Source organism: Microbacterium sp. RURRCA19A (assembly GCF_900156455.1).
Taxonomy (GTDB): Bacteria; Actinomycetota; Actinomycetes; order Actinomycetales; family Microbacteriaceae; genus Microbacterium.
This window is the reverse complement of the sequence record NZ_FTNQ01000002.1, coordinates 342575-400245: the sequence shown is the minus strand read 5'-3', so window position 1 is coordinate 400245 and position 57671 is coordinate 342575. Positions and strand designations below refer to the sequence as shown.

The following is a 57671-nucleotide window of genomic DNA, read 5'->3' as shown; positions in this document are numbered from 1 at the left end:
CTGGTTCTTCGGAGCGGGGCTGTCGCTGATCTGGACGTACCCGACACTCCTGGCTCTGTGGGAGACGCCCACGATCGCGGCTCACCTGGTGGGCACGGTCGTCGTGATGGCTTTCGCCGCGGTGTTCCTCGCGTCCGTGCCGTTCGCACGGCGGACCCGCTCCGTCGGGCTGCGGATCCTGCCGGCGGCGCTGCTGTTCGCGCTGAGTCTGACCCTGAGCCCGTGGATCGGTGCCGACATCCGCTGGATGTGGACCTTCGTCGGCGTCGCGGCAGCCGTCTCGATCGTCGGCCGGCGGCTGACCTGGCTCATCGTGCTGCTGTTGAGCGCCCTGTCGTTCGCGGTGGGGGAGTGGGCCGGTGCCGACACCTTCACGAGCTTCCTGAACTCGGCGATCATCCTGTCCGTCTCAGTCATGATGCTGAGCTTCATGCAGAACATCCGCACCCTCGAGCGACTCCGGGCGGCGCAGGAGCAGGTCGCCGAGCTCGCCGCCGAGCGCGAGCGCAGCCGGGTCGCGCGCGACGTGCACGACATCCTCGGCCACTCGCTGACCGTGATCACGGTGAAGGCCGAGCTGGCCGGAAGACTGATGGATGCCGGCTCCCCGGCCGCCCGCGACGAGGTGGCGCAGATCGAGCAGTTGTCGCGCGGTGCGCTGGCAGACGTGCGCGCAACGGTGCACGGATATAGGGGAGTGAGCATCAGCGGCGAGCTCGCCGCGGCACGCGCAGCACTGGAGAGCGCCGGGGTCGCGGCCGAGCTGCCCGGGTCGACGGATCAGGTGCCCTCGGATCGGCGCGAGCTCGCGGGGTGGGTGGTGCGCGAAGCGGTGACGAACGTGGTGCGGCACGCCGAGGCATCCGTCTGTCGGGTGTCGCTGGATGCCCGGTCGGTGGAGGTCGCGGACGACGGGCGCGGGCCTTCCGGCGCGTCGTCATCCGGCTCGGGACTCGCCGGTCTGCGCGAGCGCGTCGAGACTGCCGGTGGGCGCATGACCGTGGGTCGCAGCGACCTCGGCGGATTCCGTGTGAAGGTGTCGTGGTGATCCGCCTCCTCATCGCCGACGATCAGGCCCTCGTCCGCGGCGCCCTCGCGGCCCTGCTCGGCCTCGAGCCCGACATCGAAGTCGTCGCGCAGGTCGGCCGCGGCGACGAGGTGGTCGAGGCCGCCCGCGCGTCCGAGGCGACCGTGGCGCTGCTCGACATCGAAATGCCCGGCATCGACGGCATCGCCGCCGCGTCTCTTCTGCGCACGCAGGTTCCTGGATGCCGCGCCCTCATCGTCACGACCTTCGGCCGGCCCGGATACCTCGCGCGGGCCATGCAGGCCGGGGCGTCGGGGTTCGTGGTGAAGGACACGCCCGCGGCGGAGCTGGCGGATGCCGTGCGGCGCGTCTCGCAGGGGCTTCGGGTCGTCGATCCGGTTCTGGCCGCCGAGTCGCTGGCGCAGGGGGATTCACCGCTGACCGAGCGCGAGACCGACGTGTTGGCTGCAGCTCGCGCCGGAGGGTCGATCGCGGACATCGCACGGATGGTGCACCTGTCGGAGGGGACGGTGAAGAATCACCTGTCCAGCGCCATCGGGAAGACCGGCGGGCGGAATCGCGCGGATGCCGTGCGGGTGGCGGTGGAGCGGGGGTGGCTGTGAGTCACGGGCGGTCGAGGTGACGTGTCATCGCGACGAACGGCAGGGGCGCGGCGAGAAGAACAATCAGGACCAGCACCGCCATCCATGACCCGTCCACCGTCACCTCGTTCGATCCCGTCGAGTCGACGAACCCTCTGAACGTGGCCACAAAAGGAACGTCGATCGTGATGCCGTTCACGAACGCGGCAACCGCGAGTAACGACGCTCCGATGAAGATGACGCCGATCGCGATGACCAACGAGCACAGGGCTACGAAGACGCGACCGGTGTCCCGGGAAGGGGCTATCGCACGCATCGGGCCGTGAACCCGTTCCGGGTGGAGAGCTCGGGGTACATGTTGCGTGCACGGCGAGTCGCGATGCGCATGTCTAGACGCCGTTTGGGTTGGATCTTCACCTGGATGCCCTCCATCTTCATCACGTGAGGCACCATAACATGCATACATGTTATTGCTCTACGCTCACCCTAACTCCCTGACCTGTCGCTGCCAGACCTGTACGAATCCGACTTCCGGGGCAAGAAACCCCCACGAGCGGTGAACGGCGGAAACGCATGAGCGAGATCAGATGTTCAAGTTTCAGATCGGGGCTCATGGAAAGTCCACGGGCTGCGTCTTGGCCACCCCAAAGGCCGTCTGGGATAGCCGGCAGAGATTTCTCGGGAAACTCGAGCTGATTCCTCTCGACGACGGCACATGGCGACTACTGGGTGCGCCATTCGATGAACGACCGCCCGCGTGGATCTATGTCTGTGATTTGGCGACACACACCGGCCTCAGTCCAACCCGGTGCAGCTGACCAAAGTGATCGGAACTTCTGCCGCCGTGCTTTCGAACTTTGCACTCGATGTAGCCCCGGAGGTCGGGCTCGAGGGCCGGCGGGAGCGTTGAGAACCTTCTAGATACGATCAAGGCACGACTCATGCGATTCGACCCCGACATCGTTTGAGATGACGTCGAGGAGGACCATTGGTTGGCGAGACCCCACCCCGCTCAGCCCTGCTGGACCTTGCGCACCCGAGCGCTGAACTTCTCGGCGCGGGCGCAGGATCTCCGGTTCCGCCCGCACAGAGGGTCTACTTCTATTCGCCAAGCGATTGGGAAGAGTTCATTCTCGAGTGGACCACGGCACTCTCGGACGCCTACGTTCAGGTAAAACGCATCGGTGGCGGGGGGGGGATCAGGGGATCGACGTCGCAGGCCTGCTGACGGACCGCGGGTTCGAGGGAGAGTGGGACTGCTACCAAGCTAAGCACTACGCCGACCCGCTCACACCGTCGACGGCCATCCCGGAGATCATCAAGGTGTTCGGGCACGTTGTCCGCGGCGACTACACGATGCCACGGCGATATTCGTTCGTGGCGCCCAAGGGGTGCGGCCCGACCCTCAATCGGTTACTGAGCCACCCGTCCGAACTGAAAGAGAAGGTGCTCGCCACCCTCGATGATGGGTCGCCAGCGACTCGAGAGTTGACCGCCGAGGACGTGGCCGCGATCCGGGCGGCGGCTGAGCAAACGGACTTCAAGATGTTCCTCGGAGTTCAGTTGATCGAACTGATCGACGGACACGCGCGCACCAATTACCACGCTTTCCGTTTCGGCACCTCGCTGCCCGCCCGTGGCGCTCCCGACCAACCACCGGTCGACCTTGAGCCCCACGAAACGCGCTACATCGCCCAGTTGCTCGAGGTCTATTCCGAGTCCGAAGCTGAAAGCACGTTGTCCGCCCAGAGCATCGCGAGCGACGCAGTTCATGGACCACACTTCCGACGCCAACGCCAAGCCTTCTACAGCGCAGAGGCCCTACGCGTGTATGCACGAGACTCGGTCCCGCCCGGTACCTTCGAGTCGCTTCTAGACGATGTCCATGCCGGAGTCGTAGAGATAGCGGAGGTTTCACATGCCTCTGGGCGTGATCGACTGACGGCCGTCCTGACACACTCGACTCAACTGCAGCTCGACTCCCACCGCTTGGTGTCGGTAACCGGACTGGAAGATCGCAAGGGACTTTGCCATCAATTGGCGAACGACGACCGACTCACGTGGGTGAGTAAGAAATGACCTCTCACCTGAACGGTCAACTCGAGGTCGGGCTGCGAGTCAGTGTGCTTCTCGCATCCGTGTTCCCGCGCGGGCTGGACATCGGAAGGCTTGTGCTCCTGGATCACGCACTCCTGCATAGCGGAGACCTCGGCGGCCCTCCCAGTATCCACCCAGCGCTCCCACTGAGAAGCGGGGAGCTCGGGATGAAACGCACTGTAATTTCTGCTGGAGCTGAACTCGCTTGCCGCGTGGGACTCGCCGAAGTAGTCGCCGACAGCGCGGGCATCGCACTCGTTGCGTCTGAGCGTGCACCCGGTTTCATCGATCTGCTCACCTCCCCGTACATCCTCAAGCTGACGGATCGAGCTTCCTGGGTATCCAAGTCGCTCGGTCAATTGAGCGATCAGAACATACGCCAGCAGATGAGCGAGGTCTTCGGCCACCGGGCCGAAGAGTTCCAGTTAAATGACGACCACGGACCCGGAATCTAGTAGATGATCACGATCACGCACATCACGATGACTGGGCAGAACGTCCCGGATGCGACCGTCCATTTCGGGCCGAATCTCACGCTCGTCCGCGGACCCTCAGATACCGGGAAGTCCTTCATCGTTGACGCGATCGACTTCGCGCTTGGCGGGTCATCCTTGAAGGACGTTCCGGAACGCGAGGGCTACGACAGAGTTCAGCTAGGCGTCCGTGCCGGGTCCGGCGAGGTGTTCACACTCGTTCGAGCGACCAGCGGCGGTCGGATCGGCGTGTACGAAGAACTTCTCTCGGAGAGGACAGTTGCACCCCCCGACTTCACGCTGGCATCGAAACATAGTGCGACGTCGGAAGACAACCTCTCGCGTTTTCTGCTTGGTGAGATAGGCCTCGACGATAGGCGCATCCGCAAGAATGCCCGAAACGAAACCGACTCGCTTAGCTTCCGGAACCTCGCGCACCTGACGGTCGTAGATGAGACCCAGATGCAGTCCGAGATATCTCCTGTGCTGACGGGCAGCTACACAACAGGAACAAAGGAAGTTTCTGCTTTCAAGTTGATGCTGTCAGGAGAGGACGACTCCGCGTTGCAGCCGATCTTGTCTACGACTGAAAGGACGCGGACGCGCGCAGCAAAGGCAGAGGTCATCGAGTCGCTCATTGCCTCCCTGGAGTTGAGGCTTGACACGACAGCTGATCGGCCCGAACTCCTCGACCAACTCGCGCGACTGAACACCTCAATAGATACGCACTCCGGCGCGCTAAGCGCTGTAGTCCACAAGCAGTCCGAAGCCGCGCAGAAAGTGTCGGAGGCCCAGGGTTCGCAGATCTCGCTGCGAAGGCGTTTCGTGGAAGTGAATGCTCTGCGATCACGTCTAGCGCTCCTTGAAACTCAGTACGCATCGGATCTCGCGCGACTCGAGATGATCTCTGAAGCAGGCGACCTACTTGGCTTCTTCGGAACAGGTGTGTGCACGTACTGCGGTTCGCCGCTCAGCGGGGAACATGCCCGAGAGCAACACTCGGAAGGAGCCGACGCTGCAGAATCCATCTCGGCTGAGATCGAGAAAACGAGGTCGCTCAGGGTCGATTTGTCAGCCACTCTCAATGATCTCGATACCGAGATCGAGACCATTCGGGAAGAGCATGCGGCGGGCAAGGCCGCGCTTGGCAAACTCGAATCGGAACTCGCAGGCGTCGACGAGGAGCTTCAACCCAGCAAGACCACGCTCCAGGAGTTGACGAAGGCCAAGGCGACTGTCGAGAAGGGACTAGCGCTTTACGAACAACTCGAGGAACTGCGTCAGGCGCTGACAGCTGTGATGGCTGACAACGCCAAGGAGGTAGCAATCGCAGCTGGCTCGATCAGCTATACGCTCCTCGACGCGTTCTCGCGCGAGATGTCCGACTTGCTTGAAAAGTGGGGATTCCCCGACAGCGCGAGCGTGCGATACGACCGCGCTGATCAAGATGTGATCGCCGGTGGACAGGCCCGGGCTGCGCACGGCAAGGGCGTACGCGCAATTCTTCACGCCGCTTTCACGGTGGCGCTAGGGCAGTACTGCGTCAACAATGGGCTCCCTCATCCAGGCTTCGTGGTTATCGACTCCCCGCTGGTTACATACCGACCACCGGACGAGCTCGACCCCACTTCAGAGCAGGCTGACTCGATGCCGTCCGACCTGGCATCGCGCTTCTATGATTCTCTCCAGAGCTCCGTCGGTGTGCAGGTCATCGTCATGGAGAACACGGACCCTCCGGAAGGGGTCCCTGTTGGGGCGACCGATGTGGTGTTCACCAAGTCTGTGTTCGGGCGTTACGGATACTTCCCCCTAAGCAGCCCTCCGAAAGCTCTCACCTCCGGGCCGAGCTAGGTGGGGCGATCCCGACCGGGGGCTCGTCTCATGCGGCGCAGACTCGGCAACCACCGATGACTACCACGTCCGAAAGTACCGCGCATCTTTTAGACTGGTGTGTAAGCTCAGCGCATGAGTAACGCCGCGCTTCCCAAATTCGAGTTGCTCAACTTCGGTGAGCTAGACGCCGCACTTGAAGCCCTGGAAATGCCGGATCTGCTTCTGCAGGGATATTACGACTACAACCAAGCCGTGCAGCACGTCTTGGACGGGCGGACCTGGCTCATTCTCGGACCGAAAGGTTCCGGAAAGTCTGCTGTACTTGAACATTTGCGGCTTCGCTGGGCCGGGCATTGGAACCGTTTCTACACTGGTTGGAACCTTGCCGGGTTCCCAGTGAACGACATGACCAACATCCCTATGGGGCAGTCTCCCGGAGGTTCTCGCAACCAAGCTGCGTGGGAGTTCGTGCTCCTTCTCAGGCTCGTCGAATCCCTCGCAGCGGACGAAGGAATAAAGGTAGATGCCAAGTTTTACGCGATCGTGAAGAATCTGCGAGCGCGCGGCTTGCTTGCATCCGATTGGTCGGCTTCAGTCGCAGTTTGGTCGAGTTCCACGTTCAAATTGGACCTAAAGATCTTCGCTACCGAAACACGAGTTGACACGTCCACCATCACTCCACTTGAAGCAAACACCTATCTCAAGAGAATGATTGGGTGGTGCTCAACGGACAGCAAGCATGTGGTCGCGCTGGACGGGTTGGACTCGTTTTTCTTCGAGCAGAAGGACGAATGGACATCCCTCGCCGGCCTCATGCAGGCGGGCTTGAGCCTGAACCGCTTCTTGAAGGAGCTCGGGCTCCCAGCCTCGATCGTCATCGCCGCAAGATCAGACGTTTTCGACGTGCTTCCTGGCCCCGAGATAAATCGGCTCAAGTCCCATGCGGTTTACCTTGACTGGCACGCCAACGGAATCGGATCCAAGAACCACCTTTGGAAGCTGTTGACCCACAAAGCGCAGGTTGGAGCACCAGCGGTCACGAGCATCGTCGGACAGTACCTGTCGAAGAGCGTTGCGGTCGGTCCACACATGGAGCTTCCCGAGTATCTGCTTGATCATACGCGGCTCCTCCCCCGCGACGCGGTCGCTCTGATGAGGCATCTGTAGAAAGCCTACAGGGGAAACGGAAAGATCCCCGAAGAGAATGCAAAGGCGGCAGTGCGGTCGTACTCCGAGGAGTACTTTGTCGGAGAGATTTTCGACAATCTCGCTGGCGTCTTGGACGAGAACAGGGCGAGACATTTGGGGGCATTCAAAGACGCGCTGCGCACCTCTCCCAGTCGATTCTTTACTTTCGAGTACGTCTGCGCCGAGGTGAAGGGCGAACTCGATGAGACCGAGGTCAAGCAACTCCTCAAGCAGATGTTCGAGATCGGCGGCATTGGCATCCGCAACGGGTCATACACAGATTTCGTTTACCGGCGCGTCGGCGGGGCCGGCTTCACCACACGCCACGGATTCATGCTCCACGACGCCCTCACCCGCGCGTGGAACCGGCCCTGGAAGTAGATCTGCGTTCGCGAATTACACTGCGGATAGCTGGGGGCCGGTCCCGGGCCGGGACTCGTTTCAGACCATCGAGAATCAGCCATCACGAATGAGCAGGACGTCCGCGGAATCACGCGGCAAGCTAAGGCCAACTGGCACCCACGAACCCAGCGCGTACAACTGAGAATCGTGAGGTCATCGACCCCCTCCCGCCTACACTCCCACCCCAAACGCCGCCGCCTCCTCCGCCGTCAGCATCCGCGACCGGATCAGGAACCGCATCCCCGTCGGCCCTTCGACCGAGAACCCCGCGCCGCGGCCCGGCACGACGTCGATCGTGAGGTGCGTGAACTTCCAGTACTCGAACTGCGACTCCGACATGTAGACCTCGATCGGGTCGTCGAGACCGACGTCGATGTCACCGAGGTGCACGTCGCTGGGGCCGGTGAGGAACATCCCCACCGGGTAACACATGGGAGAGCTGCCGTCGCAGCAACCGCCCGACTGGTGGAACATCAGCGGGCCGTGCTTCGCCGTCAGGTCGCGCAGCAGCGCGGCCGCGGCATCCGTCACATCCACGCGTGAGAGGTCTGGCATCCGTTCTTCTCCTTCGAATCCGGAAACGGGTGTGACCCCCGGGACGAACCCGGGGGTCACCGAGCGCCGGCGACCCGCCGCCCCGACGCTCCGTCCACAAGCGCGTCGGCTCAGAAGAAGCCCATCGCGCCTTCGGCGTACGAGACGAGCAGGTTCTTCGTCTGCTGGTAGTGGTCGAGCATCTTGAGGTGGTTCTCGCGGCCGATGCCCGACTGCTTGTACCCGCCGAACGCGGCGTGCGCCGGGTACTGGTGGTACGTGTTGGTCCAGACGCGACCGGCCTCGATGGCGCGGCCGGCGCGGTAGGCGGTGTCGCCGCTGCGGCTCCACACACCGGCGCCGAGGCCGTAGAGGGTGTCGTTCGCGATCGAAATCGCGTCGTCGAAGTTGTCAAACGACGTGACCGAGAGCACCGGTCCGAAGATCTCCTCCTGGAAGATCCGCATGTCGTTCGTGCCCTCGAACACCGTCGGTGCGACGTAGTAGCCGCCCGACAGCTCGCCGCCGAGGTCGACCCGCTCGCCACCGGTGAGCAGCTTCGCGCCGCCGGCCTTGCCGATCTCGATGTACGACAGGATCTTCTCGAGCTGGTCGTTCGAGGCCTGCGCGCCGATCATCGTCTCGGGGTCGAGCGGGTTGCCCTGCTTCACCTTGCCGACGCGTGCGAGGCCGTCACCGAGGAACTGGTCGTAGATCGACCGCTGGATCAGCGCCCGCGACGGGCACGTGCAGACTTCACCCTGGTTCAGCGCGAAGAGCGTGAAGCCCTCGAGCGCCTTGTCGTAGTAGGCGTCGTCGGTCGCGCGGGCCACGTCCTCGAAGAAGAGGTTCGGGCTCTTGCCCCCGAGCTCGAGCGTCACCGGGATGAGGTTCTGCGACGCGTACTGCATGATCAGGCGGCCCGTCGTGGTCTCACCCGTGAAGGCGACCTTGCGCACACGCTTGTGCTGCGCGAGCGGCGCCCCCGCCTCGATGCCGAAGCCGTTGACGATGTTCACGACACCGTCCGGCAGCAGGTCGCCGATGATGTCGAACAGGAACAGCAGCGATGCCGGGGTCTGCTCGGCCGGCTTGATCACGACGCAGTTGCCCGCGGCGAGCGCCGGAGCGAGCTTCCACGCGGCCATGAGGATCGGGAAGTTCCACGGGATGATCTGCGCCACCACACCGAGCGGCTCGTTGAAGTGGTACGCGACGGTGTTCTCGTCGAGCTGGCTGAGCGACCCCTCCTGGGCCCGCAGCACACCCGCGAAGTAGCGGAAGTGGTCGACGGTCAGCGGAATGTCGGCGGCGAGCGTCTCGCGCACCGGCTTGCCGTTCTCCCACGTCTCGGCCACGGCGATCATCTCGAGGTTCTGCTCGATGCGGTCGGCGATCTTGTTCAGGATGACGCTGCGCTCGGCGGGCGTGGTCTTCTTCCACGACGCGAATGCCTTCCAGGCGGCATCCACTGCCCGGTCGATGTCGGCGGCGTCTCCGCGGGCGATCTCGCAGAAGGGCTTGCCGGTGACGGGGGTGATGTCTTCGAAGTACTCGCCGCTGTGCGGCTCGACCCACTCCCCGCCGATGTAGTGCCCGTACCGCTCGCGATACTGGGCGACGGCCCCGCGCGAACCGGGGGCGGCGTAGACGCTGGAAACGCCTTCTTCGACGATGGTCATGCGTGTCTCCTTCGACGGTCATGAGACGCCGCGACGGCTTCGGGCGGCGATGCGCCGACGGTACGCCGGGCAACGTTGCATCCGGTTGCACGGGTGCGGGACGAGACCGCACCCGATCGGCGAAACCGCATCGAATCGACGACCAGCGGATGCGGTCTCGGCGAACGGACGCGGTCTCGGCGTCCCACGCCCCTATGCCGGACCGCGGATGCCGCGCACCACCCGTGCGGGAGAGCCCACCGCGATCGTGCCCACCGGAACGTCCTTCGTGACCACCGAACCTGCACCGACCACCGCGTCGTCGCCGATCGTCACGCCCGGTAGGACCGTGACGTTCGCTCCCAGCCACACGTTGCGTCCGAGGACCACCGGCGCCGGCAGCAGATCCGCGCGGCGGGCGGGGTGGATGCCGTGCTGCAGCGTCGCAATCACGACGTTGTGGCCGATCAGGCAATCGTCGCCGATCGTGATGCCGCCCTGGTCTTGGAAGCGGCATCCGGAGTTGATGAACACCCGCTTGCCGAGCCGGATGTTCCGACCGAAGTCGCTGGTGAAGGGCGGGAAGAGCGTGACGGACTCGTCGACCTCGCGCCCCGTCAGCCGCGCGAGGAGGGCACGGACGTCGTCGGGCTCGCGGTACGCGGAGTTCAGCTCGGCGGCGATCCGCAGGGCCTCCTGACTCGCGCGGTGCATGACGTCGTGCAGGGGAGACCCGCCGGCGATGGTGTCCCCGCGGTCGAGGGCTTCGAGGAGATCGGTGACGGTCATGATCGACCGGCCTCGCTGAGCGACCAACTCGCGAGCATCTGCAGACGCTCGGCCGACGGCGATCCCGGCTCGGCGGTGTAGACGAGCAGCGCCATGCCGTCGTCGGCGGTCACGGCGAGTTCTTCGTACGCGAGCGTGAGCTCGCCCACCACCGGATGATGGAACCGCTTGGTCCCCGTCCCGTGGGTGCGCACATCGTGCGCCGACCACAGGCGGGCGAAGGTCTCGCTGCGGGTCGTGAGTTCGCCGACGAGGTCCTGCATCGTGCGGTCGTGCGGATCGCGCCCCGCCTCGACCCGCATGATCCCGACGCACATCTGCGCGAACAGGTCCCAATCCGGGTAGAAGTCGCGCGCCGCCGGGTCGAGGAATTGGAACCGCGCCAGATTCGGCACCCGCCCACTCGTGCCGATGACCGGGGAGTAGAACGCCGCCCCGAGCGCGTTCGTCGCGACGAGGTTTTGGTGGCGGTCGCGGACGAACGCGGGCCCGCCGGTGATGGCATCCAAGGTGCTCTGCAGACCCGGACGCGCCGTCACCGTCGCGCTCGAACGTCGCCGCGGTCGCCCGGAGGTCGGGATGCCATCGGCCGCCCGAGCGAGGTCGAGGAGATGCATCCGCTCGGTCTCGTCCAGCAGCAGGGCGCGAGACAGCGACTCGAGCACCGCGGCGGAGGCTCCCGCGATGTGCCCGCGCTCGAGCTTCGCGTAGTACTCGACGCTCACGTCGGCGAGCATCGCGACCTCCGCGCGCCGCAGACCGGGCACGCGCCGATGGGTGCCCGCCGCCAGCCCGACCTGCTCGGGGGCGACGCGCGCACGGCGGGTCGTGAGGAACTCGCGTACCTCCGCCTTGTTGTCCATGCCATCCACGGTAGAGCCGCCGCTCGGAGGAAGGGATGCCCTGGTGGTACACCCTCCGTCAGGGCCTCCCGCGGAGGCTGTCGACGGAGTGTGCTGGGCGTACCGCCCCCGACGAACGGAGCACACCATGCGCATCCTCCCCACCCCGCCCACCGTGAAGAACCCGCCCGAATGGTTCACCGGCGACGTCTGGCTCGACCCGGTCGTGTCGCCGCAGCACGACGGTCAGCGGCTCCACGCCGGTCTCGTGCGCTTCGCCCCCGGCGCGCGCACGGCATGGCATTCGCATCCTCTCGGCCAGACTCTGCGCGTCATCGAAGGCACCGCGCGGGTGCAGGCGCGCGGTGGCGCCATCGTCGAGGTGCAGGCCGGTCAGACGGTTTCGTGCCCGCCCGGCGAGGAGCACTGGCACGGTGCCGCACCCGACAGCTTCATGACCCACCTCGCCCTGTGGGAGACCCCCGAGGGCAGCGAGAGCGCGACATGGGGTTCGCACGTCACCGACGACGAGTACAACGCCCCGATCACCGAGGGGAACGACCGATGAGAGCCACGCTGATGTACGGCGCGGGCGACGTCCGCGTCAAAGAGGTCGCCGACCCCACCATCGAGGAACCCACGGATGCCGTGATCCGGGTGACGCACGCGTGCGTATGCGGCTCAGACCTGCATCCGTACCACTCCCTCGAACACACCCCCGAGGGACGCCGAATGGGCCACGAGGCCATCGGCGTCATCGAGGGGATCGGCGCCTCCGTGCAGACCCTCGCGGTGGGCGACACGGTCATCGTTCCGTTCGCCTGGTCGGACAACACGTGCGTCTTCTGCCGCGACGGCCTCACGACGTCGTGCGTGCACGGCGGCTTCTTCGACGGCGCCGCATCGGCGACCCAGGCCGAGCGTCTCCGCGTCCCGCAGGCCGACGGCACCGCGGTCGTCGTCCCGGCCGGCACCGACGAGGCGCTCATGCCTTCGCTCCTGACTCTTTCGGACGTATACCTGACCGGACACCACGCCGCCCACACCGGCGGCGTCGCTCCGGGCAAGACCGTCGTGGTGATCGGCGACGGCGCGGTCGGCCTGTCCGCGGTCCTCGCCTCACGCCAGCTGGGCGCCGAGACCATCATCCTCATGGGGCGCCACGAGGCTCGGACGAACCTGGGCCGCGACTTCGGCGCCACGCACGTGGTCGCCGAGCGCGGCGACGACGGTGTGGCCCGCGTGCGCGCCCTCACCGGCGGCGAGGGCGCGCACGTCGTACTCGAAGCCGTCGGACACATGCCCGCCTACGAGCAGGCGTACCGGATCGTCCGCCCCGGCGGAACGATCTCGCGCGTCGGCGTACCGCAGTACGAGGACGCTCCCGTCGGCTTCGCGTCGCTGTTCGGCAAGAACGCCACCCTCACCGGAGGGCCCGCAACCATCCGGGCCTACATCGAGGCGGCGCTGCCGCAGGTGCTCGACGGCAGCATCGACCCCGATCGCGTCTTCGACCGCGAACTGCCCCTGTCGGACATCGCCGAGGCCTACCGTCTCATGGACTCCCGCGAGGCGCTGAAGGTGCTGATCCGCCCCTGACCACCCTTCACGAACGAACGGATGCCGCGACCCCGAGGCCGCGGCATCCGTCCGGTTCAGCGCCTACGCGTCGGCGTCGACGAGCACCGACCGCAGCGGCGGGACGTTCACCTCGTGCAGGTCGACGTCGTCGAGACGCTCGATGCTCACCACGCGCGGAGCGATCGCGCGGTCGTCGGACACGATCCAGCTGCCCACGAGGAGGAAGCGGTCGTTGCCGGCGGTGATGGGCCCCGTCACCGCGAACGTCGCAGCGGTCGGGGTGACGAACGTGACGCGCACGGGCGTGCCGTGGGGGAGTGTCGAGGGGTCGACGACGTCGGCCGACAGCGCCGGTTCCGGCGCCGCGATGCCGAGATCGATGCGCTGGATCTCAGCGCTCGTGGCGAGGATCACGTCGCCGACGAGCGGCTGCCCGCCCACGCCGATGCGCACGGCGCCCTCGATCGCGTACAGACCGTAGCGGGGCGACCGCACCAGGACCCGGGCGATGTCGCCCGCCTTCACCTCGGCGACGGCCTCGCGGATGCGCCCCACATCGCGACGGGCGCGAGCTGCCGAGAAGATGTCGAGCGTCGATTCGTCCATGGATTCAGCGTAACCAGGGCCTCCGACATCAGTCCCGTTCGAGGCGCTCGATCCGCGAGACCAGCCCGGCGCGTTTCGGCGACCGACCCGGCAGCATCCCCAGGCACAACCGCAGCACCTCGACGTCGTCGCGCCCGTCCGACGTGTCGGCGTACGCGAGCAGCACGTCGATCCCCGCCTCTTCGATCAGCGCCTCGCGCAGCGCCTGGCGCACCGACTCCCGCACCTCGGCCACCCCGGGCGCCACCGAATCCGGCAGCACCGGCCCGCGGTACGCGGCGAGCGCGACGCGGTGCGCCCCGCGATCGAGCAGCGACACCACCTGCTGGGCGTCGGTCTCGAGGCCGTCGGGCAGCCGGTACGGACGGGATGCCGGGACGAGCGCGGGCGCGAGAGGCTCGAGCACCTTCCGCAGCCGCACCATCTCGGGGCGCAGCGTCTCGGTCGCGGGGTGGCCGTACACGGCCTCGCTCAGCGCCTCGGCCGACATGCCCTCTCGGTGCACGGCGAGCAGCAGCAGGATCTCGGCGTGCCGTGCGCCGAGCTCGACCACCGTCTCCCCGGACTCGCCGGACACCTCGAGCAGCGCCCTGTCCCTCCCCAGGATCCGCAGCAGCGCGCGCGTCCCGGTCGACCGTCGCGGTCGACGCGGCGCAGGTTCCTGCTGCGCCCGGAGCCGCCCGACGAGGATCTCGCTCTCGATCGCCCGGGCCGTGGCATCCACGAGCAACTGGGCCTGTGGGGTCACGGCCTCGGGGCCTCCCGTGACGTCGATCATGCCCAGCAGCCGCCGCGTCTCGGGATCGTGCACCGGCGCCGCGGTGCACGACCACGGTTGCACGAGCCGGTTGAAGTGCTCGGCGCCGCGGATCTGCACCGACCGATCGAGGGTCAGCGCCGTCCCCGGAGCGGACGTGCCGACGACCTCCTCCGACCAGTTGGCGCCGGCGACGAAACCCATGTCGCCGGTGAGCGAGCGCACACGGCGGTCGCCCTCGACCCACAGCAGGCGTCCCGCGGCGTCGCCGACCGCGACGACGACGCCGGAGTCCTCCCCCGAGCCGGGCAGCAACAGGGCGCGGATCATGTCCATCACCCCGGCGAGGGGATGAGCACGGCGGTACGCCTCGAGCTCCGCGGAGGCGAGATCGAGCGTCGGCAGACCCTCAGGACCGACGAGGGATGCCAGCGACCTCCGCCACGAATCCCGCACCAGTGGGCGCACGTCGCCGAGCCGACGATCCTCGTTGCCGGCGAGCAGCTCGTCGTGGGCGCGCGCGATCAGCAGCCCCGAGTTCTCGGGGGAGACGGCGGGTCGCGACCACGGCGAAGACACAGGACTCCCATCGGCGGTGACGGTGTCGCCCCCAGTGTAGGTCGCGGGGCGCGGGGGTGGGAGGGTTCCCAGCGGGATGCCAGGGGGCGGGGCGTGAGGACTCTGCGGCGTGTCGGTCCCGGCATCCGGAATTCCATTCACACGCATTAATGAGAGTCATTCCCAACGCCGGAAAACGCCGTCGACCCCCTCGACACGCACCACCGACGCGCGCACGGTGGAGGTATCCCCCGTCGCTCCGGAGAAAGGAACGCCATGAAGGCAGTGCAGTACCGCGAGATCGGCAAAGGACCCGAAGTGGTCGAGATCGAGGAACCGCACCCCGGTCCGGGACAGGTGCGCCTCAAGGTCACGGCCGCGGGTCTGTGCCACTCCGACTGGTTCGTGATGGACCTCCCGGAGGAGCAGTACACCTACGGCCTGCCCCTGACCCTGGGCCACGAGGGCGCCGGCATCGTCGACGAGCTCGGCGACGGCGTCGAGGGCGTGAACATCGGCGAGGCGTACGCCATCTACGGCCCCTGGGGCTGCGGTCGCTGCCACGCGTGCGCGCAGGGCGCCGAGAACTACTGCCCCTACGCCGCAGAGCTCGGCATCACCCCTCCCGGACTCGGCAGCCCCGGCGCGATGGCCGAGTACGTCATCGTCGACGACCCCCGCCACCTCGTGCCGCTCGGCGACCTCGACCCCGTCGAGACCGTGTCACTGACCGACGCCGGCCTCACGCCGTACCACGCGATCGTCGCCGCGAAGGAGAAGCTGTACCCCGGCGCGACCGCCGTCGTCATCGGCGTCGGCGGACTCGGGCACGTGGGCGTGCAGATCCTCCGCGCCATCTCGCAGGCCACCGTCATCGCGGTCGACCTCGGCGAGGACAAGCTCGCCCTCGCCCGCGAAGTCGGCGCGCACCACACCGTGACCTCCGACGAGCACGCCGCCGAGCGCATCCGCGAGCTCACGAACGGCCTCGGAGCCACGGCCGTCTTCGACTTCGTCGGCGTGCAGCCCACGATCGACCTCGCCCGGCAGGTCGCCGCGATCGACAGCTTCATCCACATCGTCGGCATCGGTGGTGGCATCCTGCCCGCCGGCTTCTTCTCGACGCCGATGGGTGCGGCCGTGCGCGCACCGTACTGGGGCACGCGCAGCGAGCTCATCGAGGTGCTCGACCTCGCGCGCAGCGGCGCCGTCGGCGTCCACGTCGAGCGGTACGGCTTCGACACGGCCGTCGAGGCGTACCAGCGCCTCCACCACGGCGAGGTGCGCGGGCGCGCGGTCGTCGTTCCGTAAGCAACGACCTCGAGGGGGTGGCATCCGGTCCGGGATGCCACCCCCTCGGCGTTCCCCGGCCCCGACACGACGCGCGGAATCCGCACTGCGCACTACTGCGCATCGCGTGGTACTGTCCCTCACAGATGAGTAAGGGGGGGCGCGTGGATACGACGCAGCTACTGAAGGGGGTGCTGGATGCCGCGGTGCTCGCGGTCGTCCAGCATGACGACGGCTACGGCTACGACATCGTTCGGCGCCTGCGCGACGCGGGGCTCGGGGAGGTGGGGGATGCCTCGGTCTACGGCACCCTGCGCCGGCTGTACTCCGCGGGAGCACTGTCGAGCTACGTGGTGCCGTCCGACGGCGGACCGCACCGCAAGTACTACGCGATCAACCCGCAGGGCCGGGAACTGCTCGACGCGCAGCGCGCCAGCTGGACCCACTTCTCGTCGGCCATGACGAGCCTTCTCGACGAGACGACCACCCCGAAGAAGCTGCGCACGATCGGAGACGCCCGATGATCACCACGCCCGTCCGCTCCGACATCCACGAATTCGCCGCCGCCGTCCGTGCCCACCTCGATGACCTCCCGGCCGACGAGGTCGACGACCTGCTCGACGGGCTCGAGGCCGACCTGTCCGACCAGGCCGCCGAGGCCGGCGACGACTTCACGCTCCCGGATGCCACGACCTACGCCGCCGAACTGCGCGCCGCCGCGGGGCTCCCCGAGCGCAGCGACACCGCCCGCGTGAAGAAGGCGTCGATCCTGCAGGTCGTCCGCGACGGCTGGCACGAGACCGGCGCCGCCGTGCGGAAGAACCCGGTGGGCGCCTGGATCCTCGACCTGCTCTCGTCGCTGCGACCGGTGGGCTGGATTCTGCGGGGCGTCGGCTGGTACCTGCTCGCGTTCTTCGCGCTGTGGTTCGTCACCCCCGGCATCGGCTACCGCGGTCTCTGGTCGGCGTTCCTCATCCTCGACGGCAACATCGCGGCCTGGGTGTTCCTGCTGGCCTGCGTGTTCCTCAGCATCCAGTGGGGTCGCGGTCGATGGCTGCCCGCACGATGGCTGCGCGTGGTCCGCACGCTGTCAACCGTCGCCGTGGTCCTCACGCTCCCGATCCTGATCGGGGTCTTCTCCGGCGCGCTGTGGGACCTGGTCCACCGAGACACGGGCGCGGCACCGACGTACACGCCCGGCCTCTCGGTCGACGGTCAGCGGGTGCGGAACATCTTCGCGTTCGACGCCGAGGGCAATGCGATCCCGATGGTGCAGCTGTTCGACCAGGACGGCAACCCGCTCACGACCGTCGGACGCGACATCGGTCCGACGCCGTACGACTCCTACTTCTACGGTGGGGGCGGCCCGGTGCCGGTGCCGTACACCGCGCCCGGAGTCAGCGACGCGTGGAACATCTACCCGTTGCGGGAGATCCCGCCCGGAGTCATGTCGTGGGATCCCTGGGAGGACGTCGCGAAGGCGAAGGCGACGACGTTCCCCTTCCTTCGGGTCCAACCGATCCCGACCGGAGCGCTCCCCTCACCGGAACCGTCGCCGACGTCACCCATCGTGACGCCCAGTCCCGACGCGGAGGCCGCGCCGTGACCGACGAGCCGCGGATCGTGAGCATCGACCTCACCCACCTCGTGCTCGCGGCGCTCCAGCAGGAGCGCGACGACGAGGACTAGGCATCCCGAACTTCGGGGCGTGATTCGGCGAGTGGGGGCGCACGAATCACGCCCCGATGTCATTCGGGGGGCGGCCGCCCCGTGCCGTCACGCGGAGTCCGTCGCCGACACGCCGCCCCGCGCACCGCCCGATCGGCGTGCCGCACGAGAACTCCGCGCTGCGGCACAGCAGCCCACTACGGCGGGCGCGGCACGGCACGGCCCCCGAGACGCGTGCGCAGGCCTCAGGCTCGCGCGGCCCACCACTCGCGCAGCCGCTTCTCGGCCTCGTCCTCGCCGAGCACGCCCTCGTCGAGCCGCAGGTCGAGCAGGAAGCGGTACGCCTCGCCGACTTCGCGGCCGGGCTTCAGCCCCAGCACCTCCTGGATGCGGTTGCCGTCGAGCTCGGGACGGATCGAGTCGATCTCCTCCTGCTCGCGCAGCGCGACGATGCGGGCCTCGATGTCGTCGTAGGCGGATGCCAGGCGCTGGGCCTTCCGCTTGTTGCGTGTCGTCACATCCGCCCGCGTGAGGATGTGCAGCCGCTCCAGTTCGTCGCCGGCGTCGCGGACGTAGCGGCGGACCGCGGCATCCGTCCACGCCCCCTCGGCGTACCCGAAGAAGCGCAGGTGCAGCTCGACGAGGCGCGACACCACGGTCGTCGTCGCGGCGTCGAAGCGCAGCGCCTGGAGGCGCTTGCGCGCCATCCGCGCACCCTTGATGTCGTGGTGGTGGAACGTCACGCCGCCGCCCGGTTCGAGGCGCCGCGTCGCCGGCTTGCCGATGTCGTGCAGCAGTGCCGCCAGGCGCAGCGGGACGTCGGGGGCGGCGCCGGGGTGACGCTGCTTCTCGAGCGCGATCGCCTGACGCAGCACCGTGAGCGAGTGCTCGTACACGTCTTTATGATGGTGATGTTCGTCGACCTCGAGGCGCAGAGCCGGGATCTCGGGGAGGAACTCCTCGATCAGCCCGGTCTCCACGAGCACCCGGATGCCACGCACCGGGTCATCGGTCTGGAGCAGCCGCACGAGCTCGGCCTGCACGCGCTCGGGACTCACGATCTCGAGAGTTCCGCGCAGCTCGGCGATGGCATCCAGGGTCTCGGGGTCGACTGTGAACTCGAGCTGCGAGGCGAACCGGGCGGCGCGGAGCATGCGCAGCGGGTCGTCGCCGAAGCTGACCGCGGGGTCGATGGGGGTGCGCAGGCGCTGGGCGAGGAGGTCTTCCACGCCGCCGGTGGGGTCGACGAGCGTGCGCGCGGGCACCCGCAGCGCCATGGCGTTGACCGTGAAGTCGCGGCGGGTGAGGTCGGCCTCGAGCGTGTCGCCGAACTCGACCGTGGGCTTGCGGGTGACGCCGTCGTAGCTGTCGGCGCGGTAGGTCGTGATCTCGACCTGCTCGCCCTGCACCCTGGCTCCGATGGTGCCGAACGCACGCCCGACGTCCCACTGCACCGACGAGACGGGCTTCACGAGGGCGAGGATCTCGTCGGGGCGTGCGTCGGTGGTGAAGTCGAAGTCGTGGGTGGTGCGACCCAGGAGCGCGTCGCGCACGGGACCGCCCACGATGGCGAGATCGCGCCCGGCGTCGGCGAACACCCGCGCGAGGGTGGCGACCACCGGATGCTCGGCGAGTTCACCGAGGCGCGCGACACCGTCGGCCATGTTCAGCATGCCTTCGAGCCTAACCGGGGGCACCGACGCGGAAGGATCCGTGTCGCACCCGATCACGGACGCCATTCTCCCGGATTCGCGTCATGATCCTCGCCTCGCGGAGTCCTCAAGGCGTGGATTGCCGTGGGGGCGGACCTAGCCGGAAAGAAGAAGCATGAAGAGCACACCATCATGGGTCGGCCTGGCCGCCGCGGTCGCGATGGGCACGAGCATCGCGGTCTTGGCGCCGCTCGCGGCCGGGGCCGCACCCACCCCGGATTCCGGACCCGTCGCCGGAGGAACGACCGTCACCCTCGACTGTGCGGAGATCTCCCCGTTGCGCTCCTTCGCGGCGGGCGGTCTCAACGCCATGGTCATAACGAAGGACAATCGGGTGCTGACGTGGGGTGACGGTCAATGGGGGGCGACGGCCGGCGGTGGCTCGTCCCTGCCCGCACCCATCTCCGCGGGGGAGCTCCCACCCGGGACCGAGATCGTGGATGCCGATTACGACCTATGGGCCGGATACGTCCTGACGTCCACCGGTGACGTCTACGGCTGGGGCCTGAACTCGTCGGGTCAACTCGGTGTCGGCACGTTCTTCCCCGATCAGTTCAGCTCGCCGGTGAAAGCGTTCCGGGGAGCGATCCCCGCGGGCGTGAAGCCGGTGTCGCTGGCCATCGGGTCCGGCCGCGCCGCCGTCCTCGCGGACGACGGCTGGGTGTACGCGTGGGGTGAGAGCCTGGTCGGCGACGGGACGGGGGCGCTGCGCTCCACGCCGGTCGCGGTCGCCCGCGGACAGGTCCCCGCGGGGGTGACGTTCACCCAGATCGCCAACGGGAACTTCAACACCTACGGTCTGGGCACCGACGGGTGGATCTATGCCTGGGGCACCGGCTTCGAGGGATCCAACGGCAACGGCATCCCCGGGGATGCCCGCCGACCCGTGCGCGTCGCGCAAGGCGCCGTCCCCGCCGGGGTCACGTTCACGCAGGTCGCGTCCGGATCGGGGGTCGGTTATGGCCTCGCCACGGACGGCAACATCTACGCGTGGGGGTACAACGGCAACGGCGTGCTCGGCGTCGGGGACCCCGGCGTGGCGTCGGCGCCCACCCCGGTCCGCGTCGCGACAGGACAGATCCCCGCGGGCACGACCATCACCAAGATCGTTGCGAACGAGTTCCACACCGTAGCTCTCGCGAGCGACGGATCGATGTACTCCTGGGGGAACAACGCCGACGGGCAGTTGGGCGACGGCTCCACTGCGACGGCGTACGCCCCGGTCGCCGTCGACACCACCGACATCCCGGCGGGGGTGAAGATCCGCGACGTCGAGGTCGGTCTTCGTGCTTCTTACGGGTGGGGATCGGACGGCCGGCTCTACAGCTGGGGTGGACTGTCGGACCCCGCGCAGCTCGGGAGCAATGCGTCCGAGGGGAGGACGCGACCCGGTCTGGCCGTGGGCTTCGCGGTGACCACGGTGACGTTCGACGGCATCCCGGGCACCGACCTCGACGCCTCCACGTGCCCGATCACCGTCGTCACTCCGCCGCACGCGAGCGGTCCCGTCGACGTCTCCGCCACGGCCGCCATCGTCGCCGGCACCACGCCGACCAGCATCGCCGTGACCACCGTCTTCCCCGCGGGGTTCACGTACATCGACTCCCCGACACCGACCCCCACACCGACGGCGTCGTCGACACCCACGGCAACGCCCACGCCCACGCCCACGGCGACTCCCTCACCGACGGCGACCGCGGCCGCGCCTCCCGTGGGGCGCGGGCCCGATGACGGCACGACGGCGAGCGCGCTCGCGGTCACGGGACTCCCCGGCCTGCCGCTCGTCCTGGCAGCAGCGATCGGTGCTCTCCTGGCACTCGGAGGAGTCGTCGTCCTCCGAAAGCGACGCAGGACCTGAACCGACGGGCGAGGTCTCGCGCTTCGCCCCCTTCGGTGTCCAAGACACGCGGACAGCGCGCGGAGGCATCCGCGTGTCTTGGACACTGAACCCCCCGACCGCCGCGCCGCACCCGCGTGTCCTGCACACTCGAGCCGGCCCCACGCCTCACGCGTCGGCGAACACCAGGAAGCCCGTGACGATGAGCTCGCGCACCCGCGGCAGGACGTCGGCGCGGAGTTCCCCGGCATCCACCTCCAAGAGCTGCGCGATCGCGTCGACGAGCGGACCGACCGCCAGATCGCCGTCGCACGCGCCCACCAGCGCCGCGAGCGCCGAGTCGACCTCGATCGTGCGGCCGAACCCACCGCCCTGGCGCAGCTCGATCACCGAGGGCGACTCCTCGCCCGGGCGGTGGTGCCGGGCTTCGGTGACGTCCGGCGAGAACCGCAGCACAGCGGATGCCAGCCCCTCATCGTCGAGGAGGGCGGCGCGGTCGTGGTTCTCGAGGCACTCCGCGAGGTGCGGGCCGAACACGGACTCCCCACCGCCGGCGACCCGCTCGTAGCGGGCGAGCGTCGGCGCACCGGCGAGGGGTCGGCGCAGCAGAACGTACCCGAAGCCGATGCCCGTCACCCCGCGAGCCGCGAAGTCGTCGAGCCACGCATCGATGAGGCGCGCGTACTCGGGCGTGCCCGGAACGGTCCCGCCGTCGCGCACCCACAGCTCGGCGTAGGCGAGCGGGTCGAGCAGCTCGCGTTCGACGATCCAGGCGTCGAGCGACGGATCGACCCAGCCCCGCACGCGGTCCAGCCCCGACTCCCCCTCGCGGTACTCCCAGTTGCCGAGCGACTGTGCGACGCCGCCCGGCGCGAGGTGCGCACCGACCGAGGAGATCACCGCGGCGACGAGCGCATCGCCCTCGAGCCCGCCGTCACGGTACTCGTACGCCGGGACACCCGCGACCCGCGGCGTGATCACGAACGGGGGATTGGATGCCACCCGGTCGAACGTCTCCCCCTCGACGGGGTCGAAGAGCGAACCGAGCCGCGTCTCGATCCCGTCGACGTCGTTGAGCAGTGCGTTCAGACGCGTGAAGCGCAGCGCACGCTCGGAGATGTCCGTCGCGACCACCCGCGGCACGAGCCGCCGCAGGCGGAGAGCCTGGATGCCGCAGCCCGTACCGAGGTCGAGGGCCGTACCGCCGCGCCAGGTGAGCTGGAGCTTGGCGAGGGTCTGCGATGCCCCGCCGACCCCCAGGACGTGGTTCTCGGGGAGGGCTCCCCCCAGGGCCGCCTCGTCGAGATCGCTCGCGATCCACCACTCGACTTCTCCGTCGGGGTCGGCGAAGGGCTGCGGACGGATCAGGACCTCGGGCGCGACACTGTCGCCGTCGAGCGAGACGAGACCGAGAGCCTCCGCCCCGTCGAGACCGAGCGCCGGAAGAGCCGCCGCGGCGTCCTCGCGCGCGACGGGCGCACCGAGCCCCCACAGACGCCCGAGGACCGCGAGCGGGTCGCGTCGGTCGCCGAGTTCGCGTTCGGCCGGTCGCCGCAGGCCCCGCGCGAGCGCGTCGTCGGCGAGGGCGCCCCACGCGGCCCGCAGCGACGCACCCGCGTAGCCCGCGGACCGCAGATCGTCGGCGAGGGCACGGCAGAGTGTCGGATCGGGTTCGGGGAGCACCGGTCCATTCAACCGTCTGCGCGAGGCTATCGGGGGGTTCCGAGGCGGCGGACCTAGACTCGTCGCGGTGCGAGGCCCCCTCGCCCACCGACGCTCGTATGAACGTGACCTCCCTGCCCTCGGGCTCACCCGTGCCACGGCGCTCTCTCACGCGCCGATTCCTGGCGACCCTCGCCGCGGCCGCCCTCGCGCTCGGACTCGCGGCGCCGCTCGCCGCCACCGCGGCGACCCCGACCCCCTCGCCCTCCGCGGGTACCGCGTCGCCCACACTCGCCGCGGCGCCCGCCGGCAACGGCATCCTGCGCCCGGGCGAGACTCTCGCGGTGCTGGCGACGCTCGCCAACCCCGGCACCTCGACGGTCTCGGCGGCCTCCGTCTCGCTGTCGATCGGTGCGGCGCCGCTGACCGACGACGCCGCCCTCACCCGGTGGCTGAGCGGCGACGCGTCCGGTGTCACGCTGCAGCAGATCGCGACGGGAACCTTGGATGCCACGGCCCCGTCGGCACAGAACTCGGTGTCGTTCACGGTGCAGGGCACCGACCCGGCGCTCCTCGGGCGCGGCGCCGGGGTGTACCCCGTGCTGGCCCAGACGAGCGGGGGAGCCTCGCTCCAGGCGCCCACCGTGGTCGTCGTGCCCGCCGAGGGGGCGAGCACCCCGCTGGCGGTCGTGGTGCCGATCACCGCGGCCCCCCGCACCGGGGGCCTGCTCACCGCGAAGGAACTGGCCGACCTCACCGCGGTCGACGGGGCCCTCTCGGCGCAATTGGATGCCGTCGACGGCTCGGTCGCGACCCTGGCCGTCGACCCGGCGATCCCCGCCGCCATCCGGGTGCTCGGTTCTTCCGCACCCCCTACCGCGGTCGCGTGGCTGAAGCGCCTGCTCGCCCTCCCCAACGACCGTTTCGCCCTGCAGTTCGGCGACGCCGACCTGTCGGCGCAGATCCGCGCCGGTGTCACGACCCCCCTGGCACCGACGTCACTGCAGTCGTACATGACGGCGGCGGACTTCACCCAGCCGGTCTCGGCGGTGACGACGCCGAGCCCCTCCGCCTCGACGGCTCCCGGACAGCCCCCCTTCCCCGACCTCACCGCCCTGCTCGACATCGGATCCGCCGATCAGAACGTGTTCTGGCCCGCGACCGGCTCCGTCGACTCCTCCGTGGTCGGCGCTCTCGGCGCCCTCGGATCGGACGCCGCCCCCGCCCGCATCCTCGTCGCGTCGACCAACCTCGCGGGAGGCACCGCGACCGCCACCGCCGCCGTGGACGGGGTGGCGACCCCGGTGTACGACGCGGAAGTGTCGCGTGCCCTGACCACGGCCGCCGCCGAGAACGACACCGCCCTGCGCGGCTCCGCCCTGGCCGCCGCATCCGGGCATCTCGCCTTCGCCCGCACGGGTGCGGCCGACCGCCCCGTGCTGGCCGTCCTCGACCGTGGCACCGATCGCTCACGCGTGAGCCTTCGCGCGACGCTCGGCGCCCTGGGATCCGCCCCCGGATACCTTCCCACCACGTTCGCCGCGATCATGGGCGCTCCGCGGACGGACGTGTCGCTCGGAGAGGCGTCCCCTGACGCCGTCCGCGCGGCCGACGTCGCCGACCTGCTCTCCGACGAAGACACGATCGACCGTTTCGCGACGATCCTCGACCAGCCGGAGCTCCTCACGGGACGCGAACGTGCCGAGATCCTCCAGGTGCTGAACGTCGCCTGGACCGGGGATGCCGCCCGCACCGCGGTCGCCGACCACCGCTCCGCGACGCAGACCACGCTGGACTCCGTCGGCATCCTGTCATCGGACTTCCGGCTGGTCAGCTCCAGCGCACCGCTGCGACCGTGGGTGCGCAACGACCTGCCGTGGCCCATCTCGGTGGTGCTGCGGACCCAGCCCGACGACGTACGCCTCCGAGTCCAGGCTGACACACCCATCGACGCCCAGGCCTCGGCGAACACCCGCGTCGAGGTTCCCGTCGAGGCCCGCATCGCCAACGGCGAGGTCGACGTCTCGATGCAGCTCTACAGCCCGACCGGAGAGGTCATCGGCGCCCGACAGAACGTGCAGGTCGAAGTGCGCGCCGAGTGGGAGAGCATCGGCCTCATCGTCTTCATCGTCCTCGTGGTCGCGTTCCTCGGAATCGGGGTACTGCGCACGGTCAGCCGCCGCCGGCGCGCCCGCGCGCCGGAGCAGCCGGAGGAAGACGACGGTGCCTCCCGCGAGGCCGACCGCGTCGGTCACTCCTGAGGCTCACACGACCCGCGCCAGCCCCAGGCCCCAGGAATACTGCGGGGCTACCATGGGTTTCATCCGGCGGAATCAACGAAGGGAACGCGCTACCGTGCGTCACGTCATCATCATCGGGTCGGGCCCGGCGGGATACACCGCCGCGATCTACGCCGCCCGAGCCAACCTCGAACCCCTCGTCGTCGCGAGCTCCGTCGAAGCGGGTGGCGATCTCATGACCACCACCGACGTCGAGAACTTCCCCGGCTTCCCCGACGGCATCCTCGGACCCGACCTCATGGCCAAGATGCAGGCCCAGGCCGAGCGTTTCGGCGCGGAGGTCCTCTACGACGACGTCGTGTCGCTCGAGCTCGACGGCCCCGTCAAGAAGGTCACCCTCGGCAGCGGGAAGGTGCACGAGGCCGCCTCGATCATCTACGCGACCGGCTCCGCGTACCGCAAGCTCGGCCTCGAGGGTGAAGAGCGTCTCTCCGGCCGTGGTGTGTCGTGGTGCGCCACCTGCGACGGCTTCTTCTTCCGTGAGCGGACGATCGCCGTCGTCGGCGGCGGAGACTCCGCGATGGAAGAGGCCAACTTCCTGACGAAGTTCGCGTCGAAGGTCTATATCGTCCACCGCAAGGACACCCTCCGCGCCTCGAAGATCATGCAGGAGCGCGCCTTCGCGAACCCGAAGATCGAGTTCGTGTGGAACAGCGAAGTCGCGGAAATCCTCGGGGACGAGGCCGTCGATGGCATCCGCCTGCGTTCGACGGTCGACGGCAGCGAGAGCGACCTCCCGATCGACGGTCTGTTCGTCGCGATCGGAAACGACCCGCGCACGCACCTCGTGCACGACAAGCTCCAGCTCACCCCCGAGGGGACGATCTGGGTCGACGGTCGCTCGTCGCGCACGTCGGTCGACGGTGTCTTCGCCGCGGGCGACGTGATCGACCCGACGTACCGTCAGGCCATCACGGCAGCCGGCAGTGGCACGGTCGCCGCACTCGACGTGGAGCACTTCCTCGCCGCACGCGGTGAGGCCGGTGAGCCCGCGGTCGCCGAGAGTCCTCTCGAAGGACTCCCCGACGCGGCCGTCGTCTGAGGAATAAATCCGTTCTCACCGGGGTTTCATCCGGTAACGCTTCCATCTAAGGAGAAATGCACATGACCGCCAAGGCGACGACCAGCGCGACCTTCGAGCAGGACGTCCTGCAGGCCGAGGGCCCCGTTCTCGTGGACTTCTGGGCCGAGTGGTGCGGACCGTGTCGTATGGTCAGCCCCGTTCTCGATGAGATCCAGTCCGAGAACGCCGACAAGATCACCATCGTGAAGCTCAACGTCGACGAGAACCCCGACCTCGCGATGAAGTATCAGATCACCTCCATCCCCGCGATGAAGGTGTTCGAGGGCGGCGAGGTCAAGACGACCATCATCGGCGCCAAGCCCAAGTTCGCGCTCGAGAAGGACCTCGAGGCCTACATCGGCTGATCCCGCTCGTAGCGAAGGCCCCCGGCATCCTCGTGATGCCGGGGGCCTTTCTCGTCCTTCTGGTCTACGGAGGGATGCCAGGCCGCCGCCATCGGCCGCCGGCGGCTCCGTGGCGCCCTAGGAGGCGTCGAGACGCACCGAGGCGTCCCAGCGGCGGTGCGGCTCCTCGTCGCCGAGAATGCGCCACACGGCCCGCGTGAGCGCCGGATAATCCAGCGCGATCTGCCGGAGGACGCGATAGTTGCGAGACCGTGTGGGTCGGACGCCGCCGTTCTCGGCGATGTTCTCGGCGCGAAGGGTCAGCACGACCAGTTCGTCGACGCTCGGCAGGTCTTCCATGAAGTCCCACGGGTCTTCGCCGCCACGGAGACGCTCGTGGATGAGGACGGCGAGTTCATCAGAGGCCTCAGCTCGCAGTAGTTCCAGACTGGCGCGGCGGCGAGGGCTCTGGTCTTTCGCGGTCACCTCTCCAGCCTACGTCGAGCCTCCGACGGGGGAGCCGCTCGACGTCCGCTCTCGGCATATGCCAAGTGGGGAATGAGCCCCTACTCAGCCCGTGTAGCCCTCTTCACCCAGAACGGCGAGGATGCGATTGAGGTCCTGGATGCTCGCGAAATCTATGCTGATCTGGCCTTTTCTCGCCGTCAGCGAGACCTTCACCTTGGTGTCGAAGCGATCACCCAGACGCTCCGCGATGTCATCCAGACCCGAGCGGCGGCTGCCGGCCTTCGGCTTCTGCCGCACCGGAGCCACACCCGGCATCTTCGCCGCAGCCTCTGCAGCGCGCACCGAAAGATCTTCGTTGACGATCTTGTCCGCGAGCTTCTGCATCTCACGCTGGTCGTCGAGCGAGAGGATCGCGCGCGCGTGGCCGGCGGTCAGAACGCCGGCAGCAACCCGCTGCTGAACGGGGACGGGGAGCTTCAGCAGACGGATGGTGTTGCTGATCTGCGGGCGCGAGCGACCGATGCGGGTCGCGAGCTCCTCCTGCGTGATCCCGAAGTCCTCGAGGAGCTGCTGGTACGCGGAGGCCTCTTCCAGCGGGTTCAGCTGCGACCGGTGCAGGTTCTCGAGAAGCGCGTCCCGCAGGAGGTACTCATCCTCGGTCTCGCGAACCACGGCGGGAATCGACGACAGCCCCGCTTCACGCGAGGCACGGGTACGGCGCTCACCCATGATCAGCTCATAGGTGCCATCGCCCTTGTCGCGGACGACCACCGGCTGCAGCACGCCGAACTCGCGTACGGAGTGGACGAGCTCGGCGAGGTCGTCCGGGTCGAAGTGCGTACGGGGCTGACGGGGGTTCGGCACGATCGACTGCGGGTCGATGTGGACCAAGCGCGCGCCCGGAACGGTGACGAGGTCAGGGGTCGCGTCGTCCGAGGGCTCCGTCGCCGTCGGGGTGGACGTCGTCTTCTTCGACTCCTCGGTCGTGGATGCGCCGGGGAAGAAGACATCGACCGGTCGCGCTTCCGACGACTCCGCCGTGGGGATGAGGGCACCGATACCGCGGCCCAGTCCGGTTCTCTTGGCCATCAGTCTTCCTTCGTGGTGGTGTCGCGTGCGACGATCTCGACCGCAGCCTCGCGGTAGGCGATCGCGCCCGCTGAGTGGCCATCGTACGCGATGACCGTTTGACCGAAACTCGGCGCCTCCGAGACGCGCACCGAGCGGGGGATCACGGTGTCGAGCACCTCGTTGGAGAAGTGCTCCCGAACCTCATCGGCGACCTGCTGCGCCAGGCGAGTACGCCCGTCGTACATGGTCAGCAGGATCGTGGACACGTGGAGTGCGGGATTCAGGTGCTTCTGGATCATCTGCACACTACCGAGGAGCTGGCTCAGCCCTTCGAGCGCGTAGTACTCGCATTGAATCGGGATGAGCACCTCGTCCGCCGCAGTGAAGGCGTTGATCGTCAGGAGACCGAGCGACGGCGGACAGTCGATGATGACGAAGTCGAGGTGATTGTCGGCGTCCGCGAGGTAGTCCCGCAGCGCGCCCCGCAGTCGGTGCTCACGCGCCACTTGAGACACGAGTTCGATCTCGGCCCCGGCAAGGTGGATCGTGCTCGGCGCACACAGGAGGTTCGGCGACTCAGGACTCGTCTGGATGATGTCAGCCAGTGGGAACTCGTCGATCAGAACGTCGTAGATGCTGGCGGTGTCGGCGTTATGAGGGACTCCGAGTGCGGTGGACGCGTTGCCCTGGGGATCGAGGTCGATCACGAGCACCTTGGCTCCGAGGGATGCCAGCGCCGCCGAGACGTTGACAGCGGTGGTCGTCTTGCCGACGCCACCCTTCTGGTTCGACACCGTGAACACACGGGTGCGCCCCGACAACTTCACCTCGACTGCCTCCAGCGCTCGGCGTCGAGCCGAGAGATCCGCGATCTCACGTGCAATAGGGGAGTCCTCGAAGGAGGTCGAGCCGGACGACTCGCCGGATTGTTTCACGTGAAACGCGCTCCTTCATCTCCGGGGACAACATCCTCAGTCTACGTGGGCTCCTGCGTCTCGAGTAGGCGCGGGGCTGCAATCACCGGTCGAATTGCGAGCGAGACGGGCGGTGGGTCAACCAAGGGGTCGACGGTGGCGGCAGGACGATGGCCCGCGGGCGGGAGGGTCGCCCCAGTTCGCCTTGGCGTGGGTGCGCGCTGAAGGTCAGTCCGCTCACGTGCGCGGGCGCGCCGACATCCGAGATCGGCCTGGGACCGCCGACGCGTCTCGGACGGCGAAGCCCCCCGGGCGGCTCGATTCTTCGCGGCGACGGCGGGTTCGTCGGCTCAGCGGCGTCGCGAAGCGGAGCACTTCCACCTTGACCCGAGCGTTTGCAATCGGATGTCCAGCCGGGCGGGACGATGGAAGGTGCACACTCACAGAGCGGTCCCGTCCACATCTTCTCGAAGTACGTTGCGTTTCACGTGAAACATGTCGTAGCCCTCAGCCCCGTGCGCCCACCTCGGGCAGTGATGCAGGCGACGCGGACACGGCAACGGTGAGATGAATGCCAGGGTGCTCACATTGTGGGAGACCAGACCAGCTCAGCCGTCCGGATCACCCATTCCGCCACCTCACGTTCCGAGGCGCCTGCCGCTGTGGCGCCGCAGATTCCGCGTCCCGTGAGGCTGAGCCGGCACCGGCGTTCCATCGGACAGGGAGAGCGCGATCGTCGGTGAGCTGCGCATCTCTCCTGATGCAGTGCGCGACCTGGACACCAGCACGAGCGGCCCCCTGCGGTCCACGGGCGACGCCGCCAGTCTGGAACGTGCATGCTTTCGCGTGGCGGCGTTACGAACATCGATGAGGTGCGAAGGACCAGGAGAGCCCCCGCACACGAACAGCTGACGCCGCCTGCAATGGGGTCACGGCTGGGCGCTCCAAGTGGCGGGGCTGCGCTGCGCCCCCGTCCAGGCCGTGGCGACGTTCGCGTTCTGACGAGATGACACCGCGCGCAGCGCAGTGGAGTTGGGCGTGCGTGCGCCTAGCCCCGCTCGCCCCTCACGCAGAGATCAGTGCGGACAGAGGACCCTCGGAACAACGCCCTGCGGGTGCGTCATCCTCGTGTTCTGGAGATGTGTTTGCGCGTAACGCCGGTCGCCACGTTCTGAAGTGTCGTTGCACGTATCGGAATCGCCGGATTCTGGCAGCACTGCCACGCCGCTCCGCGGTGCTCCCGCAAGCGCGCAGTCTCGAAATGTTTCACGTGAAACGCGTTGTCAGACCTCGAGCGGTTCCATTGGGGCGGCGTTGACGTGCGCGTTGTCGAGACACGACGACGGAGTCAGTGCGAGAACCACGGCTCGTCGCGTCCAGACGTGGCCCGACGACGCACCCTGGAGACGGACTCGAGCTCCGCTCAATGACAGGGGAGGGGCGCAGGTGAACCTCGTGTGTTCACGGCCGTCGCGGTGTGGAACCAACCGCTTATGGCTTCCATTGCGGAAGCGCGCGCCGCGCCGCAGTTCGTCCGTACATTCGATACGAGACGAAGACGCCCATCACGTGATTTCGTTGTCCGCATCCCGCCGGAGTCGACACATGCGGGGGAGGTGGGCATCTCGATGACGTGGCGCCGAACACACCGATGGGGCGGCGTCATTGGGTTCACACGCTCCGAGATCGGTACAAACATGCGCATCCTAAGGTGGGCGGTGTGGCCCACAAGCATCAGGGGGGGACGAACTCTCGTTCGGGCCGGCGATCCAGGGTTGATCGCGGCATACGCGACCGCTCTCGCTGCCCTGCACGCGAGCAGCGCGGTTACAGGATGTTTCACGTGAAACGAACGGCCCAACCGCCGTCGCGTCCGCGTGACTCGGGTGAGTTGCGCGCCGCATGGAGCTGAATGTGTGCTCGCCCCGTGACCTGGAGCCAGACGCGCGGCCGGAGGACGAGCCGAACTTCGGAAGGGGAGTGGCAGAATGCGTGCGTCTGAGCGTGTGTACTCCGTGGGGGAATAGTGGGTCGGACTGGGGAGTACTCGCTGAACTGTCGACCTAACCCCACCCGTATGCCTCGCCGGCGAGACCAGCGCGCAGCCGCCATGTTTCACGTGAAGCACACCATCAGAAGGTGGCTACAACTGTGCACACGGTGCACACGGACGGGTCCGATGTACTGGATCGGTCCCCGGCTGATCGGGGCCGCTCGTGCGCGAGCGTCACCGGCAGCGCCATGGACTTCGCGCTGCGCGTGACACTCGCCGGTCTGGCTTCGAGCGCACCAGCCGACACCTTGCTCGGCTCTGCAACCAGCCGCCCCGACATACGCCCCACTTGGATGACGTACGGCCGTAGTGACTACGTGGCCGACGTTTCACGTGAAACATGCAAGCCTGCAGTTGGACTCGAACGTAGGCTCCCCGTTTGAATGCGCGGAATCCAGACCCGAATCACTGTGTCTACATCCGCCCTGCGACGCCTGTACAACGTCGAGCGCGCGCGACAAGCCGTCGACGCGTTGGGCGAGGGAACCCGAAGTTCATGGACCAGAACCGTCGCAATCCGCATGTCGGCGGCGGGCTCGCAGCGTGACCATGTCGGCAGGCCGGGTGTCAATCGTCCTCTCAGCGCCGAGCTGTTCCGACCGACATGCCCGCCATGACTGAGGACATCGGAGGTCGCGGACGGCAGCGTCGCACAACACGAAGTGCCGCGGTCAACGCGTCCGCACTCCGCATCCGGCTGAGCGGGCGCTCCCAGAAGGCGACCACTTCGGATCCTGGTTCCAAGGCGCTGTGCCAACCGACACGGACGCGACCTTCGCGCGATTCGCGGTGGCTGCCCGACAACCCAGACGCGATGGGATGAGGCACCGGTCGCAGCGCAACCGGAGGATTCCTCCAGTCCAGCGCGTTCATGACCCGCACGGCGGACACTCGCGACACGGGCCCACGCATCGTCAGCCCTGCGAGCGGAATCTCACGGCCCGCAGCACGCCTGACGAGAGACGCCCGGTCCACAACCCAGGTGAGAGCGGCGGAGTGCCCCACTCGTGCTCGTCGATGCCGCAGCAGCTTCTGCGGCACTCGGGCGGGAGCGAGTCTCGACGCACGGACAGCACAGCGTCCGACACCCGATCACGTAGACACGGACCATGTAGGGGACCATCCGCCACGTCGACGCCGGCCCCACCTCTTCCGTGGCCGACCAAGGCGGCGTGATCCCGCCTCCGTCCGTCTCCAGCGCCACAAACCCGAGGACCGTTGACACTTCCACCGCCGCAACACGTCGACACGCACCGTCTCGCCTCGCAGTGTCACGTCTTATGCATCGGGGATCGGCTCCAGTCGATCCACCGGTCCTCGCCGGCATCCGGGCCGGCCATAGCCGAGGGGAACACGGGCCACTTCCGACACCGCTGTTTCACGTGAAACAGAGCGACTCGGGACGTCCGACGTCCAGCGCCACTCGGGCACCGTCAATAGATCACTTGCCGCCGACCTGGCGCCAGTCAGTCGCAAGAACCTCACTCGGGGAGCCACAATGGCGGGCCGCCATGCGGACCGGGGGAGTGGAGTCGAGACGCCTCGACGGCACGAACGTCGACCGGATCCGCACAGGGACTTCGTCTCGCGGCCCATCGCGCCACACGCCACGGTCATACCGTGATGTTTCACGTGAAACGAGCCGCACGTGGGGCACTGACCAGACGGCCCGACGACCGCCGTTACCGAAGACCTCTATCCGAGACGCCGACCCGACATCGGCGACCACGCTCAGCGTGAAGTGATCGAGGCGTGGCGTGGAGTCAGGGACACTTCATCGGTCACAGCGCGCCACGCCGCCTTCGCCGCAGGAGACGCGAGCCGTGCGAGTGCGCACGGTGATCCCAGCCGGCGGCGGCGACCCCTCACGCGGGGACACCGGACCGCCTGCCGACGGCGACGCGCGGTCCGGATCCGGCATCCGTGGCGCGAAACCGCACCCGACACTCCCTCTCTACACATCTGACGAGCGCAGCGCACGACGCGGCCGCTGTCGGAGCCTCACGGCAGACTGTCCTCATGCCGCGAACGTACGGAGACCCACTGCCGCAGGAACCGATGCAAACACCCGACATCGACGACGACTTCTCGAGCGAGACACTCGGCGAAGTGTGGGTTCCGCACTACCTGCCCCACTGGACGACACCCGCGAGATCTGCGGCGCGAGTGAGATCGGTCCCGGACGGTCTCGAACTCCGGATCGAGGAGGACCAACCCGACTGGCGCCCTGAGGACGCACCACTGCGCGTCTCCAACCTTCAGACGGCGACCTATTCGGGCGGGCTCGGCTCACACGTCGGAACACACCGTCACCGTCCCGACGGACTGGAGGTCCGCACGCCGACCCCGCTCAGCCTGCGTTACGTGCCGACAGCCGGTCGGATCGATGTCACCCTGAGCGCGAGCACGGATCCCGACTGCATGACGGCCATCTGGCTCGTCGGCATCGAGCACGACGACCCGCGTGACTCGGGCGAGATCTGCGTCGCGGAGATCGACGCGGATGCCATCGGCGATATCACGTACGTGCGCTGCGGCATCAAGGCCCACCACGACGACCGCCTGCGCACCGACGTGATCACGACGTCCGTTCCGCACGATGCCGGACGCCCCCTCACCTGGACGGTCGAATGGGGTGGGGGAGTGACGATCATCGGGCTGGAAGGTCGCGTCGTCGCCGAGTTCGATCAGGCGCCGGCATATCCCCAGATGCTCCTGATCGACGTGTTCGAGATGTCATCCGGCAGCGGCACGTACCCGAAAGCAGCGACGGTGCATCACGTGAAGGCGTGGTCCATGAAATCCCATTGAATGGGAATTACTAGCGTGTCACCGTTGCGGTCAATACGCGCGTCGGCTCGTCGACCACACCCTCACCCACGACATGGACCTCGATGTCCGTCACACCGAACCGACGAACCTGCTTCGCGGCCGCGTCGATTTCGGCGGCAACGTTCGCCCCCTTCAGGTAGGCGAGTCTTCCACCGACTCGCGCGAGAGGAGCGGTCCAGGGGATGAGCGTCTTCAGCGCGCTGACGGCACGGGCGGTGACGACGTCGAAGACGCGCCCCTTCGCCCACTCCTCGGCGCGGAGACGCTCCACGGTGACGTTCTCGAGCCCGAGGTCCGCAACCTGCTCGCTGAGCCAGATCGTGCGTCGCTCCATGGGCTCGATCAGCGTGAAATCCACGTCCGGGCGTGCGATCGCGAGGACGAGACCGGGGAGCCCGGCTCCGGACCCCACGTCCGCCACACGTCCTGTGAAGAACGGCGCAGCCACCGCGCTGTTCAGGATGTGCCGGGTCCAGAGTCGGGGCACCTCGAGCGGCCCGATCAGCCCCCGCTCCTCACCGTGAGCGGCGAGAGCGCTCGTGAACCGACGTGCGAGATCGATGCGGTCGCCGAACACCGCGACAGCGGCATCCGGTTCCGCTTCGAGTTCGTTGCCCACGTCGAGCGGATCAGCCGCGACGCAGCACGGTGTGCCGGTCAGCGCCCTCACCGAACGATTCGGACGAATACCCGCGGTCCGCGGCGATGTCGTGGACAAGCTTGCGCTCGTAGCTCGACATCGCCGGCAATGACGCCTGCGAGGCACCCTCGTCCAGGCGCTGGATGGCTCGGTCGACGAGGGTCTCCAGCTGACGCTGGCGCGCATCGCGGGAGCCGCCGATGTCGAGGATCAGCCGCGAGAACCGACCGGTCGAGTTCTGCACCGCCAGACGGGTCAGTTCCTGCAGAGCCTGCACGGTGTCGGGGTGCGAGATCGTCGACAGCGCAGAGGCGTCCTCGGCCTCGACGGAGACGTACGCGCGGCCGGCGCGGACATCGAGGGCGAGATCACCGTCGATGTCGGCGATGTCGAGGAGACCCTCGAGGAAGTCGGCGGCGACGTCGCCTTCCTGTTCCAGCTGCTCCTCGGTGGCGGTGGTGTGCTCGGTCGCGATCTGCTCGGACGTCGTCATCTCATGGTCTCCAAGTGCTCAGGAGGGGGAGTCGGTTCCGGGCTTCGCGGGCGTCCGCGGCGGGGTTCCGGAAGGCTTCGCGGACTGCTGCTTCTTGGCGCGCTGCTTGCCGACGGGCTGCTGACGCTTGGGCTGGGCGGCACGCGCGCGCTCGGCCTCCTCGAACAGGCGCTGCTGTTCGGCTTCGTACTTCTCGATCGGAACGACCTTGCCGCTCGAGTCGATCGCCTTGCCCTTGCGTGCCAGTCGCTCCTCACGGGCCTTCGCGGCATCCGAGCCCGGAGTGGGCATCTCACGGATCACGACGAACTGCTGCACCATCGTCCACAGGTTGCTGACGAACCAGTAGATGACGACACCGAGCGGGAAGAAGACACCCGAGAAGATGAAGGCCAGCGGCAGGATGTAGAGCATGATCTTCTGCATCTGGTACGCCTGACCGGTCTTGGCCTCGGGCGACAGGTTCTTCGAGATGATCTGCAGCTGCGTGAAGAACTGCGAGCCGATCATGAGGACGACGAGCGTCAGCAGGATCGCGACGGTGAACTGGCCGTCGGGCTGTCCCCACGCGGTGACCAGGTTGACGTGCATGGATGCCACGTCGAAGAGCTTCGCGTCGTAGAACTCGGTCGTGAGCTCGGGGGTGAGGAGACCCACACCGCCCTGCCCGAGCGCCGCGTGCTTGGACACGTCGTTCAGTACGCTGAACAGCGCGAAGAAGATCGGCATCTGAACGAGGAGCGGCAGGCAGCTGGAGACCGGGGTCGTGCCGTGCTTCTTGTACAGCGCCATGGTCTCGCGACTCATGGCCTCGCGGGAGAGCTGATCCTTCTTGCCCCGGTACTTCTCCTGCACCTTGCGCAGTTCCGGAGCGATCTCCATCATCTTGCGCTGGCTCTTGATCTGCTTCACGAAGAGCGGGATCAGCGCAGCACGGACGATCAGGACGAGCCCGATGATGGACAGCACCCAGGTCAGACCCGCGGCGGGAGCGAGCCCGATCGCGGTGAACAGCGCATGCCAGCCGACCAGCACGAGCTCGACGGCCCATTTCAGGGGCCAGAGGACGATTCCAATGAGATCCGGCACGGATCAGTCCTTTCGGGAGGGCACGACGAAGCCGTGCGGAGTGAGTTCGTGGCGGAAGGCGCGGTGAGGACGGACGTCGTCGATGCCTCCCTGTGCCCAGGGATGGCACCGGGCGAGGCGGGCAGCGGTGAACGCGATGCCCTTCACGAGTCCGTGCTGCTGCACGGCGCCCACCGAATAGGCGGAGCAGGACGGGTAGTACTTGCACACGTCGCCGTAGACGTGCGAGATCGTCGCGCGGTAGGCGTGCAGAAGAGCGAGACCGGCGTTGCGGGGGAGGAGCGGAACGGATGCCGCGACCGTGGTCCACTCGAGGTGGCCGACACCGGTGGACGACGTGGGAAGTGTCGACGTGCTCATGCGGCAGCCTTGCGTTGCAGGCACCGGACGACATCGGCGCGGAGATCCGCGTAGTCGACCGTGGCCGCTGAGGGGAGCGCACGGATGACGACCGAGGCGCCCCCGCGAACGTGCGGGAGCGCCTCGGCGCACACCGCCTTGAGACGGCGGCGAACGGTGTTGCGTGTGACGGCGGAGCCGACCTGACGGCTCACGATGAAGCCGAACCGCGCGGGACCTTCGTCCGGCACGCCGCCGACGTAGGTCACGGTGTGCGTTCCGGCACACCGAGAGCCCCGACGGACGGTGGCTTTGTAATCCGATCCGCGGGTGAGTCGGTTCGGCTTCGCGAGCACTGGGTGGGTCAGGCCGAGAGCTCGGTGCGGCCCTTGGCGCGACGCGCCGCCAGGATGCTGCGGCCGGCGCGCGTGCGCATGCGGGCGCGGAAGCCGTGCTTCTTGGCGCGGCGGCGGTTGTTGGGCTGGAAGGTGCGCTTGCTCATGGGTCACTCCGGAGGTGATGTCACCCGATGCTCTTCTGCCGGGGGACGTGGTCGGGACTGCCGTGTAGGCATAAGTCAACCGACTAAGGCTACGTCTCGCGCGACGTTAACTCAAACCGAGAGGCCGACCGCTCATTATCCCCAAGCGTCATCCACACCCGTGGCAAAGACACGCGAGCGCGTTCTACAGTTGATTTGGCTCCGTGCGGACCGCGAACTAGCGTGTCCCCGGAAGTTATCCACAGGTTCGGCGCGATGCACGTCGACAGTCGCGCGCCGAGATCCCGGAGGGGATATGTCATTGCACCAAGTACCGGATGTTCCCGTCTGGTCCGCCGTGCTCGACCATCTCCTCACCGACGACCGCGTCACGCCGCAGCTCCACGGCTTCCTCAACCTGGCCGTGCCGCAGGGCGTCATGGGCGGCACCCTCTACCTGGACGTGCCGAACGACCTGACCGCCGCGCAGATGAACAAGCGCATGCGCGCTCCGATCCTCGAGGCGCTCACTCAGGTGCAGGGCGTCGACCCGGAGGTCAGCAACTTCCGCGTGGTCGTGAACCCCGACCTCATCGAGTCCCACCGTTCCGCGCCCCCGGTCGAAGATCGCCCCGACCCGATCCCCGCGGCCGGCAATCCGTCGCCCATGCCGGAGCAGGCCCCCGCCCCCATCGTTCCGGCATCCCGCAACGACACGCGTCTGAACCCGAAGTACACCTTCGACAATTTCGTCATCGGCCAGTCCAACCGCTTCGCGCACGCCGCCGCGGTCGCCGTCGCCGAGGCGCCGGCCAAGGCCTACAACCCGCTGTTCATCTACGGCGATTCGGGGCTCGGCAAGACCCACCTCCTCCACGCGATCGGCGACTACGCGGCGAGCATGTACGCCGGCATCCGGGTGCGGTACGTCTCGAGCGAGGAGTTCACGAACGACTTCATCAACTCGATCGCGAACAACCGCGGCTCGGCTTTCCAGGCCCGGTATCGCGACGTCGACATCCTGTTGATCGACGACATCCAGTTCCTGCAGGGACGGGCCGAGACGCAGGAAGCGTTCTTCCACACCTTCAACACCCTGCACGACCACGACAAGCAGGTCGTGATCACCAGCGACCTGCCCCCGAAGCAGCTGACCGGCTTCGAGGACCGCATGCGCAGTCGCTTCGAGTGGGGTCTCATCACCGACGTCCAGGCACCCGACCTCGAGACCCGTATCGCGATCCTTCGCAAGAAGGCGCAGAGCGAACGGCTGCTCATCCCCGACGACGTCCTCGAGTACATCGCGACCGTCGTCTCGTCGAACATCCGTGAACTTGAGGGTGCGCTCATCCGCGTGTCCGCTTTCGCGAGCCTGAACCGCTCGACGCTCGACATGTCGCTGGCACAGACCGTGCTGCGGGACATCATCGATCAGGATGACGCGAATGTCGTCTCACCGACCGACATCATCACCGCGACCGCACAGTACTTCAAGCTGTCGGTCGACGACCTGTACGGATCGAGTCGGTCTCAGGCCGTGGCGACGGCACGGCAGATCGCCATGTATCTCTGCCGCGAGCGGACGAGTCTCTCCTTGCCGAAGATCGGTCAGCTGTTCGGCAACCGCGATCACACGACGGTGATGTACGCCTACAAGAAGATCAGCGATCTCATGAAGGAGCGTCGCTCGATCTACAACCAGGTCTCCGAGATCACCACCCAGTTGGGCCGCATGCGCTGAGCGCCCATCTGAACCGAGGGGTTCGTCCGCATCCGCGGGCGAACCCCTTCGTCGTTCTCGGTCGTCGACGGGCCGCAGGGAGCCTCTCGCAAAGTACTTTCAGTCGGTTCTACACAGTGTGGAAAACCTGTGGATAACTCCAAATCTCTGCGGAAGACATGTGAACGACACGCGGAGACCTGTGGAGGAACCGGCGAACCGACGACGAGCCGATCGTGTTAACTGCCCAGGCTGTCCGCAGGGCTTCCACAGGTCACAGCCGTGTAGTTCCCTTCTGTTCACACGCATCGCGAGAGTTATCCACACTCTCCACAGCTGTTAACAAGATGAAGAATCCATAGATCGGTTAACAGAGATTCGATGACCTTGCCGTGCGAACGCGGGGCGACGTGTGCCGACGCGGTCGGGCACTAGCATGGGTAAGCCAGACCGCCGTCAAGGGAGCGCCCGTGAAGTTTCACGTCAATCGCGATGTCTTCAGCGAAGCCGTTTCGTTCGTGGTCAAGCTCCTGCCGCAGCGCAACCCGCAGCCGATCCTGGCGGGCGTCCTGATCGAAGCCGGCGAGCAGGGTCTGACCCTCGCGGCGTTCGACTACGAAGCGTCGGCACGCACCACGATCGAGGCCACCGTCGACGAGCCGGGCACGATCCTGGTCCACGGACGTCTCCTCTCCGACATCGCCAGCCGCCTCCCGAATGCGCCGATCCAGATCGCGGTCGATGACGACGGCGGGATCCTCCTCACCTGCGGATCCGCGCGGTTCACGCTCGCATCCATGCCCGTGCAGGAGTACCCGGCGATCCCCGAGGTCACCGGTGAGTCCGGGCTCGTTCCGGCCGACGACTTCGCGACGGCGATCGCGCAGGTGGCGTTCGCCGCGTCGCGAGACGACGTCACCCCGGTCCTCACGGGCGTGCAGCTCGAGGTGACCGGCACGCAGCTGAGCCTCGTGGCGACCGACCGGTACCGTGTCGCGCTGCGGGAGATCCCGTGGGACGGCGGGGCTGCGGCGTCCGACGAGCCCACCGCCGCCCTCGTGCCGGCGCGCACCCTGCAGGAGGTCGGGAAGACCTTCGCGCACGGCGGCGACATCTCGATCGCGTTCTCCGGCTCGGGCGACCGCGAGATCATCGCCTTCTCGTCAGGCAACAAGACGGTGACCTCGCTGCTGATCAAGGGCAACTTCCCGCCCGTGCGTCGGCTCTTCCCCGCCCAGACCGAGCACCACAGCGTCGTGAACACCGCCGAGCTCGCCGAGGCCGTGCGTCGTGTCGCGCTCGTGCTCGACCGGTCCGCGCCGCTGCGATTCACGTTCGGACCCGACGGCGTGTCGATGGACGCCTCGGGTACCGAGCAGGCGCGTGCGACCGAATCCGTCGACGCGACGCTGGTCGGCGATGAGGTTACTCTGGGTCTGAACCCCCAGTACCTTCTCGAGTCGCTCGGCGCCGTCCGCAGCGAGTTCACGCGCATCACGTTCACCTCGAGCGACAACGCGAACAAGCTGAGCCCGGTGCTGATCACCCCCCAGACCTCGGTCGACAAGGGTGGCGAAGGCTCGTTCAAGTACCTGCTGCAGCCCAACCTGCTCCTGCGCTGAACGACACGCGGCCCGGTGCATGTCGGGGCCGGCGGGTAGTCTGACTCGGTGATCGTGGAGCAGCTCGGACTGACGGATTTCCGCAATTATGCGGCCGCCGACGTGTCGCTCTCCGCGGGCGCGAACCTTTTCGTGGGCCGCAACGGTCAGGGCAAGACCAACCTGGTCGAGGCCGTCGCCTATCTCGCGACACTGGGGTCGCACCGGGTGTCGAGCGACGCACCCATGGTGCGCCACGGGGCGGATGCCGCGATCGTCCGGGCGCGGCTGGCGCACGGTGATCGCAGCATCCTGCTCGAACTCCAGCTCAATCGGCAGGGGTCCAACAAGGCCCGGGTCAACGGCGTGAACGTCCGGACCGCCGAGTTGCCGCGGTACGCCCAGGTGGTCCTGTTCGCCCCGGAAGACCTGCAGATCGTCCGCGGCGATCCGTCCGCCCGTCGCCGCTTCGCCGATCAGCTCATCGTGCAGCGTTCGCCGCGTCTCGCCGGCGTCCTGGCCGACTACGACCGTGTCCTCCGGCAGCGCACGGCGCTGCTGAAGTCGGCGCGAGCGCGCGGGATCCGCGGCGATGCCCTCGGCACGCTCGATGTCTGGGACGACAAGCTGGTCGCCCTCGGCACCGAGGTGATCGAGGCGCGGCTGGCCCTGGCATCCGATCTGTCCGCTCCCGTGGCCGAGGCGTACACCGCGATCGCGGGCGCCGACCACGACCCCCGTCTGCGCTGGGCGCTGTCGGTCATCGGTGGCGACCCGGAGGAAGGGGACGCCGCGGCCGAGACCGGCGCGACCGGTTCGCTCGCAGAGCAGTTCCGCGCGGCGCTCGCGGCTCGTCGATCCCAGGAGCTCGAGCGGGGCCTGACGCTCGTGGGTCCGCATCGCGACGACCTCGTCCTCGAGGTGCGCGGACTGCCGGTGAAGGGATACGCCTCGCACGGCGAGTCCTGGTCGGTCGCGCTCGCCCTGCGCCTGGCATCCGCCGAGCTGCTGCGCGCGGAGTCGCGCCTCGGAGACCCGGTGCTCATCCTCGACGACGTGTTCGCCGAGCTCGACGCGGGTCGCCGCATCCGTCTCGCCGACCTCGTCGCGGGGTACGAGCAGGTCATCGTCACCTCCGCCGTGGAAGAAGACGTCCCCGACGGTCTGCGCGCGCACGTGGTCCGTGTCGAGGCCGGTCGGATCGTGGGCGCCGATGACTGACGAGCCCGACCTCCCCGAGACGATCGCCACGTACCTGCGGCTGCGCGGCCTCGAGCCCTCGCCGTACCGCAAGAAGAAGCGTCGTCGGCGGGCCGATGACGGCGAGAACGCGCCCTTTACCCCCGGTCGCGATCCCCGTGGTCTCGGCGACGTGCTCTCCACCTTGACGAAATCCGCGGGCTGGGAGCCGCAGCTCGCCCGCGAAGACCTCGTCCGCACGTGGCACGACGTGGCCGGCGCCGACACCGCCGCGCACACACGTCCGGTGGCCATGGATGCCGGAACGCTGACGGTCCAGGCGGACTCCACGGCGTGGGCGAAGCAGCTTCAGTTGATGCGCGCGCACATCCTCTCCGAGATCATCCGGCGCTTCCCCGAGGCGGGGGTGGAGTCGATCCGCTTCATCGGGCCGGACGTCCCCTCCTGGAAATGGGGGACGAGAGCCGTTCCAGGCCGCGGTCCGCGCGATACCTACGGCTAGCCCATGGTCGGGGCTGGTTCGATCCGATTTCTCCCCTCCTAGGGGCGTACACACCGCTTTCGGCGGCCTCGCGCGGTAGGATGGAGGTTCCGACGAATCGATCTGGAGCTCGCGAAGTCATGACGTCCGAAAACCCCGACAACGTTTCCGCGGAACCCGAAACGACGACCAGCGCGAAGGTTCCCAACGAGTACGGGGCAGACGCCATCCAGGTGCTCGAGGGTCTCGAGGCCGTCCGCAAGCGTCCCGGCATGTACATCGGGTCGACCGGTGAGCGGGGCCTGCACCACCTCGTGCAGGAGATCGTCGACAACTCCGTCGACGAGGCCCTCGCCGGCTACTGCGATCTGATCGACGTCACGATCCTCTCCGACGGCGCCGTCCGGGTGATCGACAACGGCCGTGGCATCCCGGTCGACATGCACCGGACCGAGGGCAAGTCGACCGTCGAGGTCGTCCTGACCGTGCTCCACGCCGGCGGAAAGTTCGGCGGCGGCGGCTACGCGGTCTCCGGTGGTCTGCACGGCGTCGGCTCGTCCGTCGTCAACGCGCTCTCCACGCGCCTCGAGGTCGAGGTCAAGCGCCAGGGTCACGTGTGGCGTCAGTCGTTCCGTGACGGCGGCGTGCCCCAGGCCCCGCTCGCGCAGGGCGAGGAGAGCGACGAGACCGGCACGACGATCACGTTCTGGCCGGATGCCACGATCTTCGACACCGTCGACTTCGACTACGACACGCTGCGCACGCGCTTCCAGCAGATGGCGTTCCTGAACAAGGGATTGCGCATCAGCCTGCGCGACGAGCGTCCGCAGGCCGTCGTCACCGAGGGCGAGCCGGGTGAGGAGACCACCGAGGCTCGTCACGATTCGTTCCTCTACGAGCGTGGCCTCGTCGACTACGTCGAGCATCTCAACCGCGTGCGCAAGGCGGACGTCGTCAACGACGAGGTCATCGAGGTCGAGTCCGAGGACACCGATCGCAAGATCGCCCTGGAGCTGGCGATGCAGTGGACGACGGCGTACACCGAGAACGTCTTCACCTACGCCAACACGATCAACACCCACGAGGGCGGCACGCACGAGGAGGGGTTCCGCGCGGCTCTCACCACCCTCGTCAACCGCTACGCGCGGGCGAACAACCTCCTCAAGGAGAAAGACGACAACCTCACGGGTGAGGACATCCGCGAAGGACTGACGGCTGTCATCTCGGTGAAGCTGTCCGAGCCGCAGTTCGAGGGCCAGACGAAGACCAAGCTCGGCAACACCGAGGCGCGCGCGTTCGTGCAGAAGGTCGTCGGTGACAAGCTCGGCGACTGGTTCGACCGCAACCCCGCGCAGGCCAAGAACATCATCCGCAAGGCGATCGACGCCGCCACCGCGCGTCTCGCCGCCCGCAAGGCGCGCGAGACCGCGCGCCGCAAGAGCGTCTTCGAGTCGGCAGCCATGCCCGACAAGCTGAAGGACTGCACGTCGAAAGATCCGTCGATCAGCGAGATCTTCCTCGTCGAGGGTGACTCCGCCGGCGGCTCCGCGGTGCAGGGTCGCGACCCGCACACGCAAGCGATCCTGGCGCTGCGCGGCAAGATCCTGAACGTGGAGCGCGCGCGCCTCGACCGGGCGCTCGGGAACAAGGAAGTCCAGGCGATGATCCAGGCCTTCGGCACGGGCATCGGCGAAGACTTCGACATGTCCAAGGCGCGGTACCACAAGATCGTCCTGATGGCGGATGCCGACGTCGACGGCCAGCACATCACGACGCTGCTGCTCACCCTGCTCTTCCGCTACATGCGCGGTCTCATCGAGGCGGGCTTCGTCTACCTCGCTCAGCCCCCGCTGTACCGCCTCAAGTGGTCGAACCATCCCCACGAGTACGCCTACAGCGACCGTGAGCGCGATGCGATGCTCGTTGAGGGTCAGGCCGCAGGACGACGCATCCCGAAGGACAACGGCATCCAGCGCTACAAGGGTCTCGGCGAGATGAACGACCACGAGCTGTGGGAGACCACGATGGACCCCGAGACCCGCACCCTCAAGCAGGTCACGATCGACGACGCCGCCTCGGCGGACGAGATCTTCTCGGTGCTCATGGGAGAAGACGTCGAGTCTCGGCGCAGCTTCATCCAGCGCAACGCCAAAGACGTCCGCTTCCTCGACATCTGATCCCGGTCGACTCGATACGAAACTGAGAATCCATGGCTGACGACATCACTCCCGAGCCCGCCGGCGCGCCCGAAGAGGCCGCTCACAACCACGGGAAGATCGACCAGGTCGACCTCCAGCTCGAGATGCAGCGGAGCTACCTCGACTACGCGATGAGCGTCATCGTCGGTCGTGCGCTGCCCGACGTCCGCGACGGCCTCAAGCCCGTGCACCGCCGCGTCATCTACGGCATGTACGACGGTGGTTTCCGTCCTGACAAGTCGTTCTCGAAGTGCGCCCGCGTCGTCGGTGAAGTCATGGGTCATTACCACCCCCACGGTGACGCCCCCATCTACGACGCCCTCGTGCGTCTCGTGCAGCCGTGGTCGCTGCGCTATCCGCTGGCCCTCGGCCAGGGCAACTTCGGCTCGCCGGGCAACCAGGGCGCGGCCGCTCCCCGATACACCGAGACGAAGATGGCTCCGCTCGCGCTCGAGATGGTGCGCGACATCGAAGAGGAGACCGTCGACTTCGAGGACAACTACGACGGCCAGACGCAGGAGCCGACGGTCCTCCCGGCGCGCTTCCCGAACCTCCTGGTCAACGGCTCGGTCGGTATCGCCGTCGGTATGGCGACCAACATCCCGCCGCACAACCTGCGCGAAGTGTCCGCCGGCGCCCTGTGGGCTCTGGAGAACCCGGATGCCACCCGCGAGGAACTGCTCGAGGCGCTCATGGAGCGCATCCCCGGGCCCGACTTCCCCACCCGCGCGCAGATCCTCGGCACCCGCGGCATCAAGGACGCGTATCGCACGGGCCGCGGCTCGATCACGATGCGCGCCGTCGTCAACATCGAAGAGATCCAGGGCCGCACGTGCCTGGTCATCACCGAGCTGCCGTACCAGGTCAACCCCGACAACGTCGCGGTCAAGATCGGCGACCTCGCCCGCGAGGGCAAGATCACGGGCATCGCCGACATCCGCGACGAGACGTCCGGTCGCACCGGTCAGCGACTCGTCATCGTGCTCAAGCGCGACGCGGTCGCGAAGGTCGTGCTGAACAACCTCTACAAGCACACGCAGCTCCAGGAGAACTTCGGCGCCAACATGCTCGCCATCGTCGACGGCGTGCCGCGCACCCTGTCGCTCGACGGCTTCATCAGCCTCTGGATCGACCACCAGGTCGAGGTGATCGTCCGCCGCACGTGCTACCGCCTCCGCAAGGCCGAGGAGCGCATGCACATCCTGCGCGGCTACCTCAAGGCGCTCGACGCGCTCGACGAGGTCATCGCGCTCATCCGCCGGTCGCCGACGGCCCAGGATGCCAACGAGGGACTGCAGAAGCTCCTCGACATCGACGACATCCAGGCGCAGGCGATCCTCGACATGCAGCTGCGTCGCCTTGCGGCGCTCGAGCGCCAGAAGATCATCGACGAGGCGCAGGAGCTCGAAGCGCGCATCGCCGACTACAACGACATCCTCGCCACCCCCGCTCGCCAGCGCACCATCATCCGCGACGAACTGACGGCGATCGTCGACCGCTTCGGCGACGACCGTCGCACCGAGATCCTGCACGGGTTCGACGGCGACGTGTCGATCGAAGACCTGATCGCCGAGGAAGAGATGGTCGTGACGGTCACCCGTGACGGCTACATCAAGCGCACGCGCAGCGACAATTACCGTCAGCAGCACCGCGGTGGCAAGGGTGTGAAGGGCGCGCAGCTGCGCGCCGACGACGTGGTCGAGCACTTCTTCGTCACGACGACCCACCATTGGCTGCTGTTCTTCACCAACAAGGGCCGCGTCTACCGCTCGAAGGCGTACGAGGTTCCCGAGGCGGGGCGGGATGCCAAGGGCCAGCACGTCGCGAACCTCCTCGCGCTCCAGCCCGATGAGGAGATCGCGCAGATCCTCGACATCCGCGATTACAAGGTCGCGACCTACCTGGTGCTCGCGACCCGCAACGGCCTGGTCAAGAAGACCCGGCTCGACGAGTACGACACCAACCGTCAGGGCGGCGTGATCGCCATCAAGCTGCGCGGCCAGGTCTCCGACGATGCCGACGACGCCGAGCAGGGCACCCCCGACGAGCTCGTCAGCGCACTGCTCGTCGACGAGGGCGATGACATCCTCCTCATCAGCCGACTCGGGATGTCGCTGCGCTTCTCCGCCACGGACGGGGCGCTGCGCCCGATGGGCCGCTCGACGTCGGGCGTGAAGGGCATGGACTTCCGCGCCGGCGACAGCCTGCTCTCGGCATCCGTCGCGAAGGATGACGAGTTCGTGTTCATCGTCACCGAGGGCGGGTACGCCAAGCGCACGGCAGTGACCGAATACCGCATGCAGAACCGCGGTGGACTCGGCATCAAGGTGGCCCGTCTGACCGAGGATCGCGGGGTTCTGGCGGGCGGTCTGATGGTCTCGGAGGGCGACGAGGTCCTTGTGGTTCTTGCCAGCGGCAAGGTGGTACGCTCCTCCGTGGCCGAGGTGCCTGCCAAGGGTCGCGACACCATGGGTGTCGTGTTCGCCCGCGCCGGAGGCGATGATCGCATCATCGCGATCGCCCGGAACAGCGAGCGGAACCTGACCGAGACGACGGAGACGACCACCGATCCGGCCGCGCCCGACGCGGCAGAGACCGCCTCCTCTTCCGAGACCCCTGAGGAAAGTACTGACGCATGAGCACGGTAGCCGACAAACTCGCCAAGAAGTCGACCCAGAAGACGTCCGCCAAGCAGGTGCGTCTGCGCCTGGTGTACATCGACTTCTGGTCGGCACTCAAGCTCTCGTTCCTGGCCGCCGTGGCGATCGCGATCGTCACCGTGGTCTCGTACTTCCTCGTGTACCTCGTGGTGAGCGCCACCGGCCTCATCGGTCGCGCGGATGAGTTCTTCGCGAGCTTCACCGACGGAAGCGCCACCCTGTCGCAGTACGTGGGCCTCCCGCAGGTCATGGCGTTCGCGGCGATCGTCGCGATCCTCAACCTGGTCGTCGTGACGGTCATGGGTGCGGTCGTGGCCGGCATCTACAACCTCGCCGTCAAGGTCACGGGCGGTCTGCTCGTGGGCTTCACCTCCAACTGACGCCGATTCGGAAAAACCTCGGGATTCAGGTAAAGTCTTCGAGGTTGACGACGTTACGTCAGCGAGACGGGGCTATAGCTCAGGCGGTTAGAGCGCTTCACTGATAATGAAGAGGTCCCAGGTTCAAGTCCTGGTAGCCCCACCCGTTCCCTTCCCGGGGCCTTAGCTCAGCTGGTAGAGCGCCTGCTTTGCAAGCAGGATGTCAGGAGTTCGAATCTCCTAGGCTCCACATCATCTCCGTCGAGTCGGCTGCGGCCGACTCTTCGTCTTCCCGCCCTCCGTCGTCGTGTCTCGCGGCTAGGGTGATCGCAATGGACATGCGAGTCGCCGCGTACGCCGTCATCACCGACGCCGACGACCGCGTGCTGCTCGCGCACTGGATCGAGGGACGGCGCGCCGCGTGGACATTGCCCGGCGGCGGTCTCGAGGACGGTGAGGACCCCGAACGCGCCGTACGCCGCGAGGTGCGGGAGGAGACCGGGTTCCGCGTCGTGGTCGACGAGCTTCTCGGCATCCATTCCCGCGTCATCGCGGCGGAGAGGCGCCTGTCGGACGACGCCAACGGACCCCTCCACGCCCTTCGGATCGTCTACCGAGCCCATATCGTCGGCGGGCGCCTGAGCTACGAGGTCGGCGGCTCCACCGACCGCGCCCAGTGGTTCTCGCTTCCCGCAGCGCGCAAGCTCCGGCGGGTGCAACTGGTCGACATCGCGTTTCGGATGGCGAAGCTGTGACCGCCGGTCAGTCGCGCGGTGCGGTGATGTCGGCGACCGTGGCGCCGTAGGCGCGGATCAGGTCGTCGGCTTCGACGAAGAGGCTGTAGCCGTGCGCTCCCGCGCCCATCGCGATGCGGCGCCCCACGATGCTCTCGTCGGCATAGATCGGCCAGTCGGTCGAGCTGCCGATCGGCACGATCGTGCCCCGCTCATACCCGGTCGCGGCGAGGGCGAGCTCGGGCTCGGGCAGGCGCAGCTTGTTCACGCCGACCACCGCCCGCAGCTTCGGCCAGGAGATGACCCGGTCGCCGGGCACCAGGGCGAACAGGAAGGTGTCGTCGGATCGCTTCACGACGAGCGTCTTCACGATGTCATCCGGATGGATGCCGAGCAGCTCCGCCGCCTCGTCGAGCGAGCGGGCCGCCGGCCGTTCCCGTACATCGACAGAGAGGCCGCGCAACTGCGCGGCCTCTCTGACTCTGCTGGTGGGGTCGCTCACGCGTCGGGGGCGCGGAGCGGGTCGTCGGCCACCCACAGCTCGTCGTCGGCGCGCAGGGTCTGCCACGCGGCGTAGGCGACCCCCACGGCGGCGGCGACACCGAACAGGATGGCGATGACGCCACCGGCTCCGATGCCGTCGTGCTGCTTCGGGAGCTTGGCGGCGAGCTGCTTGCTCGCCTTCTTGCCGTACTTCTCGGCACGCTTGGCGTACTTGCGCGTGTCGAGCTCGAAACCACGACCCTTGGCCAGGCGGTCACGGGTGTCGCCCGCGGCATCCCACACCGACATCGCCCCACCCACGACGGCACCGGCCGTCGGGATGACCTTGTCGCTGAGGAAGCGGTTCGTGTACTTCACGCTCTTGTCGACGTACGGCGCGGCGTACTGGTCGTAACCGTCGCGCACGGCGGGAACGAGGTCTTCGCGGCTGAAGCGACCGAGCTGGCGACCGGCTTCGCGGGCCACCTTTCCGCTCTCGCCCAGCAGAACCTGCTGAGACTCCCACACCTTGGCGGCGTGCTTCTGGAGCTTGCGCAGTTCCTTCTTGCTCTTGCGGCTGAGGCCCACGGCTTCATCCTCCCTGTCGATGGGATGTACGCGTTTCATCTTGCCAGAACGGGGGTCCCCGTCCGCGAACCCTTGCAGATAACTCTGAGAGAATGTACCCATGGCTTCCCACACCGCCGTTGCGACCCTTCACACCAACCACGGCGACATCGTCGTCAACCTGTTCGGAGACCACGCTCCCCGGACCGTCCGGAACTTCGTCGGCCTCGCCGACGGCTCACAGGAATGGACCAACCCGGCCACGGGCGCCAAGGGCGAGGGTCCGCTCTACTCGAACGTCGTGTTCCACCGCATCATCCCCGGCTTCATGATCCAGGGCGGCGACCCGCTCGGTCAGGGCGTGGGCGGTCCCGGCTACACGTTCAACGACGAGATCCACCCCGAGCTCGACTTCTCGGCCCCGTACAAGCTCGCCATGGCCAACGCGGGTCTCCGCCGCAACGCCATCACGGGGCAGCCCGAGGGCACGAACGGCTCGCAGTTCTTCATCACCACCGACCCGACGCCGTGGCTCCAGGGCAAGCACACCATCTTCGGCGAGGTGGCCGACGATGCGTCGAAGAAGGTCGTCGACGCCATCAGCGCAGTTCCCACCGCCGCCGGCGACCGTCCCGTCGAGCCCGTCGTGCTCGAGTCGGTCGACGTCGTCGCCGTCTGACCCTCGGCGGCGGCGGGTGTCTACGACCGAGGAGTTCCGTCGCAACAGCGACAACTTCTGCTACCGGCATCCCGACCGGCAGAGCTTCGTGCTCTGCCAGCGGTGTCTGCGCACGGTATGCCCCGAGTGTCGGACCCCCGCCGCCGTCGGCGTCATCTGCCCGGAATGCATGGCCCAGCAGCGGGCCACCGCGACCCCGGCGCAGAAGAAGGCGCAGCGCCGCTGGTCGCGCTCGGCTCCGATGGCCGCGGTGGCCGGCGGTCGACCGATCGCGACGCTGACGATCATCGCGATCACCGGACTCGCCTACGTCATCGGCCTCGTTCCCGGTGTGGGCGGCATCATCGGCAACGCCCTGGCCTTCTACCCGCCGTACCTCGTCCCGCAGTTCGGACCGATCGAGCCCTGGCGCCTCTTCACCGCCGCTCTCGTCCATTCCGGGTTCTTCCACATCGGCCTCAACATGTTGGCTCTGTGGTTCATCGGCCGCAATCTCGAGCCTCTGCTCGGACGGTGGCGCTTCGTCGTGCTCTATCTGCTGGGTGCACTCGGAGGGTCGGTCGCGGTGGCGCTTCTCGCCCCCACCACGGTCGTCGTCGGCGCCTCGGGAGCGATCTTCGCGCTGTTCGGTGCGCTGCTGGTCATCGGACGGCACATCGGCGCCGACATCCGCGTCATCGCCGTCCTCATCGGCATCAACTTCGCCTGGCCGTTCGTCGTCGCTCTCATCTCGTCGCTGGGAACGGGTGACTTCGCGACCGCACTCGCCAACGTGGGCATCTCCTGGCAGGCGCACCTGGGAGGCCTCGTCGTCGGCGCCCTGGTCGGATTGATCTACGCGCGGACACGTCTGCTGCGCCAGCGTCCGGTGCAGATCGGGCTGCTGGTCGCGCTCACGATCGCGCTGTTCGCGCTGCTCGTGATCCCTGTCGTGGTCTACTACTGAAAGTTATCCACAGGCTCATCCACAGGTGGGGATGAATTACACGGGTGTAAGTCGGAGTGCTTATCGCCAGCGCGTGGTCATCAGGAAGCCGACGAAGGCGATCCCGAAACCGATCACGAGATTCCACGCGCCGATGCCGGGCACGGGGAACTGCGAGTTGCTCAAGTAGAAGACGAGCACCCATACCAAGCCGACGAGCATGAGACCGATCATGATCGGCAGGAACCACACCGGGTTGGGCGTGGAACCGTTCTCGTTGCGCTCAGCGATCGGGTCTTCGCCGTTGCCAGTACGTGCCATGCGGGCCAGTCTAACGGGCAGGGCACTCTCCACCCACGGAAGTAGACTCGCCTCGTGTCCACGGTCGAGTATCCCCCCACTCGCCGCTCGGCCCGCCGCCCTAAGCCGCGCCGACGCCGCGTGACCGTCCTCGGCGTGCTCGGTGATCTGCTGCTGACGGCCGGTGTGGTCGTGCTGCTGTTCGTGGGCTGGCAGCTGTGGATCGGCGACGCGATCATCGGAGCCCAGTTCAAGAGCGAAGCCGGTGCCCTCACCGACGAGTGGGCGGCCGCACCGACGAGCCCGGCCCCCTCGACCTCGCCGGGCGACGCGGCGGCGACGGAGCCGCCCGCCCTGGCGCAGCCCGGCAACGGCGAGGTGTTCGGCGTGCTCCGCGTCCCTCGCCTCGGACCCGATTACCAGTTCAAGCTCGCGGGCGGGGTGAGCGCCTCCGTCACCCTCGACCCCATCGGGATCGGGCATTACCCCGACACCGCGATGCCGGGTCAGCAGGGCAACTTCGCCATCGCCGGCCACCGCGGCAGCCACGGTGCCCCGTTCGCCGACCTGCCCTCGCTGCGCATCGGTGACGCGGTCGTCGTGGAGACACCCGACGGCTGGTACACCTACCGCTTCCGCAATCTCGAGTACGTGCGCCCCGACGGGGTCCAGGTCCTGCTCCCGACCCCGCAGCAGCCGGAGGTGCAGGCCACCGACAAGCTGATCACGATGACCACGTGCAGCCCGCGGTACGGCTCGGCGGAGCGCGCGATCGCCTACGGCGTCTTCGAGTCGTTCACCCCCCGCGCCGACGGACCGCCCGCGTCGCTGACCTCCGGAGCCGCCTGATGTACGGAGCCCTCTGGCGAGTGCTGCCCGGACCCTGGTGGGTCCGTCTGCTCATCGTCCTCGTGCTGGTCGCCGCCGCGCTCTACGGCCTGTTCTTCTACGTCTTCCCGTGGGTGAGCGACATCCTCTATCCACAGGAGGTCACGGTCGAGTGAGCTTTCGCGTCGTCGTCGTGGACAACCGCGACAGCTTCGTGCACACACTCGCCGGATACGTGGCGGAACTCGGCGCCGATGTGACGATGATCGCCGCGTCCGCCCCCGACGTCGTCGGCTCCGTCGAGGATGCCCGGGCCGTGCTCGTCTCCCCGGGTCCCGGGCACCCCGCGGACGCCGGCGCGTCCATCGACGTCGTGCGCGCGGCCCACGCGAACGGCATCCCGCTCCTCGGGGTGTGTCTGGGGCACCAGGCCCTCGCGGCGGCGTTCGGCGCAACGGTGACCCGAGCCCCGGAACTTCTGCACGGGATCACCAGCATCATCCACCACGATGGCCACGGTGTCTTCGCGGACCTTCCGGACGGGTTCCGCGCGACCCGCTACCACTCACTCGCCGTCGACCCGGCCACGGTGCCCGACGAACTCATGGTGACCGCCCGCAGCGAGACGGGGGTCATCATGGGCCTCGCCCATCGTGACGCTCCGCTGACCGGCGTGCAGTTCCACCCCGAGAGCGTCCTCACCGAGGGCGGTCACGCCCTGCTCGGCCGCTGGCTCGAGGATGCCGGACTCCGAGGCGCGGCTGTGCGCGGGCGGATCCTGCACCCTCGACGGGGTCAGGGACCGGTGCAGTAGGTCAGAGTGATCTCGCTGTGCACCGGCACCTCGCCGGGCGCGAGGGACTGCGTCTTGACCAGCGACGGAGACGTCGCCGGGCAGCCGGCATCCTCTTGCGTCTGCACGGTCAGTTGCTTCTCGTCCGACTCGAGCTCGCGCTTCGCGACGTCGACGGGGTACCCCTCGTAGTTGACGATGACCACCGTGCCGCTGGCGACGACGAGATTGACGGTCGTGCCCTTGGTGACCTCGGTTCCGGCCGCCACGCTCGCCGTCATCACGACACCGGCGGCGAGGGCGGGGTCGGGCTTGCGCTGCACCAGACCCAGCGACAGGCCCGCGGACTCCAGCGCGGCCCGGGCCTCGGACTCGGTGATCCCCTCGAGCGTCGGCACTTTCGCGGTGTCGGCCCCCGAGGAGACGTAGAGCGAGATCTCCTGCCCCGCGGCGACCGAGGTGTCGGCACCCGGTGTCGTGCGCACCACGTTGCCTGCCGCGATCGTGGCATCCGCGACGTCGATGCGCTTCGCGGTGAGGTCTTCCTTCTCGAGCGACTGGACGGCCTCGTCGTAGGTCATGTCGACCACGTTCGGGACCGTGCGGCCGGCCGAGGGCACGTCCGTGGACGGCTGGATCTGGATGACCCAGAGGAGCACGGAGACCAGCAGAACCGCCAGGACCGCGACACCGGCCCAGATCCACGCGACCGGCGGACCCGGCTGCGTGCGGCGCATCGTGGTGTCGGTGCTCAGCTGGCGGAGCGAGCGCGCGGTCTCGGCCGCCTGACGCGGGTTCGGGCCGTACAGCTCGTTCGACAGCGCCGACATCTGGCGTTTCGTGGGCTCTTTGCCCTCGATCGTGGCATCCAGGTCTTCGCGGAAGGCGGCGGCGTCCTGCGGACGCTGGAACGGGTCCTTCGCGAGAGCGCGGAGGACGACCGCGTCGAGCGCGCGCGGGACCGCGTCGTTGATCTCGCTGGGTGGGAGGGGGGCCTCACTCACGTGCTGGTACGCCACTGCGACCGGGGTGTCGCCGCGGAACGGCGGCCGCCCGGTGAGCAGTTCGTAGAGCACGACGCCGGCGGAGTACAGGTCGGCGCGCGCGTCGACGGACTCGCCCTTGGCCTGCTCCGGCGAGAAGTACGCCGCCGTGCCGACGATCGCCGTGGTCTCCGCGACGGTCGAGGACGAGTCGGACACCGCGCGCGCGATACCGAAGTCCATCACCTTGATGCGGCCCGAGTCGGTGATCATCACATTGCCGGGCTTGATGTCGCGATGCACGACACCGGCGCGGTGCGAGTACTCGAGGGCCTCGAGGATGCCGTCGACGTAGCGCAGCGCGTCGTCAAGGGGGACGGGACCGGTGGCGACGACATCCTTCAGCAGGCGCCCGTGGACCAGCTCCATGACGATGTAGGGCACGGGACGTTCGTGCCCGTCGGCGCCCACCTCGACGTCTTCGCCGGCGTCGAACACCCGGACGATGGTCGGGTGAGCCATGCGCGAGGCCGCCTGAGCCTCGAGACGGAACCGCGTCCGGAACGCGGCGTCCCCGGCGAGGTCGGCCTTGAGGATCTTGATCGCCACCGTCCGCCCGAGCGTCTGGTCGTAGCCGCGGTAGACGCTGGCCATACCGCCGCGACCGATGAGGTCGTCGACACGGTAGCGTCCGGAGAGGACGCGCGTCTCAGTGGTCACGGGGAAACTCCTGGCGTGGTGGGGGGATCGTGTTCTTCGGTGGGTCAGCGGGAGGCGCTGGGGTTGGGCGAGGGCGTGTTGCCGCCCGTGATCGCCGCCGTCGCCTCGCCGGACTCGACCGTCCGGTCCGTGCCCGAGCAGCTCACCGTGTACGTCACCTTCAGCGTCTGGCCGGGCGAGTTGCTCACCTGAAGCTGGGCGCTGCGGGCGTCCGGAGCGAACGACGAGGTCGACTGACCGTTCTGGAAGGTGCCCTGGGTCGCGGTGAAGTTGTACGACGCGACGTTCCCCGTGCCGGACGGGCACGTGTACGCCTGCCAGGTGACCTCGACGGTGCCGCCGGCCGTGGCCTGGCTGGGCTGGATGGTCGGGGTCGCGGGGGTGGGGAGCTGGGTCTGCTCACCGAAGACGCGCAGCGTGATGACGGTGCCCGCGGGGACGCGACCGGTCGGCGTCACCGTGTCGACCGTGCCGACCTGGTCGGGGTTGGTCGCGGCGTTGCCGGGCTCGCAGTTGGCGCCGAGGTCGGCGTCACCGAGGATCTTGCTGGCCTCGTCGCACGTCTTGCCCGGCAGGCCGAGCGCGTTCACGTCGATCAACTGGGAGGACGGCGTCGGAGTCGACGAGGGCGTCGACGCGCTCCGGGAAGGAGTCGACGAGCCGGACGCGGAGCCCGACGGCGCGGGATCGGCGGAGTTCTGGTTGCTGAGGACCGCGAACAGCGTGCCGCCCAGGACCAGCAGCAGCAGCGCGATGAGCGCGACCAGCGGCCAGGTCCACGGGCTGCGCTTCTTCTTCTGCGCGCGCGCGTCTTCCTCGGTGTGCTGCTCGGTCAGGAGCGACGTCGCGCCGGCCGCGGGCAGCAGACGCGTCGCGGCGGAGGTCTGCCCCGCGGTCAGCAGCTGAGTCGCCTCATCGGCGACGGCGACACCCGCGGCGATCGCGGGAACGGCGCCGGCAGCCGCGGCGAGGTCGCCGCGACGCAGCGCGGTGGCCGCGCGGGAGACGGCTGCGGCGGAGGCCGGACGGTCGTCGGGCTTCTTCGCGATCATCGCCATCACGAGGTTCTGCACCGGGACGGCGACCGTCGGGGGCAGCGGCGCGGGCTGCTCGTTGATCTGCGCCATGGCGATGGCGACCTGCGATTCGCCCGTGAACGGACGCTTGCCCGCCAGGCACTCGTACGCGACGATGCCCAGCGAGTAGATGTCGGTCGCGGGGGATGCCGGGTGACCCGACGCCTGCTCCGGCGACAGGTACTGCACCGTTCCCATCACCTGTCCGGTCGCCGTGAGCGGCACCTGGTCGGCGATGCGGGCGATGCCGAAGTCGGTGATCTTCACACGACCGTCGGGCGTGATGAGCAGGTTGCCCGGCTTGATGTCGCGGTGGACGAGACCGGCCGCATGCGCGGCCTGCAGAGCGGCGGCCGTCTGAGCCACGATGTCGAGGGTCTTGTCGGTCGACAGCGACCCCTCGCGCTCGAGGATCGTGGAGAGCGCCTCACCGGGCACGAGCTCCATCACGAGGAAGGCGCTGCCGTCTTCCTCGCCGTAGTCGAACACGCTGGCGATGCCCTCGTGGTTGACGAGTGCGGCGTGGCGGGCCTCGGCGCGGAAGCGCTCGAGGAACCCGGGGTCGCCCATGTACTCGTCTTTGAGGATCTTGATCGCGACCGTGCGTCCGATGACGTGGTCGGTCGCTTCCCAGACCTCGCCCATGCCGCCGATGGCGATCCGCGAATCGAGCTCGTAGCGCCCGCCGAAGGTCACTCCCTGTGTCGGTCTCATTTGCCCAGCACCGCCTCCATGACCTTCTTCGCTATCGGGGCGGCGATCTCGTTGCCGCTCCCGCTCTGACCCTGGCCGCCACCGTTCTCCACCACGACTGCGACAGCGACCTTCGGGTCGTCCGCCGGGGCGAAGCCGGTGAACCAGAGAGTGTAGGGACGAGTGTCGTTCTCTGCGGTGCCGGTCTTACCCGCCACCTGGACCCCGTCTATTCTTGCATTCGACGCCGCGCCGTCCTGGACGTTCGCCGTCATCATCGTGACCATCTGCGCCGCGAGGTTGGTGTCCAGCGCTCGGCCGTACTCGCTGTTGGCGCCCTCGCTGCGCACCGACAGATCGGTTCCGATCACCCGGTCGATCATGCGCGGGTTCATCACGACGCCGCCGTTCGCGATCCCGGCCGACACCATCGCCATCTGCAGCGGGGTGGCGCGCACCTGGCCCTGACCGAAACCGCTGAGCGCCGTCTGGGGCGCGTCGAGGGTCGAGGGGTAGGTCGAGGGCGTCGAGGTGAACGCGGTCGAGTCGGGGACCATCGAGAACGAGGAGTTGAAGCCGTACTTCTCGGCCTCCGCGCGGATCGCGTCATCGCCGAGCTCGACCGCGAGCTCGGCCATCGGGATGTTGCAGCTGAGTCGCAGGGCCGTCGCGATCGTCACGGTGTCGCCGTCGCCGCAGGTGCCGCCGCCGGCGTTGCTCACGACACTCGAGGACTGCGGCAGCGTGTACGACGCGACGTTCGGGAACGACGAGTCGGGCGTGTACCGACCGGATGCCAGCGCGGCCGAGGCCACGACGAGCTTGAACGTCGAGCCGGGCGGGTTGAGGTCGCCCTCGATGGCCCGGTTCACGAGAGGCTGCGACGGGTCGGCGGTGAGCTGGTCGTACGCGGCGTTCACCGCGTCCGCGTCGTGCACGGCGAGGGTGTTGGTGTCGAAGCTGGGCTTGGACACCATGGCGAGGATCCGCCCCGTGGACGGCTCGATCGCGACGACGGCGCCCTGCTGGTCGCCGAGGGCGTCCCACGCGGCGCGCTGCACCGTGGCATCCAGTGAGAGCTCCACGTTCGACCCGCGCTGCACTTCTCCCGTGACGGTGCGTTCGATCCGGTTGAAGAAGTCGTTCTCGTCGGAACCGCTGAGCACGGCGTTCTCCGCGGACTCGATCCGGGTCTTCGCGTCGAGCACCGGATTCATGTAGCCGGTGACGGGCGCCCACATGTCGGCATCCACGTACTGGCGCTGCCAGCTGTAGACGTCCTCGGAGGGGACGGACGAGGCGATCGCCGTTCCGCTGGCGATGATCGACCCGCGCTGGACCTCGTAGGAGTCGTAGAGCGCACGCCGATTGCCGGGGGTGTTCGCGAGGTTGGCGGCCTGACCGACCTGGATGACGCTCGTGGACACGAACAGCGCGAGGAACATCGCCAGCATGACGATGCTGA

At 67.8% G+C, this 57671-nt stretch carries 54 protein-coding genes and 2 tRNA genes (2 of these 56 running past the window's edge); 32 read left to right on the top strand and 24 right to left on the bottom strand.

The genetic code is table 11. The features are described 5' to 3' along the window. Positions 1-1048, top strand: the 3' portion of a protein-coding gene (locus tag BW982_RS09810; protein ID WP_076492764.1) for a sensor histidine kinase. Its footprint begins 62 nt before the window's first position; 1048 of the gene's 1110 nt are visible here — the last part of the coding sequence; the start codon falls outside the window, past its left edge; the stop codon is at positions 1046-1048. Further along, complete coding sequence (locus BW982_RS09805) at positions 1045-1650, top strand: response regulator transcription factor (protein WP_076493636.1); 606 nt, start codon at positions 1045-1047, stop codon at positions 1648-1650. The genes BW982_RS09810 and BW982_RS09805 overlap by 4 nt, the downstream gene beginning before the upstream one ends. Position 1651: 1 nt before the next feature. Here BW982_RS09805 and BW982_RS09800 read toward each other — a convergent pair whose 3' ends face one another. Beyond that, on the bottom strand, positions 1652-1888 hold the full coding sequence (locus BW982_RS09800; RefSeq protein ID WP_139327395.1) for a hypothetical protein: 237 nt from the start codon (positions 1886-1888) through the stop codon (positions 1652-1654). An 878-nt stretch (positions 1889-2766) separates the two neighbouring features. Here BW982_RS09800 and BW982_RS09795 point away from each other — a divergent pair. The 5 genes from BW982_RS09795 (at position 2767) to BW982_RS09775 (ending at position 7601) form a co-directional block, all read left to right on the top strand. Beyond that, on the top strand, positions 2767-3708 hold the full coding sequence (locus BW982_RS09795) for an ABC-three component system protein (RefSeq protein ID WP_076492760.1): 942 nt from the start codon (positions 2767-2769) through the stop codon (positions 3706-3708). Then, positions 3705-4181: an ABC-three component system middle component 2 gene (locus BW982_RS18655; protein ID WP_076492758.1), complete on the top strand. Its 477-nt coding sequence runs from the start codon at positions 3705-3707 to the stop codon at positions 4179-4181. Before BW982_RS09795 ends, BW982_RS18655 begins: the two co-directional genes overlap by 4 nt. Before the next feature lie 3 nt (positions 4182-4184). Continuing rightward, positions 4185-6050 (top strand): AAA family ATPase, encoded by a 1866-nt coding sequence (locus BW982_RS09785; protein ID WP_076492756.1) that lies wholly within the window; start codon positions 4185-4187, stop codon positions 6048-6050. A 114-nt stretch (positions 6051-6164) separates the two neighbouring features. Continuing rightward, positions 6165-7199, top strand: coding sequence for a P-loop ATPase, Sll1717 family (locus BW982_RS17755; RefSeq protein WP_139327393.1), 1035 nt, complete (start codon positions 6165-6167; stop codon positions 7197-7199). Positions 7200-7250: 51 nt separating this feature from the next. Then, a complete protein-coding gene (locus tag BW982_RS09775) occupies positions 7251-7601 on the top strand; it encodes a hypothetical protein (RefSeq protein WP_076492752.1) in 351 nt (116 codons plus the stop codon). Positions 7602-7793: 192 nt separating this feature from the next. Here the strand turns inward: BW982_RS09775 and BW982_RS09770 are convergent, their stop codons facing one another. The 4 genes from BW982_RS09770 to BW982_RS09755 form a co-directional block, all read right to left on the bottom strand. Beyond that, a complete protein-coding gene (locus BW982_RS09770; RefSeq protein ID WP_076492750.1) occupies positions 7794-8177 on the bottom strand; it encodes a DUF779 domain-containing protein in 384 nt (127 codons plus the stop codon). Between the two features lie 110 nt (positions 8178-8287). Then, positions 8288-9838 (bottom strand): acetaldehyde dehydrogenase ExaC, encoded by a 1551-nt coding sequence (locus BW982_RS09765; protein WP_076492748.1) that lies wholly within the window; start codon positions 9836-9838, stop codon positions 8288-8290. 192 nt (positions 9839-10030) lie between these two features. Next, the gene (locus BW982_RS09760) at positions 10031-10606 is read right to left on the bottom strand and encodes a sugar O-acetyltransferase (RefSeq protein ID WP_076492746.1); all 576 of its coding nucleotides are present in this window, start codon (positions 10604-10606) and stop codon (positions 10031-10033) included. Then, the gene (locus tag BW982_RS09755) at positions 10603-11469 is read right to left on the bottom strand and encodes a helix-turn-helix domain-containing protein (protein WP_076492744.1); all 867 of its coding nucleotides are present in this window, start codon (positions 11467-11469) and stop codon (positions 10603-10605) included. The genes BW982_RS09760 and BW982_RS09755 overlap by 4 nt, the downstream gene beginning before the upstream one ends. A 127-nt stretch (positions 11470-11596) precedes the next feature. On the opposite strand from BW982_RS09755, the gene BW982_RS09750 reads away from it, so the two are divergent. Next, the gene (locus tag BW982_RS09750) at positions 11597-12016 is read left to right on the top strand and encodes a (R)-mandelonitrile lyase (protein WP_076492742.1); all 420 of its coding nucleotides are present in this window, start codon (positions 11597-11599) and stop codon (positions 12014-12016) included. Beyond that, positions 12013-13047 carry a zinc-binding dehydrogenase gene (locus tag BW982_RS09745; protein ID WP_175611079.1) on the top strand — a complete coding sequence of 345 codons (1035 nt, stop codon included), beginning with the start codon at positions 12013-12015 and terminating at the stop codon, positions 13045-13047. The genes BW982_RS09750 and BW982_RS09745 overlap by 4 nt, the downstream gene beginning before the upstream one ends. A 63-nt stretch (positions 13048-13110) precedes the next feature. Here BW982_RS09745 and BW982_RS09740 read toward each other — a convergent pair whose 3' ends face one another. Continuing rightward, complete coding sequence (locus BW982_RS09740) at positions 13111-13635, bottom strand: hypothetical protein (RefSeq protein WP_076492739.1); 525 nt, start codon at positions 13633-13635, stop codon at positions 13111-13113. 28 nt (positions 13636-13663) lie between these two features. After that, a complete protein-coding gene (locus tag BW982_RS09735; RefSeq protein ID WP_076492737.1) occupies positions 13664-14971 on the bottom strand; it encodes a GAF domain-containing protein in 1308 nt (435 codons plus the stop codon). Between the two features lie 255 nt (positions 14972-15226). On the opposite strand from BW982_RS09735, the gene BW982_RS09730 reads away from it, so the two are divergent. The 3 genes from BW982_RS09730 (at position 15227) to BW982_RS09720 (ending at position 17846) form a co-directional block, all read left to right on the top strand. Next, entirely contained in the window at positions 15227-16261 is a 1035-nt protein-coding gene (locus BW982_RS09730) for an NAD(P)-dependent alcohol dehydrogenase (RefSeq protein WP_076492735.1), read from the top strand. A gap of 143 nt (positions 16262-16404) precedes the next feature. Further along, a complete protein-coding gene (locus tag BW982_RS09725; protein WP_076492733.1) occupies positions 16405-16764 on the top strand; it encodes a PadR family transcriptional regulator in 360 nt (119 codons plus the stop codon). Then, a complete protein-coding gene (locus BW982_RS09720; RefSeq protein ID WP_076492731.1) occupies positions 16761-17846 on the top strand; it encodes a hypothetical protein in 1086 nt (361 codons plus the stop codon). Before BW982_RS09725 ends, BW982_RS09720 begins: the two co-directional genes overlap by 4 nt. Before the next feature lie 307 nt (positions 17847-18153). On the opposite strand, the gene BW982_RS09715 is transcribed toward BW982_RS09720, so the two are convergent. After that, positions 18154-19581, bottom strand: a complete 1428-nt coding sequence (locus BW982_RS09715; protein ID WP_076492729.1) for a CCA tRNA nucleotidyltransferase — start codon at positions 19579-19581, stop codon at positions 18154-18156. 154 nt (positions 19582-19735) lie between these two features. On the opposite strand from BW982_RS09715, the gene BW982_RS09710 reads away from it, so the two are divergent. Continuing rightward, positions 19736-21478, top strand: coding sequence for an RCC1 domain-containing protein (locus tag BW982_RS09710; protein WP_076492727.1), 1743 nt, complete (start codon positions 19736-19738; stop codon positions 21476-21478). A gap of 147 nt (positions 21479-21625) precedes the next feature. On the opposite strand, the gene BW982_RS09705 is transcribed toward BW982_RS09710, so the two are convergent. Next, entirely contained in the window at positions 21626-23140 is a 1515-nt protein-coding gene (locus BW982_RS09705) for a DUF7059 domain-containing protein (RefSeq protein ID WP_076492725.1), read from the bottom strand. A gap of 131 nt (positions 23141-23271) precedes the next feature. On the opposite strand from BW982_RS09705, the gene BW982_RS09700 reads away from it, so the two are divergent. From BW982_RS09700 to trxA, 3 genes are all read left to right on the top strand, one after another. After that, positions 23272-25380, top strand: coding sequence for a DUF6049 family protein (locus BW982_RS09700; RefSeq protein WP_139327392.1), 2109 nt, complete (start codon positions 23272-23274; stop codon positions 25378-25380). A gap of 94 nt (positions 25381-25474) precedes the next feature. After that, complete coding sequence (trxB, locus tag BW982_RS09695) at positions 25475-26461, top strand: thioredoxin-disulfide reductase (protein ID WP_076492722.1); 987 nt, start codon at positions 25475-25477, stop codon at positions 26459-26461. Between the two features lie 62 nt (positions 26462-26523). Next, a complete protein-coding gene (gene trxA / locus BW982_RS09690; protein ID WP_076493634.1) occupies positions 26524-26847 on the top strand; it encodes a thioredoxin in 324 nt (107 codons plus the stop codon). Between the two features lie 117 nt (positions 26848-26964). Here the strand turns inward: trxA and BW982_RS09685 are convergent, their stop codons facing one another. From BW982_RS09685 to BW982_RS09675, 3 genes are all read right to left on the bottom strand, one after another. Next, the gene (locus BW982_RS09685) at positions 26965-27312 is read right to left on the bottom strand and encodes a tryptophan synthase subunit alpha (RefSeq protein WP_076492719.1); all 348 of its coding nucleotides are present in this window, start codon (positions 27310-27312) and stop codon (positions 26965-26967) included. An 84-nt stretch (positions 27313-27396) separates the two neighbouring features. Continuing rightward, the gene (locus tag BW982_RS09680; RefSeq protein ID WP_076492718.1) at positions 27397-28383 is read right to left on the bottom strand and encodes a ParB/RepB/Spo0J family partition protein; all 987 of its coding nucleotides are present in this window, start codon (positions 28381-28383) and stop codon (positions 27397-27399) included. Further along, on the bottom strand, positions 28383-29300 hold the full coding sequence (locus BW982_RS09675; protein ID WP_076492715.1) for a ParA family protein: 918 nt from the start codon (positions 29298-29300) through the stop codon (positions 28383-28385). The genes BW982_RS09680 and BW982_RS09675 overlap by 1 nt, the downstream gene beginning before the upstream one ends. Before the next feature lie 4090 nt (positions 29301-33390). Between BW982_RS09675 and BW982_RS09670 the strand changes: the two genes are divergently transcribed. Continuing rightward, positions 33391-34143 carry a LamG domain-containing protein gene (locus tag BW982_RS09670; protein ID WP_076492713.1) on the top strand — a complete coding sequence of 251 codons (753 nt, stop codon included), beginning with the start codon at positions 33391-33393 and terminating at the stop codon, positions 34141-34143. 10 nt (positions 34144-34153) lie between these two features. Here the strand turns inward: BW982_RS09670 and rsmG are convergent, their stop codons facing one another. Genes rsmG through rpmH form a run of 6 tightly spaced genes read right to left on the bottom strand, consistent with a single transcriptional unit; the run spans position 34154 to position 37227 of the window. Next, on the bottom strand, positions 34154-34783 hold the full coding sequence (gene rsmG / locus BW982_RS09665) for a 16S rRNA (guanine(527)-N(7))-methyltransferase RsmG (RefSeq protein WP_076493631.1): 630 nt from the start codon (positions 34781-34783) through the stop codon (positions 34154-34156). A 10-nt stretch (positions 34784-34793) separates the two neighbouring features. After that, entirely contained in the window at positions 34794-35297 is a 504-nt protein-coding gene (locus BW982_RS09660; protein WP_076492710.1) for a Jag family protein, read from the bottom strand. A gap of 18 nt (positions 35298-35315) precedes the next feature. Beyond that, a complete protein-coding gene (yidC, locus tag BW982_RS09655; protein WP_076492707.1) occupies positions 35316-36386 on the bottom strand; it encodes a membrane protein insertase YidC in 1071 nt (356 codons plus the stop codon). Positions 36387-36389: 3 nt separating this feature from the next. Then, positions 36390-36746, bottom strand: a complete 357-nt coding sequence (gene yidD, locus BW982_RS09650; protein ID WP_076492705.1) for a membrane protein insertion efficiency factor YidD — start codon at positions 36744-36746, stop codon at positions 36390-36392. Continuing rightward, complete coding sequence (rnpA, locus tag BW982_RS09645; RefSeq protein WP_076492703.1) at positions 36743-37081, bottom strand: ribonuclease P protein component; 339 nt, start codon at positions 37079-37081, stop codon at positions 36743-36745. Before rnpA ends, yidD begins: the two co-directional genes overlap by 4 nt. Positions 37082-37089: 8 nt before the next feature. Then, positions 37090-37227, bottom strand: a complete 138-nt coding sequence (rpmH, locus tag BW982_RS09640; RefSeq protein ID WP_076492700.1) for a 50S ribosomal protein L34 — start codon at positions 37225-37227, stop codon at positions 37090-37092. A gap of 295 nt (positions 37228-37522) precedes the next feature. Here rpmH and dnaA point away from each other — a divergent pair, with 295 nt between their 5' ends. From dnaA to BW982_RS09590, 10 genes are all read left to right on the top strand, one after another. Beyond that, positions 37523-38947, top strand: coding sequence for a chromosomal replication initiator protein DnaA (gene dnaA / locus BW982_RS09635; RefSeq protein WP_076492698.1), 1425 nt, complete (start codon positions 37523-37525; stop codon positions 38945-38947). A gap of 449 nt (positions 38948-39396) precedes the next feature. Continuing rightward, a complete protein-coding gene (dnaN, locus tag BW982_RS09630; RefSeq protein WP_076492696.1) occupies positions 39397-40548 on the top strand; it encodes a DNA polymerase III subunit beta in 1152 nt (383 codons plus the stop codon). 48 nt (positions 40549-40596) lie between these two features. Continuing rightward, positions 40597-41748 carry a DNA replication/repair protein RecF gene (gene recF / locus BW982_RS09625; RefSeq protein ID WP_076492694.1) on the top strand — a complete coding sequence of 384 codons (1152 nt, stop codon included), beginning with the start codon at positions 40597-40599 and terminating at the stop codon, positions 41746-41748. Further along, positions 41741-42229, top strand: a complete 489-nt coding sequence (locus tag BW982_RS09620) for a DciA family protein (RefSeq protein WP_076492692.1) — start codon at positions 41741-41743, stop codon at positions 42227-42229. The genes recF and BW982_RS09620 overlap by 8 nt, the downstream gene beginning before the upstream one ends. A gap of 119 nt (positions 42230-42348) precedes the next feature. Beyond that, positions 42349-44385, top strand: coding sequence for a DNA topoisomerase (ATP-hydrolyzing) subunit B (gyrB, locus tag BW982_RS09615; RefSeq protein ID WP_076492691.1), 2037 nt, complete (start codon positions 42349-42351; stop codon positions 44383-44385). Positions 44386-44417: 32 nt separating this feature from the next. Continuing rightward, a complete protein-coding gene (gyrA, locus tag BW982_RS09610; RefSeq protein ID WP_076492689.1) occupies positions 44418-47045 on the top strand; it encodes a DNA gyrase subunit A in 2628 nt (875 codons plus the stop codon). Next, the gene (locus tag BW982_RS09605) at positions 47042-47446 is read left to right on the top strand and encodes a DUF3566 domain-containing protein (RefSeq protein WP_076492687.1); all 405 of its coding nucleotides are present in this window, start codon (positions 47042-47044) and stop codon (positions 47444-47446) included. The genes gyrA and BW982_RS09605 overlap by 4 nt, the downstream gene beginning before the upstream one ends. Before the next feature lie 68 nt (positions 47447-47514). After that, positions 47515-47588 (top strand) — tRNA-Ile (locus BW982_RS09600). A 14-nt stretch (positions 47589-47602) separates the two neighbouring features. Then, a tRNA-Ala gene (locus BW982_RS09595) sits at positions 47603-47675 on the top strand. 82 nt (positions 47676-47757) lie between these two features. After that, complete coding sequence (locus tag BW982_RS09590) at positions 47758-48180, top strand: NUDIX hydrolase (RefSeq protein ID WP_076492685.1); 423 nt, start codon at positions 47758-47760, stop codon at positions 48178-48180. A gap of 7 nt (positions 48181-48187) precedes the next feature. Here the strand turns inward: BW982_RS09590 and BW982_RS09585 are convergent, their stop codons facing one another. After that, positions 48188-48661 carry an aminoacyl-tRNA deacylase gene (locus BW982_RS09585; RefSeq protein WP_076492683.1) on the bottom strand — a complete coding sequence of 158 codons (474 nt, stop codon included), beginning with the start codon at positions 48659-48661 and terminating at the stop codon, positions 48188-48190. Continuing rightward, entirely contained in the window at positions 48658-49230 is a 573-nt protein-coding gene (locus BW982_RS09580) for a DNA helicase (protein WP_076492680.1), read from the bottom strand. The genes BW982_RS09585 and BW982_RS09580 overlap by 4 nt, the downstream gene beginning before the upstream one ends. 100 nt (positions 49231-49330) lie before the next feature. Between BW982_RS09580 and BW982_RS09575 the strand changes: the two genes are divergently transcribed. After that, a complete protein-coding gene (locus tag BW982_RS09575) occupies positions 49331-49888 on the top strand; it encodes a peptidylprolyl isomerase (RefSeq protein ID WP_076492678.1) in 558 nt (185 codons plus the stop codon). Between the two features lie 16 nt (positions 49889-49904). Then, positions 49905-50834 carry a rhomboid family intramembrane serine protease gene (locus BW982_RS09570; protein ID WP_076492676.1) on the top strand — a complete coding sequence of 310 codons (930 nt, stop codon included), beginning with the start codon at positions 49905-49907 and terminating at the stop codon, positions 50832-50834. A gap of 60 nt (positions 50835-50894) precedes the next feature. Here BW982_RS09570 and BW982_RS09565 read toward each other — a convergent pair whose 3' ends face one another. Continuing rightward, a complete protein-coding gene (locus BW982_RS09565) occupies positions 50895-51134 on the bottom strand; it encodes a cell division protein CrgA (protein ID WP_076492674.1) in 240 nt (79 codons plus the stop codon). 54 nt (positions 51135-51188) lie between these two features. Between BW982_RS09565 and BW982_RS09560 the strand changes: the two genes are divergently transcribed. From BW982_RS09560 to BW982_RS09555, 3 genes are read left to right on the top strand one after another with little or no spacing between them, the layout of a single operon-like run. After that, positions 51189-51962, top strand: a complete 774-nt coding sequence (locus tag BW982_RS09560) for a class E sortase (protein WP_076492671.1) — start codon at positions 51189-51191, stop codon at positions 51960-51962. Then, entirely contained in the window at positions 51962-52117 is a 156-nt protein-coding gene (locus BW982_RS18230; protein ID WP_175611078.1) for a hypothetical protein, read from the top strand. The genes BW982_RS09560 and BW982_RS18230 overlap by 1 nt, the downstream gene beginning before the upstream one ends. Next, positions 52114-52755 (top strand): anthranilate synthase component II, encoded by a 642-nt coding sequence (locus tag BW982_RS09555; RefSeq protein ID WP_076492669.1) that lies wholly within the window; start codon positions 52114-52116, stop codon positions 52753-52755. Before BW982_RS18230 ends, BW982_RS09555 begins: the two co-directional genes overlap by 4 nt. On the opposite strand, the gene pknB is transcribed toward BW982_RS09555, so the two are convergent. The 3 genes in view from pknB to BW982_RS09540 are tightly spaced (at most 44 nt apart) and all read right to left on the bottom strand, a layout consistent with a single transcriptional unit that may run on beyond the window. After that, on the bottom strand, positions 52737-54437 hold the full coding sequence (gene pknB / locus BW982_RS09550; RefSeq protein WP_076492667.1) for a Stk1 family PASTA domain-containing Ser/Thr kinase: 1701 nt from the start codon (positions 54435-54437) through the stop codon (positions 52737-52739). The two genes, BW982_RS09555 and pknB, sit on opposite strands and share 19 nt — an antisense overlap. Before the next feature lie 44 nt (positions 54438-54481). Further along, positions 54482-56227 (bottom strand): serine/threonine-protein kinase, encoded by a 1746-nt coding sequence (locus tag BW982_RS09545; RefSeq protein WP_076492665.1) that lies wholly within the window; start codon positions 56225-56227, stop codon positions 54482-54484. Next, positions 56224-57671, bottom strand: the 3' portion of a protein-coding gene (locus tag BW982_RS09540; RefSeq protein ID WP_076492663.1) for a peptidoglycan D,D-transpeptidase FtsI family protein. It continues 22 nt past the right edge of the window; the window shows 1448 of its 1470 coding nt (coding positions 23-1470); its start codon lies off the right edge, out of view; its stop codon occupies positions 56224-56226. The genes BW982_RS09545 and BW982_RS09540 overlap by 4 nt, the downstream gene beginning before the upstream one ends.

Bases quoted from the DNA above. Each gene is read 5' to 3' on its own strand.
- BW982_RS18655 (WP_076492758.1), top strand. From the start codon at position 3,705: ATGACCTCTCACCTGAACGGTCAACTCGAGGTCGGGCTGCGAGTCAGT.
- BW982_RS09785 (WP_076492756.1), top strand. From the start codon at position 4,185: ATGATCACGATCACGCACATCACGATGACTGGGCAGAACGTCCCGGAT.
- BW982_RS17755 (WP_139327393.1), top strand. From the start codon at position 6,165: ATGAGTAACGCCGCGCTTCCCAAATTCGAGTTGCTCAACTTCGGTGAG.
- BW982_RS09770 (WP_076492750.1), bottom strand. From the start codon at position 8,177: ATGCCAGACCTCTCACGCGTGGATGTGACGGATGCCGCGGCCGCGCTG.
- BW982_RS09765 (WP_076492748.1), bottom strand. From the start codon at position 9,838: ATGACCATCGTCGAAGAAGGCGTTTCCAGCGTCTACGCCGCCCCCGGT.
- BW982_RS09760 (WP_076492746.1), bottom strand. From the start codon at position 10,606: ATGACCGTCACCGATCTCCTCGAAGCCCTCGACCGCGGGGACACCATC.
- BW982_RS09755 (WP_076492744.1), bottom strand. From the start codon at position 11,469: ATGGACAACAAGGCGGAGGTACGCGAGTTCCTCACGACCCGCCGTGCG.
- BW982_RS09750 (WP_076492742.1), top strand. From the start codon at position 11,597: ATGCGCATCCTCCCCACCCCGCCCACCGTGAAGAACCCGCCCGAATGG.
- BW982_RS09745 (WP_175611079.1), top strand. From the start codon at position 12,013: ATGAGAGCCACGCTGATGTACGGCGCGGGCGACGTCCGCGTCAAAGAG.
- BW982_RS09740 (WP_076492739.1), bottom strand. From the start codon at position 13,635: ATGGACGAATCGACGCTCGACATCTTCTCGGCAGCTCGCGCCCGTCGC.
- BW982_RS09730 (WP_076492735.1), top strand. From the start codon at position 15,227: ATGAAGGCAGTGCAGTACCGCGAGATCGGCAAAGGACCCGAAGTGGTC.
- BW982_RS09720 (WP_076492731.1), top strand. From the start codon at position 16,761: ATGATCACCACGCCCGTCCGCTCCGACATCCACGAATTCGCCGCCGCC.
- BW982_RS09715 (WP_076492729.1), bottom strand. From the start codon at position 19,581: ATGCTGAACATGGCCGACGGTGTCGCGCGCCTCGGTGAACTCGCCGAG.
- BW982_RS09710 (WP_076492727.1), top strand. From the start codon at position 19,736: ATGAAGAGCACACCATCATGGGTCGGCCTGGCCGCCGCGGTCGCGATG.
- trxA (WP_076493634.1), top strand. From the start codon at position 26,524: ATGACCGCCAAGGCGACGACCAGCGCGACCTTCGAGCAGGACGTCCTG.
- BW982_RS09680 (WP_076492718.1), bottom strand. From the start codon at position 28,383: ATGGCCAAGAGAACCGGACTGGGCCGCGGTATCGGTGCCCTCATCCCC.
- BW982_RS09670 (WP_076492713.1), top strand. From the start codon at position 33,391: ATGCAAACACCCGACATCGACGACGACTTCTCGAGCGAGACACTCGGC.
- BW982_RS09660 (WP_076492710.1), bottom strand. From the start codon at position 35,297: ATGACGACGTCCGAGCAGATCGCGACCGAGCACACCACCGCCACCGAG.
- yidD (WP_076492705.1), bottom strand. From the start codon at position 36,746: ATGAGCACGTCGACACTTCCCACGTCGTCCACCGGTGTCGGCCACCTC.
- rpmH (WP_076492700.1), bottom strand. From the start codon at position 37,227: ATGAGCAAGCGCACCTTCCAGCCCAACAACCGCCGCCGCGCCAAGAAG.
- dnaA (WP_076492698.1), top strand. From the start codon at position 37,523: ATGTCATTGCACCAAGTACCGGATGTTCCCGTCTGGTCCGCCGTGCTC.
- BW982_RS09620 (WP_076492692.1), top strand. From the start codon at position 41,741: ATGACTGACGAGCCCGACCTCCCCGAGACGATCGCCACGTACCTGCGG.
- gyrB (WP_076492691.1), top strand. From the start codon at position 42,349: ATGACGTCCGAAAACCCCGACAACGTTTCCGCGGAACCCGAAACGACG.
- gyrA (WP_076492689.1), top strand. From the start codon at position 44,418: ATGGCTGACGACATCACTCCCGAGCCCGCCGGCGCGCCCGAAGAGGCC.
- BW982_RS09605 (WP_076492687.1), top strand. From the start codon at position 47,042: ATGAGCACGGTAGCCGACAAACTCGCCAAGAAGTCGACCCAGAAGACG.
- BW982_RS09590 (WP_076492685.1), top strand. From the start codon at position 47,758: ATGGACATGCGAGTCGCCGCGTACGCCGTCATCACCGACGCCGACGAC.
- BW982_RS09575 (WP_076492678.1), top strand. From the start codon at position 49,331: ATGGCTTCCCACACCGCCGTTGCGACCCTTCACACCAACCACGGCGAC.
- BW982_RS09565 (WP_076492674.1), bottom strand. From the start codon at position 51,134: ATGGCACGTACTGGCAACGGCGAAGACCCGATCGCTGAGCGCAACGAG.
- BW982_RS18230 (WP_175611078.1), top strand. From the start codon at position 51,962: ATGTACGGAGCCCTCTGGCGAGTGCTGCCCGGACCCTGGTGGGTCCGT.
- BW982_RS09545 (WP_076492665.1), bottom strand. From the start codon at position 56,227: ATGAGACCGACACAGGGAGTGACCTTCGGCGGGCGCTACGAGCTCGAT.